The following is a 44628-nucleotide window of genomic DNA, read 5'->3' on the forward strand; positions in this document are numbered from 1 at the left end:
GCCACGTCACCCCGGCGGCCGACCGCGGCCTGATCGCGCCGACCGGCGAACAGGAGCGGGCCTGGCTGGAGGCCGCGCCGGACGGGCCGATCCTGCCCGGCACCGTCCCCCTGCTGACCGAGGGCCTGCTCGGCCACATCAACCCCGACCGCTCGACCGTCAACTGCGTGGACGCCAACCTGGCGCTGTGGGACACCATGGACGGTGACCCGCACCCCGCCGGGACCCGCCCGGACGGCATGCCCGAGCGCGACGCCGTCTGGGAGGTGACCAGGCGGCTCGGACCTCCCTGGCACTACGGCTCCGGTGCCACGGCCCTGGACGAGGTGGCCGCCCTGGTCCGGGGCGCCGGCCCGGGGGCGCGGGCCCTGGTCCTCTTCGCCGAGCAGGGGCAGGTCGGCCATGCCCGGACGCTGTTGCACACCGGCGCCGGCCGGCTGCGGTGGATCGACCCGCAGCGCGGCGAGTTCCCGGAGGGCGCGCCGGAGGTCTCCGGCACCGCGGGTGTCTGGGCGTACGCCGAGGACGCCGGGTACCGGCCGGTCCGCGGTGACGGGGAGCACGACGGGACGCTCTTCCACGATCCGGCCACCGGAGCACCCGGCCGTGCCTTCGGGATGGCCGGTCCCGAGCGGCTGTTCACCCGCCACCCCGTCGCCGACCAGCCGGGCTGGAAGGAGCGCGCGGAGGCCTTCGAGCAGCGCGTGGCCGAGCTGGCCGGCGCCGTCGCGGCGCGCGAGGGCTCGGCCGTCGGCCTGGCCCTCACGCACCTGGCCGCGGTCCTCGCCCGCCACCACGGTCCGGCCTGGAACGAGGACGTGCACCTGATGGAGGTCTTCACCAGGGACGACGTGACCAGCGCGGGGCAGATCGGCCACCCGGCCCTCACCCTCGGCGCCACCAGGAAGATGCTGGCGTCGGGAAACCCCCGGGAGCGGTACACCGCGTTCTACAACGGCGCCTACTACCGGCCCGACGGGGACCGACCGTACATCGGCGGCCTCAAGGAGCTCCTCGTCACGGTGTTCCAGGAGCCGGAGATGCACACCGCCCGGGCGATCGGCCTCGACGTGGCGAGGCTGCGGCCCTACCGGGACCACCTGCTGAGCTCGGAGCGCCGCACCGTCCGGAGGGTGTTGGAGGTCTTCTCGCCCCGGCACGCCGGGAACTACTCGGACGACCCGTTCGCCCTCGGAAACCTGGCACGGTGGAGCGCCGACCCGGTCGGCAACACCGCCGAACTCGGCCGAAGCCAGGTCATCCGCACCCGGCGCGAGGAGGAGATGACCTCCCCCGCCAGGCTGACACCGGCCCGGCTCAGGCGGGCCGGCCTCGGCCTCAGCCGGCGCGAGCTGGCGCTGCTCCGGGAGCGGGAGGTGCTGCCGGTCTCGCTGACCGAGACCCGGGAGCTCGACACCCTCCCGCTCACGGCGGCTGGGGAGTTGGACACGGCCCTGGTCTTCCCGGAGTGGCAGACCGTGACCGACGTGAGGGTCGGTGCCACCGCCCCGGACGCCGAGGGGAACGTCAGGACCACCGTGACGGCGTACGTCTCCGGCCGGAGGGACCTCCGGGCCTCGGACCTGACCGAGATGACACTCCAGGAGATCGAGGAGGCCGTCGCCGCGAACACCCTGGAGCCGGACGACCCGATCCCCGAGCGGCAGGGCCCGGAGTTCCCGCTCGGATCGATCGAGGGCGCCGCCCGGTTCCGGCTGGACCCGGACTCGCGCTGGCACCGCGAACTCGACGCACGGGGCATGCCCGCCATCGGGGGCCTGTCCGGGACCGCCGCCCGGATGCTGAGCGCCTTCGACTGGCTGAACGTCCCGGCGGCCCGCCGGGAGGACTTCGTCATCGGCCTGATCGGCTGGATGCTCCTGCAGAGGGACCACTCCCTCTACGAGATCCTGCGGGGCGTCCAGATCGCCGGGTTCGACGGGGTGGGGGGCAGGACGCTCGACCTGACCGACGCGGTGTCGATGTACCGGAGCCTGGACGCGCTCGGGCCCGACCTGGCCGAGGCGCGGCTGCGTGAACTCGACCCGATGGGCCTGCTGCCGCACGAGCGGCACTACCGCGACCGGCTCGCGGTGAAGGGCGCCAAGGGCGGCCTGTACGGACTCAGCACCATTCGGCTCAGGGAGGCGGAGGACTTCTACCGCGCACAGCTCGACCCGGCGCCCGGTACCGTCCCCACCGACCGGCGGGTGCTGAGGTGGCTGGCCGAGCACGGGATCCCCGTGGCCCGGATGCGCGAGGCGCTGGCCGGCTTCGGGCCGGCCCAGTTCGCGGCCGTCCGGGCCTACACCGGGAACGATCACATCCTGATCAACCTGGTCGTGGAGCGGACCCGCGGCTTCGGAGCCGGGCTGCCGGGCATCGACGTGGTGGCCGCAGCGACCCGCCTGGCCCTGAAGGACATGATCATCAAGAAGCACTCCGCGCAGATGTTCGTGGAGACCAACATGTTCTTCCTGGACCAGCAGGTCAAGGCCCTCATGGAGGAGCGCGGCCTGACGGACCCGGACGAACGGCAGGCCGTCGACGCCAAGCTCGACCGCAGGATCACCGAGCTGCTGCCATCGGTGCTGGCCGAGTCGAAACTCCACGCGAGCATGCTGATGGAGGCGCTCGGCGCCCTGCCGGTCGCCCAGGAGATGACGGTCTACCGCGGCGCCTGGGAGTGGGGGAGCGACCGCAACGTGAGTGCCTTCATGGCGAAGTTCTTCGCCAAGGACCACATCGAGTTCGACACCTACGCGAGCACCAGCAAGAAGTTCACCACGGCGCTGACCTTCGCCACCAAGGACCCGGTGGGCGCGTACCGCCATCGCGTGGTGTACATGCTCCGGCTGCGCGGTGGCAGCGGCCGCGACATCACCCCGTTCTCCCAGAAGCCGAAGGAGGCCGAGGTGCTGCTCCTGCCCGGGGCGCGCTTCCGGGTGACCGGGCGCACGCTCATGCCGCATCCGAGCGGTGACGAGGCCAAGGCCTACGTCCTGATCGAGGCGGAGGAGGAGGTGCCGCCCACCGCCGTCGTCGCCGGCACCGCCACCCCGGCCGCGGCGACCCCGCCGGTCGGGGAGGCGCAGCCGGTGCCCGTGCACGAGGAGGACGATTCCGACTCGGAGTCCTTCGACGACCTGGTCTTCCTGTTCGACGACACCGAGCCGGTCGCCGGCTCCCAGGGCGACGGACCGCCCCTGCCCGGCGGCGACGGGCCGCACGGCCCGGCCGGGGAATCGGCCGGGGAATCGGGCGGGGGGTCGGACGGGGAGTCAGGGACCGGGTCCGGCGAAGAGGTTCCCTTCCTGCCGGCCTTCGCCCCGCCGGGTGCTCATACCGCCGGTGGTGCGCCGGACGACGGGGAACCTGACGGTACGGAACCTGACGGTGCGGAACCCGATGGCGCGGAATCCGGCGGTGCGGAACCGGACGACGGCTGGGAGTCCGGTGAGGAGGTGCCCTTCATCCTGCCGGTGGGTGTGCCGTACGGTCCGGGCGGCTGGCTGGGGCCGGGGCCGGCCCATGACGAGGAGGGCGAGGGCGAGGACGAGGACGCGGACGAGGACGCGGAGGACGGCGACGACGAGGGCGAGGACGGCGAGGGCGAGGAGGTGACCTTCGTACTGGGGTAGGCCCAAGGCCGGCGCCGAGGGTGAACGCCCGGCCGCGCGGTGTCCGTGGAAGGGGGAGGCGGACGAGTGCACAGGGGACAGGAGCCCGGCGGTGACGGTGATACCCGAGGGTGCCGACGACGGGGTGGCCGTGCCTGCGGCACCGGCACCGGCACCGGAGCCGGAGCCGGTGCCGGTGCCGGTGCCTGAGCGGCCCGAGGCGCCTGAGGTGCCCGAGGTGCCCGACGCGTCGGAGGTCTCGGAGGCACCCCCGCAGGTCCGGGCCGCTGCCCGGGCCGCCCCCGGCCGGTGGATCGGCCTGGCCGACCCGACCTGGTTGGGGGAGGGGCCGCCGCCACCCTGGGCCGTGATCGGCTGGTGGCGTGCGGGTACGGACGGCGGCGTCGAGGAGTTCGCCGCGAACGAGGAGTACCGGGAGTCGCCGCTCGCCCGGGACTGGCCGGTGCCCACCGATCCGGTTGACGCCGCCGTCCAGTCCTGCGCGACCGGGTACGGGCCGCCCGAGGCGGTCTACCGCGCGCTGGCGTCGGCGCAGTTCGCCGTGCCGCTCGACGGCGGTGACGGGGTCGGCGGGATCGGCCTGCCGGACGGGGAGACGGTGGCGGTCGTCTTCACGGCCCGGTCGTGGCTGGCGGCCGCGGGCAGCCCGGACCATGCCCTGCTGGGCGCCGCCGACCTGCTGGAGTGGCTGCCGCCGGGGTGCCGCCTGGTGCTCAACCCCGGTGCCCCGGTGGTGATGCGGCTGGAGCCCGCGTTGCTGCGGGAGGCGCTGGACGCCCGGCCGGGCGGTCCCGGGCGGCCGCTCCGTCCGTTCGACCGGCCCGGGCGCTGAACTCCCGCCGAGCGGGCGGCTGACGCCGCCGCCTCGGCCGGCCGTGTCCCCCCGGCGAGGTGTACCGGCGCGGCGGCGCGAGCGGTGGGTCCGGTTGCCCGGCGGGCCGCTGAACCCGTCGGACCCCGCCGTCCGTCGAACCGGGAGGAACGGTCCGTCGTCCGGCTGCTGGTTGCCGGGGGCGGCCTCCCACACGTGTTGTCATCGAAGGCCAGGGGGCCAGGGTGGGCAAGGACCAGAACGCCGGGAAGCAGCCGGAGGAGCCGGCGGCGGAGGGGTACCAGCTGCCCGCCGTGGCCTGGGTCGTGCCGGCGGCGCGGACCCCGGCCCCGGCGGCCGGTGCCGTTGCCGGTGCCACCGGCGGCGAGGGGGAGGGCCGGGCCGCGGGCGGTGCGGAGCCGGAGTCCACGACGGCCGCGACCACCGTGGGGGCCGTACCGACCGTGGCCGGCGAGGCACCGGCGGGCCCCGGGCCCGTGGCCGCCGCCGCGACCGGGTTCACGGCCGGGCCCGCGTCCGCCGCCCCGGCCGAGGCGTCGGCCGAGGGGCCGACCGAACCGCCGACCGGAACGGGGCCGGGGACGGTCGCCGAGGCCGCGTCCCCCGCCGGAACCCTGGCCGGCGTCGTCACCGGCCCGGTCCAGGAGACGGCGGACCCGGAGGGCGGCCGGCCGGGCCGGATCCCGCGGCCGATGGTGGCCGCCGCCGTCATCGCGGGCCTGGTGCTGATCGGTGTTCCGCTGGGCATCGGCCGGTTCGGCGGCGACGACCCCCACCCGGGCGCGGACGGGCCGCCGCCCGCCGGGTACACCCAGCAGGACGGCGGTGGGGACGGATTCGTCCCGGGGGTGGACGCGCAGGGCAACGTCACGCTGCCCGCCCCCGTCCCCGGGGCCGATCCGTCGGCCCAGTCGGCCCTGCCCGCCGCACCGACCACCGACCCCGGCGCGGCCGGTGGCACCGGTCAGGAGCAGAACGCCGCCGGCGGCGGTCAGCCGGGCGGGCGGCCGGGCTCCGCACAGTCCTCGGGTGGTGCGGGAACGCCCGCCACGGGCGGGCAGCCGGCCGGCCAGGGCGCCGCAGCCGGCGGAGCGGCCGGTGGTGCGGCGGGCGGCGCGGCCGCGGCGAGCGGCGGCGGTGGCGCCGCCCAGCCGCCGCAGACCCAGCAGCCGGCGCCGGCCCAGCCCCCGGCGGCGAAGCCCGCCCCGCCGGCCGCGCCGGTCTACAACGCCGTCGCGGGCCTGTGGTGCAGCCCGCCCGGCAACACCACCACCACCCAGCAGTACGGGCGGTACGAGAAGGGCCAGGAGGGCTGGGTCACCAACTCCGGCGGCTACGCGGCGGACGGCTGCAACGGCAAGTACGCCTCGCTGCCGATGTCCGGGGCGGCCGAGAAGGACGACGGCAACTCGGTCGTCTGGACCTTCAACACCGCCCCGGTGGTCAACGGGAGCTGCGCGCTCGCCGTGTACGTCCCGGCCAGTGGCGACATCAAGGCCGTCGGTGGAGCCCCGTCCTACTACACCGTCCAGTCCAAGTCGGAGCCGGGCACGGGCACCATCAGCCACTTCGTCGTCAACCAGACGTCCTCCAGGGGGTCGTGGGTCGGGGTCGGGACCTACCCCGCCACCAACGGGAAGATCGCCGTGATGCTGCACACCCGGGGCGAGGACTGGAAGGACGGCACCAAGACCTACGCCCACCACGCGGCGTCCGCCGTCCGGGCCAACTGCACCGCCTGACCGGCCGCCGGGCGGTGCCCGGCACCGCCCCCAGCCGGAATCCCATCAACGACGGAGGAGAACGAGCGCGATGACGCGCCATGTGCTCAGTGTGTGCGCGGAGCAGCGCGACGGCGGCTACCGCACCATCGGCGAGGCGCTGGAGGCGGCGCGCAGCGGTGCGGTGATCAGTGTCCGCCCGGGCCGGTACGAGGAGAACCTGGTCATCACCAAGATGGTGACCATCACCGCCGAGGAGGCCCGGGGCAGCGTCCGGATCTCGCCCCGGCGCGGCGCCGTGGTCCAGGTGGTGGCCGAGGCCGTCCAGTTGACCGGTCTCGTCCTCCAGGGCCGGGACGAGGAACTGCCCACCGTCGACGTCCCGCGCGGGCAGGCCGCGCTGGAGGACTGCGAGGTGGCCGGCAACTCGTGGACGGCGGTGCTCACCCGCGGGCAGGGATCGCTGGCGATGCGCGGTTGCCGGATCGTCAACCCGGCCGGGGCGGGGATCGTCGAGACGTCCGGCGGGACGAGCGTCGTCGAGGACTGCGTGATCGAACACCTGGGCAGTTCCGCCGTGGTGATCGGCGAGCGGGCCAACCCGGTGATCCGGGACTGCGTCCTGCGCGACGCCCGGGGCAACGGCGTCTGCGCCAACGGCGAGGGCCGCGGCTCGATCGAGAACTGCGAGATATCGGCCACCGACAAGCCGGGCATCGCGCTGGAGGAGAACAGCTCGACCCGGGTGCTGGGCACCACCGTCCGGGACACCTCGATCGGCGTCTACCTCAGCTCGGCCACCCGCGTGGTGCTGGAGGACTGCACGGTCAGCGGCACCCGCGGCCACGGCATCGTGGTGGCCGGCGGCAGCGACCCGCTGCTCCGGCGCTGCCGCACCGAGCGGACCAAGGGCCACGGACTGCGGGTGACCGCGCGCTCCCGGGGCACCTTCGAGGACTGCGAGGTGGCCGGCGCGGAGCAGGCCGGCATCCAGGTGGACGAGTCGTCCAGCCCCTCCCTGACCCGGACGGTGGTCCGCGACGGCGGGGCGGCAGGGGTCGAACTGGTCGGCGAGAGCGCCGCCGAGTTCGACCGGCTGGAGGTCCGGGGCGCGGCCGGCGCCGGGGTGAGCGTGCGCGACGGCGCCAACCCGCTGCTGCGCCGGCTGGAGGTGAGCGAGGTGCGCGGTCACGGCGTCGAGGTGCTCCGGGAGGGCCGCGGCCGGCTGGAGTCCTGCACCGTGTCCTCGACCGGCGGGGCGGGGCTGCGGATCGCCGACGGTGGCAACACCCAGATCGGCGCCACCACCGTGCGCGGCGCCGGCACGGTGGGCGTCGAGGTCGGGGCGCAGGGCGTGGCCTCGCTGCGCGACTGCGACGTGTCCGACAGCGGCACCGACGGCGTGCGCGTCGAGGACGGCGGCGAGCTGGCCATGGCCAGGTCGCGGCTGCACGGGAACCGGCGGCACGGCGTACTGCTGGCGGCGGGCGCCCGGGCCACGCTGAACGGCTGCGAGATGGCGGACAACGCCGTGGACGGGCTGCGGGCGGAGTCCGAGGAGGCGATCCGGATCACCGGCTGCACCGTCGCCGGCAACCGCGGCTCCGGACTGCGCCAGACCACCCCCAGCGACCGGTTGGCCGTGGAGGACCTGACCAGCCGGGAGAACGCCCGGGCGGACGCGCACGGCGCCCCGCCCGCCGGGAGCGACCGCGGGCCGTCCGCCCCGCCGGTCCCCCCGGAACCCGGGGAGCGGCCGCCGGCCGCCGCGGCCCCGGCCGAGGCGCCCCCGCTCGACCCGGACGGCCCGCAGGCCGCGCTGGAGGCGCTGGTCGGCCTGGAGGGGGTCAAGGCGCAGGTGGCCACCCTGGTCAACCTGAACAAGCTCGCCAAGCGCCGCGAACTGGCCGGGATGCCTGCCGTGCCGATGGGCCGTCACCTGGTCTTCGCGGGCCCGCCGGGCACCGGCAAGACCACCGTCGCCCGCCTCTACGGCGCCATCCTGGCCGAGCTGGGCGTGCTGCGCAGCGGCCACCTCACCGAGGTGGCCAGGGCCGACCTGGTCGCCTCGATCGTCGGCGGGACGGCCATCAAGACCACCGAGGTCTTCCAGTCCGCGCTGGGCGGGGTGCTCTTCCTCGACGAGGCGTACACGCTCTCGGCGGGGTCGGGCGGCACCGGCCCCGACTTCGGCCGGGAGGCGATCGACACCCTGGTCAAGCTGATGGAGGACCACCGCGACGACATCGTGGTGATCGTCGCCGGGTACTCCGACGAGATGCGCGACTTCCTCGGCTCCAACCCCGGCCTGGCCTCGCGGTTCAGCCGCACCGTGGTGTTCCGCAACTACGCGGCGGACGAGCTGGTCACCATCGTCGAACGGGCCGCCGCCGGGCACGGCTACACCCTGGCCGACACCGCACGGGAGGCACTCGGCACGCACTTCGAGCGGATGCCCAAGGGCCCGGACTTCGGCAACGGCCGGGCGGCCCGCAAGGTCTTCGAGGAGATGGTGGACCGGCAGGCGTCCCGGCTGGCCGACCTCGCGGAGGTCGCCGACGCGGACCTGGCGCTGCTCGTCCCCGAGGACATCGGCGAGGAGGCCGCCGCGGCCGTCCGGCGGGCGGGCGGCGGCGCCGAGGAGGCCCGTACCGACCTGCTGGACCAACTGCGCGCCATGGTGGGCCTGTCGGCCGCCAAGGAGCAGGTCGAGGACCTGGTGAACCTGATCAAGCAGGCCCGCCGCCGGGAGGAGGCCGGCCTGCCGACCGCCACGATCAGCCGGCACCTGGTCTTCGCGGGGCCGCCCGGCACCGGCAAGACCACGGTGGCCCGCCTCTACGGCGCGATCCTCGCCGAGCTGGGCGTGCTGTCCGGCGGCCAGCTGGTCGAGACCGCCCGGGCCGACCTGGTCGGGCGGTACATCGGGCACACCGCCCAGCTCACCAAGGAGGCCTTCGAACGGGCCCGCGGCGGCGTGCTGTTCATCGACGAGGCGTACACCCTCACGCCGCGGGGCGGCGGCGGCAACGACTTCGGCCAGGAGGCGGTGGACACCCTGATGAAGCTGATGGAGGACCACCGCGACGAGGTCGTGGTGATCGTGGCCGGCTACCACGAGGAGATGCAGGGCTTCCTCGGCTCCAACCCCGGCCTGGCCTCGCGGTTCCCCCAGCAGGTCGCCTTCGAGCACTACACCCCCGAGGAGCTGGTCACCATCGTCCGGCTGCAGGCGGAGCAGTCCGGCTACGTCTGCGCGCCGGAGACGCTGACCGCGCTCGGCGAGCTCTGCGCCGCCGTCCCCCGGGACCGGACCTTCGGCAACGGCCGGTTCGCCCGCCAGACTTTGGAGGCGATGGTGACCAGGCAGGCCGGCCGGCTGGCCCGGCTCGACGTCGGCGACCTGTCCGAACTCAGCCTGCTGCTGCCGCGGGACATCCCGCCGCTGCGGCAGGGGAGCCCGGCGTGAGGTGCCGCCGTCCGGCCGCCGTGGCGCTGATCTGCTCCGCCCTGCTGACGCCGGCCGCGGCGGCCGGCGCGGCTGCCCAGGGCGTGCGGGGTGCCCCCGGAGCGGCGGCCGCCACCGGCGCCCCCGGCGGGAGCGTCCCGGCCGCGCCGGCCGCTCCGGGCGGTCCCGCGGCCTCGTCCGGCGGGGCCGATCCGATGTCGCTCCCCGTGATCGGGCAGAGCACCGGCACCGCCCGGCCGGAGGGGTGCGCCAAGCCCTCCGACAAGGGCACCGAGCGGACCCCGTGGGCGCAGACCGTCCTTCGCCCGGAGGCGGCCTGGCAGTTGAGCCGGGGCGCCGGGGTCACGGTCGCGGTGGTCGGGTCGGGCGTCGACGCCGCGTCCGGCGTGCTGGAGGGCCGGCTCGCCCTCGGCCCGCGCGAGTACGGCCCCGGCGGCGCGGGGCGGGACTGCGTCGGCCACGGCACCTTCCTCGCGGGGCTGATCGCCGCGCGGCGGCAGGACGGCACCGGCTTCGCGGGCATCGCCCCCGAGGCCCGGATCCTCGCGGTGGCCGTCACCGACGAGGCCGGGATCACCACGCCCGCCCTGCTGGCCAAGGGGATCCGGGACGCCGCCGACGGCGGGGCCCGGGTGATCGTGGTGGCGGTGCCCGTCCCGGTGGGCGGCGAGGACCTGGCGGGCGCGGTGCGGTACGCGGGCGAGCGGGGGGCGCTGGTCGTCGCCCCGGCCGGGCCGGACGCGACCAGCTCCGGCGCGTCCGGCGGCCAGGCCTTCCCGGCGGCGTACCCGGAGGTCCTGGCGGTGGCCGGCCTCGGCCCGAGCGGCGCTGTCTCGAACGGTGCCGGCTCGAACGGTGCCGGCTCGAACGGTGCCGGCTCGAACGGCGCCGGGGCGAACGGTGGCGCGGTGAACGGTGGCGCGGCCGGGACGGAGGCCGCCGGGCCGGGCGGCCGGGTCGACCTGGTGGCCCCCGGGGACGCGCTGATGAGCGTCGGCCCGGGCGGCAAGGGCTACTTCACCGGATCGGGGCCGAGCTTCGCCACCGCCCTGGTGGCCGGGACGGCCGCGCTGGTCCTCGGCTACCGGCCCGAACTGACTCCGGCGCAGCTGCTCGACCGGTTGAAGGCCACCGCCTACCATCCCGGCACCCTCCTGCCGGACGCCCGGGTCGGCTACGGGACGGTCGACCCGCTGGCCGCCGTCAGCGCGATGCTGCCGGGCGCCCCGGACGGCGCCGCCGCCCCACCGCCCGCCCGGGCGGGGACGCCGGTGGCGGCCGTCGAACCACCGGCCGCGCGGCCGGGCGACGGTCAGGCGGTGGCCGTGGCGGGCGGCGTGTTCGGGGGAGTGGCCCTGGTCGGTGGCCTCGGGTACGTCCTCAAGCACGGCAGACGGCGCGGCTGGCAGCCCGGCCGCTGGAGCAGCTGAACCTGGTCCGTCCGGATCCGGCGGCCCGGACGCTGCTCCCGGGGCCGGCCCGCCCGGCACTCCGCGCGGCCCGCCCGGCATTTCGAGCGGCCCGCCCGGCACTCCGAGCGGCCCGCGCGGCATTTCGAGCGGCCCGCGCGGACGGGCCGTGGCCGGCCCGTCCGGTGCGGACGGTCAGACCCGGTCCAGCGCGGACGGCCGCCGGGCGGGGGCGGGGTGGGACCGGTGCGGCGGCAGCGCGGTCGGCCGGTGGTCGGTGCCGGGCTGCGCGGCCGCCATGCCCTCGGAGACCGCGGCGGCGAGGTCGAGATACGCCCGCCGGGTCCTCGGCCGCAGCTTCGCCAGATCGAACTCCCCTCCCGTGGACAGGTGTTCGTCGAACGGCACCACCACCACGGCGCGGCAACGGGCCCCGAAGTGGGCCACCAGGTCGGCCTCCCCGACGAGCCGGCCGGGACCGCGGATGCCGGAGATCACCGTCACGCTGCGCCGCGCGAGCTCGCCGTAGCCGTGGGAGCCCAGCCAGTCCAGGGTGCTGCTCGCACTGCTCGCGCCGTCGACGCTGGTGGTGGCGGCGACGACCAGTTGGTCGGCGAGGTCCAGGACGCCGCGCATGGAATCCTGCGTCAGGCCGGTACCGGTGTCGCTGAGGACGACCGGGAACTGGTTGCCCAGCAGCTCGATCAGCCGGTGGTAGGCCTCGCCGTCGAAGCCGGCGACGCCGGCCGGGCCCGGACCGCCGGCCAGGACCTCCAAGCCGCTCGGGGCCTGCGAGGTGAACCGGCGGACGTCCATGTACCCGGTGATGGAGGGGGCCGCCGCCAGCAGGTCGCGGACGGTCGCGGTGGTCTGCGGGCGGACGCGCCGCCCGAGGGTGCCCGCGTTCGGGTCGGCGTCCACAGCGATGATCTTGTCGTTGCGGGCCTCGGCGAGGACGGAGCCGAGCGCCATGGTCGCCGAGGTCTTGCCCACCCCGTCCTTGAGGCTGAGCACCGCGATCCGGAAGCTGCGGAGCAACGGGGTGCGGATCGCGGCCTCCGCCCGCAGGCGCTCCTTCTGCCCCTGGCCGAAGGAGAGTCCCCGCCGCCGGGATCCGCGCTGCGGCTCCGGACGGGGAGCTCCTGCGGGCTCCGGCCGGGCCGGGCTCGGCACGGCGACCGGGCCGGTGACGGGGGCCGGACCGGTGGGCAGGACGACAGGCGGAACGGTGGGTGGAACGACGCCCGGCGGTGCGACCTGGGCCGGGCCCGCCTGCGCCTGCGGCAGGGGCGGAGCCGGAGCCGGAGCCGGAGCCGGGGCCGGGGCCGGAGCCGGGGCCGGGGCCGGGGCCGGGGCCGGCATCAGCACCTGGGCCGGGAGCCGGGGTTGAGCGGTTGGGACGAGACCCTGGGCCGACGGTACGGGACCCGGGGCCGGCCCGGCCGGGGCGGCGGGCGCGGCCGGCGCCGCCGCGGGAGCCGGGTCGGTGCCGGACTCGCCCGGTCGTGCCTCCGGCGGCACCAGCACGGTGCCCATGGCGTCCAGCGGCAGCGACCAGGTCGGCTGCGGCGCGGCCGCGCCGCCGGCCGCCGGCGCGGCCGGCCCCGGGGGTTCGGCCGGGGGTTCGGCCAGGGGTCCGGCCGGGGGGCCCGCCGTCGGCCCGTCCGTCGGCAGGGCCGCGCCCGTCCGGACCAGCGGGGCCTGGCCGGGGGAGGCCCCGGGCGGGTAGTAGGGGGTGTAGTCGGGGGCGAGGTCCCGGTCGGGGCCCTCGGCCAGCCGCCGGACCTGTCCCACTGCGGTGCTCTCTTCGGCCGCCACGCGTCCGCCTCCTGTCGCCACGTCGGCCCTTCTCCGGCTGTCGGTACAGGCAGCCTCCACCTGGCCGCCGTACGGGCCGTCCGACCAGGAGAACGGCGCGGGCCGGGGGAGCGGTTCACCCGGCCGCGCGGTGAACCGTCGGCGGTGGCCGGCCCGTTCAGCTGGGCAGGACGGCAACCGCCGGCGACTTCCTGGAGGACGACATGCAGAGGCCGGCGAGGAGTCGCGGTGGCCGCCCGCACACCGGTGTGGCGCCCGCCGGGGCGGACCGCGGGCAGGCACGCTGCCGCGCGGGCCGGGGCCCGGGCGGCCGCCGGAGCGGTTCGGCGGGCCGGGCCGGCGGACGAGCGGGAGTCCCGCGCGGAGCGGGGAGAGAGGCACCGATGTCACGGGACGGGTCGTCAGGGGATCCACGGCGGCTCATCGCGTCCTGGCGGGCCCGGCCGCCGGAGCCGGTCGCCGGGCCGCCGCTGCTGCCGGTGCCCGAGGCCTCGGCGGTCGAGGTGATCACGGCCGTGCGGCGGCTCGTGCGTCCCGGGCCGCCGTCGGTGCGGCCCCGCCCCGCCCCGCGGCCCGAACTGCTACGGCTGGCGACCGCGCTGGTGGTGGACGAGCACCCGTCCGCTCCCGCCTGGTCCGCGACGGACCGGGAGACCGTGGCCGAGTGGGTCGCGGTGCTGATCGAGTACCGGGGCGAGGACGGGGTCCAGGCCCTGCTGCGGGCGCTCGGCCGGGGCTGACCGGCCCGCCCCGGCCCGCCCCGGCCCACCGCGGGCCCGGCCGGGACGTCGGTCGGGGCGTCGGCCGGGACAAGGCCGCGGCGTTGGCGGTGGCTTGGCGCAATCTTGGCGCGGCCCGGGAGCGTACCGGTGCCGGGCCGGGGATTCCGCCCCGCCCCGTCGGGCCGTCCGATCGGCCCGCACCGAGACTCCGTCGGATTCCGTGAGGTAGTGCGTGTCCATCCAGGCTCCCGCCCAGTCCGTGCCCGCAGCCCCGTCGCTCCCCGCGGCCGACCCGGGCGCCGCGCGCCCCACCCTCGACCCGGGGACCCTCGCCGAGCTCTACCGGCTGCACGGCGGCTACCTGCTGCGCGCCCTCCAGCGGGTGACCAACGGTGACCGCGGCAAGGCCGAGGACATCCTCCAGGAGACCCTGCTCCGCGCCTGGCAGCACCCCGAGGCGATCGCCGCCGGGCCCGAGCAGAGCCGCCCCTGGCTGTTCACCGTGGCCCGCCGGATCGCCATCGACCACTACCGGATGGCCGCGGCCCGCGCCCAGGAGGTGTCCGGCGACATGCTGGAGGACCGGCCGCCGGTCGCCGACCCGTACGCGGAGGCGGTGGCCCTGCGCGACATCGAGCGGGTGCTGGACCGGTTGCAGCCGCACCACCGCGAGGTGCTGGTCGAGCTGCACCTGTTGGACCGCTCCGTCCAGCAGGCCGCCGAGCGGCTGGGCGTGCCGTCGGGCACGGTCAAGTCGCGCAACTTCTACGCGATCCGCGCGCTGCGTCCGGTCCTCGCGGCCGAACCGGGCTACGCCCCGGTCGCGCCGTCCGCGCCGGCCGCACCGGCCCCCGCCGGGCCCGCCCCGGTGGCGTTGCCCGGTGCTGCCTGATGGGGCACCAGGGCCGGCCCGCGGGCGCTCCGGCCGCTGCCCGGCCGGACACCTCCGCCGCCTCCGCCACCCCGGCGGTACCGGACGTACCGGACGTACCGGAAGAACCGGACGCTCCGGCGGCCCGGCACCCTCAGGCCGCCCCGGCCGCCCCGGAGCTGCCGCCCCGTCGTGAGCGCTCGACCGCCGCGGGCGCCCGGCCGGGGGAGGAGACCGCCTGATGCCCGTGCGGCCGGAACAGCCCGACGGCGGAGCGCAGGTGCCCGACCGCCTCCGCCTCGCGGCCCAGGGCCCGCAGGAAGGCGGCGTAGGACTGCGCGGAGACGGCCCGCAGGTGCGCGAACCCGGCCTGCTCGCAGGTGACCAGCAGCCGGGCCCAGGCCAGTTCGGAGGCCTCGGCCTGACCGAGGGCCTGCAGTGCGCGCGCCTCGGTCAGCATCGACCGGGCGTGGACGGTGGTGGCCGGGTGACCGGGCAGCTGGTCCCTGGCCGCCCGGGCCCGGCGCAGCGCGCCCTGGTGGTCGCCGGCCAGCAGGGCGGCGGACGCGGCATGGCCGAGGGCGTGGGCGGTGAGGGGCCCGGAGCCGGACTCCTCGGCGAGGGCCACCGCGGCCGCCGCCGACCGGGTGGCGGCGGCGTGGTCCCCGAGCAGGGCGGCGCCGAGCGAACGGGCGGCCAGGGCGCGGACGTGCGCGGGGCCGTCCGCCGGGGTGGTGGCGGCGACCGCACGCCGGGCCGCCGCGTCCGCCTCCTCGGGGCGTTCCAGCGCGATCAGCGCGTGCGCCGTGGCGCCCCGCAACAGCGCGGTGGCGACCCGGTCCTCGCACCGTTCGGCGGCGCGCGCGCCCGCCTCCAGGCAGTCCAGCCAGTCGCCCGGCCGGCCGGACCCGCCGTACAAGGCGCTCGACCCCAGGGCGAGGCGCCAGGCACGGGCGGGGTCGGCCCCGGCGGCACGGCCGACCAGCGCGCGGACGGTCGGCCCTTCGGCCCGGAACCAGTCGAGCGCGCCGCGGGTGTCGCTCACCGCCGGCAGCACGGCGGGCGGGTGCGCGCCGTCGTGGCCGTCCTGCCCCGGTTCCAGGTGCTCGCCGCAGTGCCGGACGGCCGTCCCGTAGTGGTCGAGCAGCCGTCCGAGGGCGAGCCGGCCGGTCCCGGCCGGCTGCTCGGCGAGGAGTTCGGCGCCGAACGCCCTGACCAGGCCGGGACGGCCGCAGCGCCCCGGCGCGCTCTCGCCGAGCAGGTGGTGGGCGGCCAGCTCGCCGAGCGCGGCGCGGGCGGCGTCGAGGCCGGTGCCGAGCAAGGCGGCGGCAGCGGGGGCGTCCACCTCCCGGCCCGGGTGGACGGCGAGCAGGGTGAGCAGGTCGGCGGCCGGCGGCGAGAGCCGGCGGCGGGTCAGCAGCAGGGTGCTGCGGATGCCGACCTCCCCGTCGGTCTCCAGGGCGGACAGCCGGGTGCGCTCGTCGGCGAGCTCGGCGACCAGGCCGCTGATCGTCCAGCCGGGGCGGGCGGCCAGCCGGGAGGCCGCGATCCGCAGGGCCAGCGGCAGGTGGTCGCAGAGTCCGGCCAGGTGTTCGGCGGCGGCGGCCTCGGCGTGGACCCGCTCGGGGCCCAGGCTGCGCTCCAGCAGTCGCCGTGCGTCCACGCCGGGCAGGGCGGTCAGTCGCAGGACGGCGGCGCCCTCGGCCACCACCAGGCCCTCCAGGGCGCTGCGGCTGGTCACGACGGTGGCGCAGTCGGCCCCGGCGGGCAGCAGGTCGGTGACCTGCTCGGCGCTGTGCGCGTTGTCCAGCAGCACCAGGAGCCGCCGCTCCGCCGTCCGGGCGCGGAAGAGAGCGGTCCGGCCCGCACGGCCTTCGGGGACGGCGGACTCCGGGACGCCCAGGGCGAGCAGGAACCGGCCGAGCACCTCGGCCGGGTCCGCCGGGCCGGCCGGGTCGAAACCGCGCAGGTCGGCGAAGAGCTGGCCGTCCGGGAACCCCCCGGCGGCCCGGTGCGCCCAGCGGACGACGGTGGCGCTCTTCCCGGCACCGGCCGGGCCGGCCACCACGGCCAGTCCGTCGCCGGTGCGTCCGGCCCCGCACTCGCTGTCGAGCCAGCGCGACTCCGCCTCCCGCCCGACGAAGCCCGCGGGCCGGCGGGGGAGCTGGCGGGGCGGCGACGGCTCGGCCGGTCCGGCCCCGGAGCCGGGTGCCGGGCCGGCCGCGGGCCCGCCCGGGGCGGCCGGCGGCCCGCCGGGCCCCGGCCCGGCGGCGGGTGCCCCGGCCAGCACCTCGGACAGCGCCGCGCGGAGCTCCGCACCGGGCACCATGCCGAGTTCGCGGTCGAGCAGCTGCCTGGCGTGGTGGTACGCGGCCAGCGCGTCGGCGGGCCGGCCGGCCTGGTGCAGGCAGCGGACCAGCAGCGCCACCACGTCCTCGCGCAGCCGGTCGGCCCGCACCCGCAGTTCCAGGGCCGGCACGGCGGCCGCGCCGGAGCCCTGCCGCAGCCGCAGTCGCGCCCAGCCGATCAGGCCCTTGGTCCGGGCCTCCTCCAGCCGGCCGGCCAGCGCACGGCGCAGCTCGGTGTCCGGCAGGTCTGCCAGCGCGGCGCCGGTCCACAGGCCCAGCGCCCGCTCCAGCAGCCCGATCGCCTCGGCGTCCGCGCCCGGCCCGGCCCGCTCGGCGTGCTCCCCGGCCCGCGCGGCCAGCGCCTCGAACCGCAGCGCGTCGACCTGTTCGGCCGGGCCGGTGAGCAGGTAGCCGGGCGCCCGGGTGCCCAGGTCGAACGGGGTGCCGACGAGGATCTTGCGCAGGGCGGCGACGTGCCCCTGCAGAGCGGCCCTGGCCCGGGCCGGGGGCTCCTCGCCCCAGAGAAGTTCGAAGAAGCGCTCCACCGGGACGACCCGGCCGAGCCGGAGCGCCAGCACGGCCAGCACCGCCCGCCGCTGGGCGCCGGGCAGGGCGGCGAACCCTCCGGAAGCGGTCCGAAGCTCCACCGGGCCGAGCAGCCGGATGCCCACGCGGTCGCCCACAGTCGCCCCCACGGCGGTCGAGCCTGATGTCGGGCTGCAGTGTATCCGCGCCCTTTGTCCCCGCCGGAACCCCGGCCGGGCGGCGGCTGCCCGAACGGGCAGCGGCCGGTTGCCCTTTCGGGCGGTCCGCGGTCCGCGGCCGGCCGGCCCCCGGCCGGATCCGCCAGGATGGCCGGTGGCCGGCACACGGGCGAGGGGCGGCATGCGGATCGATCTGCTCGGTGCGGTGACCGTCCGCCGGGACTGCGGTACGACGGTCACCCCCTCGGCGCCGAAGCGCCGCGCGCTGCTCGCCGCGCTCGCCGTGGAGCTGGACCAGGTGGTGCCCACCGACCGGCTGGTCGAGCTGGTCTGGGACGGCGCCCCGCCGGCGACCGCGCGCGCCGCGCTGCAGGGCCACGTCACCGGCTTGCGCCGACTGCTGGACGGCAGGCTGGTACTGGCCACCCGGGGCGCCGGCTACACCCTGACCGGGGGCCCGGAGCAGGTGGACGCCGTCCGCTTCGAACGCCTCTGCGGCCGCGCCGGGGTGCTGCTCCCCGGTCGCCCGCACGCGGCCGGCCCCGCTCCGGCCGACCGCCCCGGCCCGGCCGGGCCCCCGTCCCCGGCCCCGCCCCCGGCCGCCGTCCGCACCGGGTCCGAGGACCCGGCACTCGCGCTGCTGCGTACGGCGCTGGACCTCTGGCGCGGTCCGGCGCTGACCGACTGCGGCTCCGACCTGCTGCGCCGGCGGGCCGCGCCCCGGCTGGCCGGCCTGCGGGCGCGTGCCCTGGACCGGCTGGCCGAGGGCCTCTGCCGGCTGGACCGCGGGTCCGAAGTGGTCGCCGAACTGATCGAGGCCGTCCCGGCCCGTCCGGCCGACCAGCGGCTGGCCGTCCGCCTGGTCGACTGCCTCGACCAGGCCGGGCGCCGGGCCGAGGCGCGGTCCTGGTACGACCGGGTGACGGCCCAGCTCTCCAGCGCACCCGGGCCCGCCCTGCGGCTGGCCGGTGAGCGGGTCGCGGGCCGCTCCCCGTCCCGCACCGCCGCCGTCGCGGGCTCCTGGCCCGCGGCGGCCGGCGGCCTGCCGTGCCCCGCCCCCTCCCAACTGCCACGGGCCAGCAGGAGGTTCGCCGGGCGGGCGGCCGAACTGGCCCGGCTGGACGCGGCGACCGCCACCGGCTCGGAGGCCCGCCCGGTCCTGGTCACCGGCCCGGCCGGGGTCGGCAAGAGCAGCCTGGTCCAGCACTGGGCCCACCGGGCCGCCGACCGCTTCCCCGACGGCGTCCTGCACGCCGACCTGCGCGGGTTCGACGAGCGGGACCCCCGCGAGCCGGCCGAGGTGCTGGCAGGGTTCCTGGCCGCCCTCGGGGTCGCCGGGAGCGCCCTGCCGGCCTCGCTCGACGCCCGCGCCCGGCGCTACCGCGAGCTGCTGACGGGACGCCGGATCCTGATCGTGCTGGACAACGCGCGCAGCCACCGGCAGGTGGCCCCGTTGCTGCCCGACCCGCCGCCCGACCACGCCCCCGAGGACGCCCTCCGCACCGCCCCCGACGCCACCCCCGACACCGCCCTCGACGCCGAGCGGGCTTGGGCGGGGCCCGTCACCGTGATCACCAGCCGCGGCAGACTGCGCGACCTGCTGGTGCACGAAGCCGTCACCCCGATCCCGCTGGACGTGCTGACCCCCGCCGAGGCGCTGGAACTCCTGGGCCGGGCGACCGATCCGGCCCGGGTCGCCGCCGAGCCGCGGGCCGCCGCCGAGCTCGCGGAGCGGTGCGACCGCCTGCCGCTGGCGCTGCGCCTCGCCGCGGCCCGGCTGGCGGCCCGCCCGGACTGGACCCTGGCCGACCTGGTGGCCGAGCTGGCCGTCGAGCGGGCCGCCCCGACCGGCCCCGGCGCGCCGGGCGTCGGGGCGGCCCTGGACCTGACCTGCCGGACCTTGCCGCCGGCGGCGGCGCGGCTCTTCGCCCTGCTCGGCCTGCACCCCGGCGTGGTCGTCGACCCGGGCGCCGCCGCGGTCCTCGCCGAGGTGACCCCCGCCGAGGCCCGCCGGCTGCTGGCCCGACTCGACGCCGTCCACCTGCTGGAGGAGAGCGCACCCGGCCTGTTCGCCCGGCGCGAGCTGGTCCGCCTGCACAGCGCCGGGCTGGCCGCCGAACTCCCCGCCGGCCAGGGGCCGGCGGCCCTGGACCGGCTGATCGAGCACTATCTGGCCGCCACGGCAGCCGCCGTGAGCAGTACGGACAGCACCACCGGCCGTCCCTCCGCCACCCCGCCGTCCGCCGTCACCACCCCACCGTCCACCGTCACCCCGATCCGTCCCCTCGCCCCGGCCCCGGCGCCCTCCCCGCCCGCCGGGCGCACCCCGGCCCCGGCGGCCGCCGCGCGCACGGCCGGCGACTGGTTCGACCGGGAGGAGCCCGCGGTCCGCGGACTGGTGCTGCGCGCGGAACAGCACGGCCGGTCCGCCGCCGCCTGGCGGCTCGCCCACCGGGCCGGGGCGCTCTACGCGAAGGCCGAGGACCGCCGCGCCGAGTGGTGGACCACCGCCGAGTCCGGTCTGCGGGCCGCGCGCGCCTGCGCCGACCCGGCCGCCGTGGCCCGGCTGACCACCGACCTGGCCGTGATCCTCGTCGGCCGGCCGGACGTCCGGGCCGCCCTCGGGCTCCTGGACCAGGCCCTCGCCTCGGCCGACCTGATCGGCGACCCGGTGCTGCGCCATCACTGCCGGGCCCGGGTGGCCGACGTCCTGGTCAGGGCCGGCCGGCCTGACCGGGCCGTGCCGCTGCTGGCCGACGTCGTGGCCCGCGCCCGCACCCTGCCCGACGACCGCCTGCTCGCCCGGGCCCTGGACGAGCTGGCCGGCGCCCAACTGGCGGGCGGCGCACCCGGACCTGCGCTGGCGCACGCGGACGAGGCCGTCCGGATCCTGGCCGCCCACCCCGACGCGACCGAGACCGTCCGGGCCACCCACACCCGGGCCGAGGCGCTGCACGCCCTCGGCCGGCACGGCGCCGCCCTCACCACCGTCCGGCTGGCCCTCGCCCTCGGCCGCACCCAGGCCGACCCGGGCGTCGCGGCCCGCTCGCACGCCCTGCTGGCCACCGTCCTGCACACTCTCGGGGGCAGCGGCAGTAGCAGCACCGACGGAGCCGGGCCGGCGGGCCGGCGGGCCGCCACCGGAGCGGATCGCTGACCCGCCCGGCGCGCACCGCCGACCGGCGCCGGCCCCCGCGCCCGCCCCCTCGGGCGGACCGACCCGCGTGCCGCGACAGGCAGAACCACAGGCGGAAGTACCGGGCGGAACCGGCGCCGGCGGTGCGGCCGCGCACCGCGTTCCGCCGGCACCGCCGCGGACCGGACGGTCCGTCAGGCCTGCCCCGGCGGTGCCGCCCGCCCGTCGGTCAGCCCGTCGGTCCGCCCGTCGGTCCGGGGCAACGGCATGATCTTGACCAGTGCATACTGTGCGAGCTGAACGTGTTCGGTGCAGGGACCGACACCGTGGGTGACAGGGGCGGCGATGGGTTCGACAGGCAACCCGACAGGCATACCCGCAGGCGTACCCGCAGGCAGTTCCGCCCCGGCGGACGACTTCTGCCTGATGCTGTCCCGCCTCCGGGTGCTGGCCGGCCTGACGCAGGCCGAGCTGGCCCGGGCGGCCGGGGTAAGCCTGCGCGCGCTGGGCGACATGGAACGCGGCCGCACCCGCGGACCGCAGCGCCGCACCGTGCAGGCCCTGGCCGCCGCGCTCCGCCTGGACGAGGCGCAGGCCGCCGCGCTCGACCGGGCGGCCCGGAGCGGACGCCCCCGGCGAACCCCCGCCCACGCGGAGGACCCGCCCGCGGAATCGGCCGCGGCCGCGCCGGGCAGCGCCCCCGGGACGGACCCCCAGGGCGGGGCGGCGGCGGGGGAGGCCGTCCACTCCGCCCTCGCACTGCCCCGGGACATCGCCGACTTCACCGCCAGGGAGGAGGCCTTGGACCGGCTGCGGCGGCTGGCCCAGGACGCGGACCCCGCCCACCCCCGGATCGTGCTGGCCTACGGGCAGCCCGGCCTGGGCAAGACCGCCTTCGCCCTGCACGCGGCCCACACCCTGGCCCCGCTGTTCCCCGACGGCCAGCTCTCGCTCGACCTGCGCGGCATGGCCCCGACGCCGCTCGCGCCGCGCGAGGCACTCGCCCAGTGCCTGCGCGCGATCGGCGTCGCCGACCGCTCGGTGCCCGCCGGCACCGAGGAACGCGCGGGCCTCTTCCGCACCCTGGTGCGGGAGCGCCGCCTCGTCCTGATCCTGGACAACGCCGCCGACGAGGCACAGGTCCGCCCCCTGCTGCCCGGCTCCGGACCGGCCCTGACCATCATCACCAGCCGCCACGTGCTGCCCGGCCTGGAGTCCGTGCACCGCCTCCCGCTGGACGTTCTCGCCCCCGCCGAGTCGGCCGCCCTGCTGGCCCGGATCGCCGGCCGCGAGCGGATCGCCGCCGAACCCGAGGCCGCCGGCGAACTCGCCCGGCTCTGCGGCCACCTGCCGCTCGCCCTGCGGATCGCCGGACAGCGGCTGGTGGCCCGCCCGCAGCAGCCCGTCAGCCACCTCGTCCGGCAACTCGCGGCCGAGGAGTACCGGTTGGACGTCCTGGAGGCCGGCGACCTGCGGGTGCGCACCGCCTTCGCGCTCTCCTACCGCAAACTGCCCGCCGCCGCCGCGCTGGTCCTGCGCCGCTGTTCCCTCACCGCGGGGGAGGACTTCACCGCCGCCACCGTCGCCGCCTACGCGGGTCTGCCGGGCCGGCAGACCGACCGGCAGCTGGAGCTGCTGGCCGACGCCGGGCTGCTGCAGGCCGCCGCCACGCCCGGCCGCTACCGCCTGCACGACCTGGTCCGCCTCTACGCCGGCGAGCGACTCCTCGCCGACGACGGGCGGGAGGCCGCGGACGCCGCCCGCGAGCAGGCCGGGGACCAGCTGCTCCGCCGTGCCGCCGCGGCGGGCCGGCGCTTCGACGTCGAGGGCGCCGGGGCCGACCCGTCGGGGGACCCGGACCCGGACCCGGACCCGGACCCGGCCACCGCTCCCGAGACCCTCGCCGACGCCCGGCGCTGGCTGGAGGAGGAGCACCCCGAGTGGCTCGCCGCCCTGCGTCGCGCGAACGGCGCCGGCCGGCACCAGCAGGTGGTGGACACCGCCGAGGCCATGCACTGGTTCTCCGACAGTCTGCTGCACTGGGACGTCTGGGCCGAGGTCTTCCAGCTCTCCGTCGACTCGGCCCGGGCCGTCGGTGACCGGCTGGCGCAGGCCGTCCAGCTGAACTACCTGGCCTGGGCCCACATCATCTGCCTGCACCGCTACCGGCAGGGGCTGGCCGTCGCCCGGGAGGCCCTGGAGCTGGCCCGAGCGATCGGGGACGCCCAGCAGGAGGCCTGGGCGCTGGCCTACTGCGCCACCGCCCTGCGCCGGCTGCTGCGGCACGAGGAGGCCATCGAGGCCTACCGGCAGGCGGCCGAGGTGTTCGCCACGCTCGCCGGCCGCTCCGCCGAGGTCGGCCGGGTGGTGGCGCTGCGCTGCGTCGGAGCCTGCCTGCGCGAGTCCGGCCGGCCCCGGGAGGCGCTGGAGACCCATCGGCTCGTCCTGGCCGAGGTCCTGGACTGGCTGGCGGACTCGCCCTCGCACATGACCCACCTGCTGGCCGCCTTCGGGGCCCACGAGGCCGGCCTCGACCGGTCCGCGCTGCGCCAGTGGCCCGAGGCCGAGGACGCGTACCGCCAGGCGCTGCGGCACTTCGAGGACGCCGGCCAGCCCGACAGCATGACCCAGACCCTGACCGAGCTGGGCACCGTCCTGATCGAGCTGGACCGCGCCGACGAGGCCCGCGAGCTGCTGACCACGGCGCTGGCCGACCTGACCGCCGAAGGCGGCCGGGGAGGGCACCGGCGCGCCGGCTGACCCGCTCCACGGCCGCGCCGGCCCGCGCCGCCGGCCCACCCGGCACCGGTGGGCCGCCACGCCCGAGGGCGCCGCCGGCCCGGCGGACGGAGCCGGCGTCAGCCGGCGGTGGGGGCCAGCCGCACGGTGGCCGTTCCGGTGGCCACGGCCGCGGGCGCGTCCTCGTAGTCGGGGTCGGCGGCCTCCGCCCGCGCCGAGACCGTGGCCCGGCCCGGCCGGAACGGCACGCTCCCGGCGGGGACGGCCTGGGCCTGCCACGCGACCGGGGCACCCGGTACGCACGACACCGAGGTGCTGTACGGGCCCCGGACCTCCACCCGGTTCACGCTCTGCACGACCTCACCCGAAACGGTCACCGTGGCGGGCTTGTTGCACCGCACCGTGCCGTGCACGGCGGCCTTTCCGCCCTCCGCGCCCGCACCGCCGCGGACCGCTGTGCGCACACCGAGGACGAGCCCGGCCGGCGGCGGCGGGTTGACGATGTGGACCTCGCCCCGCAGCGCGGCCGAACTCCCCTGGCAGCGCTGCTCGAAGCTCGCGTCGAAGGCCTGCACGTAGCCGTACGGTCCGAACACGAGCCTGGAGACCGTGAACGAGCCGCCGAGCGAGTCGCACCCGCGTCCGTCCCCGTGGAGGGAGACGTCGGCGCCGCCCTCGGACGGCTCGGCCGCCGGTTCGGCGAAGTGGCCCACGGTGAGCGCCTGGCCGGCGGGCGCGGTGAGGTCGAGCGTCCAGTCGACGTGGCCGGCGGCCTCGACCTGGAGCACGACGTGCCGGTGCTCGGGGTCCGCGCCGATCTCGAAGTGGTCCTGCGCTCCTGCGGTGTAGCCGTAGGAGCGTCCCCCGGTGATCCAGTCGCCGGGGTCGCCGCTGAAGGCGAGCGTTCCCGTGCCGACGCTCTGGGCCTGGGCGGCCGGTCCGGCCAGGACGGTGGCGGCGGTCAGGGCCAGGACCGGCCCGAGGACGGCGGTGACGCGTGCGAGGGTACGTGCGGGCGCTGTCGGATGCACAGGTCTCCCCTGGTGTCGGCTTCGGGTGGCGGCCCGACGGCGTCCTGCCGCGGGCCGCCCGAAGTCTCACAGCGGGAGATCCGGCGGACAACCGCTTTTGTCCGCTGCGAAGTTGGTGCCGGACGGCTGTCCGGCCGGGGGCCCGGGTGCGGGTCCGGCCGCCGGCCCGCCGGGCGACGGCCATCGCCCGGCGGTCCCGTTCCCGGACCGGCTCAGACCGGCGGGCGCTCGTCCAGCACCTGCTGGAGCTTGCCGGTCCGCGGGTTGGTGACCAGTTGGGAGCGCGGCACCCACTCGACGGTCAGGTGGTGGACGGCGCCGGACGCCACCTCCGCCGGGTAGAGCGGCCGGGCCGTGTAGACGGCCTCGACGAGCCGGTCCGCGAGGCCGGCGGGCGGCTCCTCGGTGTACCCGAGGCGCAGGATCAGGCCGTCCCGGCCGTCCCAGCGGCGTTGCACCAGCTGCATGCCGGCGATCACGTGGTCCGGGTCGGCGGCGACCAGCACCGCGCGGATCTCCTCGGTCGGCATCGCCACCGTCCCCACCCGGGCGCCCTCGACGGACCGGCCGAGCAGCCGGAACCGCTGCCGCCCGGGGTCCACCCACTCGGCGCGGTCGCCGGTCGGGTAGCGCAGGATCGGCATCAGGGTGCGGAACAGGTTGGTGACCACCACCCGGCCGGGCACCCCGGGCTCGGTCACCGGCTCCCCGGTCACGTCGTCCACCAGCTCCACCAGCGTGCGGTTCGGGAAGGCCTCGTGCACCCGGACGTCGTCGCCGGGCACCGGCGCCCCGACCAGCCCGGCGTCCACCGAGGCGTAGCCGACCGAGGAGACGGCGGCCTTGGGGAAGGCCCGGGACAGGATCGGCCGCAGGTCGGCGAAGAGCAGGTCGCCGCCGAAGAGCAGCAGCTCCACCGAGTCGGCGACCTGGCCGCGCCGGACCAGGCACTCGGCCACCGCGCTCAGCTTCATCGGCTCGCCCGCCAGGACGTGCACGCCGAACCCCTCGATCAGGTCGGCGATCCAGTCGTCGGAGGCGGCGCCGCCGACCGGCAGGCGGACGTTGTCCACCGGCGCGTGGTGCAGCGCGTTCTCGATGTAGAGGAACCCGCCGTACAGTTCGCCGGCGCAGAACAGGTTGGCCACCCGGTGGCCGGGCTTGAGCCCCGCCTGGACCATGCCCGCGCCGAAGGCCGTCACCGAGTCGGCGTGCTCGGTGCGCGACCAGGGCGAGAACTTGGGCACGCCGGTGGTGCCCCCGGTCTTGTAGACGCCGGCGTCGGTCAGCGGTCCGGTCAGCAGGCGGTTGTCCGGCCAGGTGTTGGCGGCCCAGAAGGCGACCTGGTCGATGACGGGCAGCTGGGTGATGTGCGAGACCGTCCGCGGTACGTCGCGGTACAGCTCCGCGTAGAACGGCGAGTGGGTCCGGGCGTGGTCGACCAGCTCTTGAAGCGGCTTCGCGGGCACTGCTCCTCCTAGCTCTCGGCGGATTCCGGTTGCCCGATCCAGGTGCGGGCGAGCCGCTGCACGGCGCTGCCGTCCCGGTCGGTGAGTTTCTGCTCCAGATAGGCGGCGGCCCAGTCGCCGGTGGTCACCCGCAGGGCCGGCCGCTCGGCGCGCAGGGTGGCCACCACGACGTCGGCGACCTCCCGGGCCGGCTGCCCGGCGCCCTCCCAGCCCTGGCCGCCGACCCAGTCGAGGTAGTCGGCGAAGGTGGATGCGTAGGGGCCGGAGGCGGCCTGCAGGGTCCGCCGGTCGATGTCCGGGAAGACCCCGAACGAGGTGTCCGGCACGAAGCCCGGCACCACGACGGAGACCCGCACACCGTGCGCCCCGGCCACCGGCGCCAGGCTCTCCATGAACCCCTCGACGGCGAACTTGGCCGCGCAGTAGGCCTCGTTGAACGGCTGGCCGACGATCCCGTGCACGCTGCCGATGGTCACCAGCCGCCCCCGGGCGGCCCGCAGCAGCGGCATCGCGGCCCGGCTCACCTCGACCACGCCGAAGAAGTTCACCTCCAGGTTGGCCCGCAGCGCGGCCGTCGTCGACATCTCCAGGGTGGGGTCGAAGTTGGACACGCCGGCGTTGTTGACCACGGCGTCCAGCCGCCCGTAACTGCGCCCGACCCCCTCGACGCAGGCGGCGACGGAGGCGGGGTCGGTGACGTCCAGCCGGCGGACGTCCACGGTGACGCCGGCCCGGCCGGCCGCCGCGCGCAGCGCCCCGGCCCGGCCGGGCTCCCGCATGGTGGCCACCGTGGCGAACCCGGCCCGGGCGGCGGCCACCGCGGTGGCCAGCCCGATGCCCGAGGAGGTTCCGGTGATCAGCACGACCTCGTGCGCCGCCGTCATGACGCGCTGTCCGCCGGCGCCGGCACGGTGCCGGCGGCCGGGGCCTTCGCACGGGCGGCCGCGTCCAGCAGCGGCTGGATCCGGACGGCGGCCAGGAACGAGCAGGCGGCCAGCAGGGTGCCGCCGGCCATCACGGCGCGGGTGGCGTCGAGGATCCCCAGCGGGCCGGTGAGCAGGGTGACGGCCAGGCCGCCGGCCAGGGCGGCCAGCGGGATGACGCCCCAGGTGACCGTCCGGAACGCCGCGTGCATCACGCCCTGGTTCTGCGCGGACATCCGCGACTGCCGGGTGGGCGCGCTGCACACGTTGATGCAGGACATGAAGAAGCCGTAGCAGCCCATCGTCACGGCGATCACCGGCGCGGCGGGCAGCGCGGGCGCGGCCAGCACGCCCAGCCCGACCAGGCAGTGCAGCAGCAGGGCCCAGGCCAGCGTCCGGCCGGTGCCCAGGCGTTCGCTGATCCGCGGGGCGACCACGGCGCCGGCCAGCGCGCCCACCGCCGCCACCGACATGGCCGCGCCGAAGGCGCCGACCGACAGGCCGAGCCCGCGGTAGGCGAGGACGGGCAGGACGGTGACGAAGACCGGGCCGCCGCAGTTGAGCGTCACGGCGGCGATCACCACCCGGCGCAGCACCGGGTCGGCCCAGTTCAGCCGGAAGCCGGCCGTCAGCCGCTCCAGGACGGACCCGGTGGCGACCGTCCGCTCGCCCCAGGGCGGCATCGCCCGGAAGCAGACGGCCGAGACCAGGTAGCTGGCCGCGTCCACGAGCAGGGCGGCCACGCCGAGCGCGCTGTAGAGGCCGGCCGCGATCGAGGGGCCGGCCACCTCGGAGACCGAGCCGCTGCCCTCCAGCCGGGAGTAGGCGCGGACGAGGTGCCGCTCGGGCACGACGGCGGGCACGGCCACCAGGTAGCCCACGTTGAAGAAGATCGTCGCGCCGCTGATCACCGCCACGCAGCCGAAGAGCAGCGGGGTGGAGAGCCGGTCCAGCCAGTAGGCGAGCGGGACGACCGCCACCGCCACCAGCCGGACCAGGTCGCAGACGAGCATCGTCCAGCGCTTGTCCCACCGGTCGACCAGCACGCCGGCGACCGGCCCGAGCAGCGGGATGCCCAGGTACTGGGCCATCGCGACCACGCCGACCTGGAGCGCGCTCGCGTGCAGGACGAAGATCATCAGGGTCGGCACCACGAACACGGTGACCCGGTCGCCGACCGTGCTGACCGTCTGTCCGGCCCAGAACAGGTTGAACCCGCCTCCCAGGGAGACCGGGCGTCGGGGCATTCTCACGCCTCCTCCCGGACGACGAGGCGGGAGGTCTTGCCGGTCCGGTCGTTGCTGATCAACTCGTCCGCCCGCCGGACCTGGAAGGACTCCGGGTCGTGCTGGAAGCCGGTGCTGAGGGTGAAGGTCGCCGACAGCAGCTCCCGGCGCAGCCGTTCCGCGTCGGGGGCCGCGTCAGGTGCGCCGTCCCGGGCGTCCGGAGCGGTCAGCAGCAGGATCTCCACCGTGGCGGCCCGGCCGTCCCGTTCGGTGATCACCACCTGCGCCCGGGACACCCCCGGCTCCCCCTCCACCCGGTCGACGATCTCGTCCACGTGCAGGCCCAGGCCGCGCACCTGGACCACGCTGTCCCGGCGGCCGAGCACCCGCATCGCCCGGCCGGGCCGCCCGCACGGGCAGGCCACCAGCCGGCCCGCGTCGCCCGTCCGGTAGCGCAGGACGGGGTTCAGCATCTCCGGGTCGAGGGTGGTGAAGTCCAGCAGGTCGTCCGGCCCGACGTGCACCAGCTGCTCCGGGAGGGTGTGGAAGGTGTCGGCCGGGCAGTCCGGGGTGTTGGTGCCGACCACCCAGGTCTCGGTGCTGCCGAACATCCCCCACCGCCGGGCCTGCGGCGCGACCTCGGCCATGTCCCGCTCCAGCTGGGGCTGCCAGGCCTCGCCGAGCCAGAGCACCTTGCGCAGGGCGGGCAGCTTCAGCCCGGCGGCCCGCGCGTGCGCGAACCAGGTCTGCAGCACGCTGGGCGTCCCGCCGATCGCGGTCACCCCGCGGGCGGCGAAGAACCCCAGCCAGTCGTCGTACTCCGCCCTGGTCACCGAGCCCAGCGCGATCACCTGGCAGCCGGACAGGTCGGCCAGCGCGGCGGCCAGGAAGTGCGCGCCCCACATCCGGCCGGCGCCCCAGGCGTTGACGAAGACGTCCGTGCGGTCCAGCGGCTGCCAGTGCGCGTGCACGCCGGCCATGTAGAAGCCGGTGGGCGCGTGGCCGACCTTGGGGGCGCCGGTGCTGCCGCCGCTCTGGAACAGCCAGGTGGCCCCGTGCTCGGCCCGGGGGTCCAGGTGGTCCAGGGCGGTGTTGAGGTCGTCCTTCGCCATCGGCGGCAGGGCGGCGAGGTCGTCCAGGGTGCGGACGTCCTGGTGTTCGGTGTAGCGCGCGGCCAGCCCGGGGACGGACTTCAGCAGGCCGAGCACCCGGCGGGCGACGTGCAGCCGCGGCTCGGCGGTCGCCGGCGGGAGCGAGAAGTCGCCGGTCATGCCGTCACCGTCCCCGGGGCGAAGCCGGCGTCGCGGCCGTCCGCGCCGTTGGCCAGCCACTTGGCGTGGGCGGTGCGGTAGGCGGCGAAGCGGGCGCGGGTGATGTCGCGCTGGAGGGTGCGCCCCGGGTCGTCGAAGTCGGGCGCGATCACCCCGTCCGGCTCCAGCTCGGAGAACCAGAACCGCTCGCCGTCGTGCAGGAAGTCGATGCAGAAGAACGGGATCGGCAGCCGCTGCGCGAAGTACGCGGTGGCCGCGGCCAGTTCGTCCGGCACGGGCGGGAACTCCATCGCGCCGCCCCGGCTGGCGTTGGCCACCGGCGAGCCCGGCCCCGGGATCCGCTTCATCACGGCGTACGGCTCGCCGTCCACCACGTACACCCGGTAGTCGGTGGTCCCGTCGCCCAGGTAGGGCTGCACCACGAGGGTGGTGTCGCCGCCCTGCGCCAGGCTGGCCAGGCCCCGGACGTCCTCCGGCCCGCGGGCCAGGTTGATCCCGCCGCCCCCGCACCACCCGGCCGGCTTCACCAGCGCCGGGTAGGTCACGTTCCTGAGCGCCACCTCGTGCAGGTTCTTGTCGACGTCCCGGCCGGTGCCGATCCGGACGGTGGGGATCGGCGGCACCGGCGAGCCGCCGAGGTGCAGCAGGGTGGCGAGCTTGTCGTTGCCGATCAGCGACACCTGCGGCGGGAACGGCAGGTAGAAGCCGCTCTGTTCGAGCACGGCGTAGAGCGCGTACTGGTTGAAGATGTCCATCGACTGGTAGGGCAGCGAGTACAGCGCGGTGACGAAGAGGGTGTCCCGGGGGGAGACCGGCTCGCCGTCCACGTAGACCCGGGGGCTGCCGGTGACGGTGGCGTCCACGGTCACCGCGTCCGGCGCGTGCCTGGTCCAGCTCATGCCGAGGCCCTCGGCGACCTCGGCGTAGAGGTTCCAGAAGAAGTCCGGCCACATGGCGGCGGCCCGGGTCGACTCCCGGTCGGGGAAGATCCAGCACATGCGGCGCAGCGGGCCGTCGGGGGCGGCCGTCGGGCCGTCGGGCTCGTGCGTCGTCAGGGGTTCGGTCATCGTGGTCCTCACGGAGAAGCGTCACCGGGGTGCGTGCGGGGGAGGTGCGGATGCGGTCCGCGCCGGGTGCGGGTGCGGGTGCGGGTGCGGGCCCGGCTCAGGCCGGCGGGCCGTCGGACCGCTGCCCGGACCACCAGCGGCGGCCGGCCTCGGGCAGGGTGTCCACCGGGTCGTAGTACGGGTGCCGGCGGTCGAGCAGCGAGTCCGGCCCGGCGTCGCCCGCCTCACGGACGTCGAGGGCGGTGCGGTAGTTCTTGGTCCAGTAGGAGATGCCGCGTTCACGGTCGTACCCGACCGCCTGGTGCACCCAGCGCTTGCCCACCCGGGGTACGTCGCAGACGATCCGCGGGGTGGCGTGCCCGGGCAGGTAGCCCATGATCGCCTCCTGGAGCAGCTGGGCCTCGTGCACGGAGGTCCGCCAGTGCTCGGCGTTGGGGATCATGTCGCACAGGTAGAAGTAGTAGGGCAGGATGTTCGCCTCGTCCTGGAGGGCGAAGCAGAGGTCCAGCAGGGCCTCGGGGGTGGCGTTGACGCCGCGCATCAGCACGCCCTGGTTGCGGACGTCCCGGACCCCGGCGTCCAGCAGCGCCCGGGCCGCCTCGGCGACCAGCGGCGTCACCGACTGCGCGTGGTTGGCGTGGGTGTGCACGGCGAGGTTCACCGCCCGCCGGGCCGCCACCGCGGCCACCCGCCCCAGCCCCTCCACCACCCGGGGCTGCAGCCAGTGCTGCGGCAGGCCCACCACCGCCTTGCTGGCGAGCCGGATGTCGCGCACCGAGCCGAGGTCCAGCAGCCGCAGCAGGAAGGTCTCCAGCCGCGGCCACGGCACATTGGCCAGGTCGCCGCCGGAGACCACCACGTCGCGCACGGTGGGCGTGCGCTTCAGGTAGTCGAGCATCTGCTCCTGCCGGTCGCCCGGCCGGAGCGCCAGCCGGGCCTTGGTGACCTGCGGCGTGGAGTTGCCGACCAGGTCCATCCGGGTGCAGTGCCCGCAGTACTGCGGGCAGGTGGAGACCAACTCGGCCAGCACCTTGGTGGGGTAGCGATGGGTGAGCCCCTCCACCACCCACATCTCGGCCTCGTGCAGCGAGTCCCGCTCCGCCTTCGGATGGCTCGGCCACCGCGGGTGCCGGTCCGCGCGCACCGGCAGCATGTAGCGGCGGACGGGGTCGGCGAGGAACGCCTCGGTGAAGGCCCGTGGCTCGGCCGGGGCGGTCGGCGCCATGGTGTTGAGCATCTGCGGCGGCAGCAGCATCGACATGGTGGCGAACTGCGCCTGGTCGGCGCCGAGTTCCTGGTAGAACCGGTCGGTCAGCAGGTCGCCGACGACGGCCCGGAGCTGCCCGGGATTGCGGACGGAGTGCGCCCGCTGCCACTGGGCGTCCCGCCACTGCGCCGTGCTGACGTCGCGCCACCCCGGCAGCCGGCGCCAGTCCGGCTCGGTCAGCGGGGTCCGGACGTACTGGTACGGCTGCCGGATCACATGAGGGTCCATCACCGGTGCTACTGGCCGGTGAAGAGGGTGGCGAAGCGGGTCCGCAGCTCGCGCTTGAGCACCTTGCCGGTGGGCCCGAGCGGGAACTCCTCGGGTGTCCGGGCGATGCTGACCGCGGCGAGGGTGGCCAGACCGGCCCCGGCCAGCGCCTTGTTGGCGGCCTCCTGCACCTCCTCGGCCGCGAGCTGCGCCGCGTCGGCCTGCAACTGCACCACCGCGATGGGCCGTTGGCCCTCACCGGGCAGGCCGGGCACGCCGACCACCGAGCAGTCCCGGACCAGCTCGGCGCAGTCGGCCAGCAGCACCTCCTCGATCGGCAGGCTGTAGACCGGGCCGCTCACGGTGTCGATCACGTCCACCGTGCGGTCGAGGTGGTAGAACCGGCCCTCGGCGTCGCGCCGGGCCACGTCACCGGTGAGCCAGTGGCCGGCCAGTTCGAAGGTGGCGGTCAGCCGGGGGTTGTTCCAGTAGCCCGGGGTCAGCGAGGGGCTGACCACCGCGAGCAGCCCGACCGTGCCGTCCGGGACCTCGACGCCGTTCTCGTCCAGCACCGCGGCCCTGACCACCGCCTCGGTGGGTCTGCCGACGCAGCGGTCGTCCCGGGGGGTCTCCGGCGCGGTCACCTGGCCGAACAGCGCCATGCCCATCTCCGAGGAGCCCAGCCCGTCGATGAACTGCGAACCGGGCAGGGCGGCTTCGGCGGCCTGCTGGTGCGGGAGCAGCCAGGGCTTGATCAGGCCGGCGGGCCGCTCACCGAGCTGCACCAGACGGCGGACGTGCCCGTAGTGCGCGCTGTCGCCGGTGTTGAACCAGGAGTGCACCTTCGCCGCACCCTTGACCGGCAGCTCGCCGGTGGCCAGCTCGACGAAGGTCCGGGGGAAGGAGGCGACCATGGTGGGCCGGAAGGCCTCCATCACCGGCTCGACCACCGAGCGCCGCCAGTCGGACATCACCACGGTCGGCAGGCCGAGCAGCGCGGCGGTGAGGAAGTAGCTGAGGCCGCCGGCGTGGGTGTGCGGCATCAGCGACATCAGCCGGTCGTACGGCTCCGCCGGGAACCGCTCCATCCGCGGCTGCTTGCCGTCCCAGAACTGCCGGTGCGCCAGCATGGTGGACTTCGGCGTGCCGGTGGTGCCGGAGGAGTGGATCAGCCCGACCACGTCGTCCGCGGCGTGCCGGTACGGGTAGTCCTCGGGCAGTGGCGCCGAGCCGGCGTCGAAGGCCTGGATCTCGGCGGCCATCGCGATGAAGCGCGGGCGCTGCCTCGGGTCCTCGCGGTAGGCCGAGGCGAGCCGGGTGGGGTCGTCCGCGACGATGCCGACCACGCCCACGTGGTTGAGGTAGCGCACCATCACGTCGTGCCGCATGGCGTCGTTGACCAGCGCGGGGACGGCGCCGAGCGCGGTGAGCGCGAGGAAGTGCAGGACGGGCTCCAGGCCCTCGCCGACCACCACGCCGACCGGCTCGCCGGGGCGCACGCCGTTCGCCCGGTACCAGGTGGCGTAGCGGTCGCGCAGGGCGGCGAGGTCGAGCAGGCTGTGCCCGCGCAGGACCACGGCGCCGCGGTGGTCGGTGTGGTGGCTGTAGGCGAACGGCACGGCGCGGTTGGGGTTCACCGCGATGGCGTGGTCCAGGAAGTTGCCGGCGCCGAGGCTCGCCTCGGTCATCAGCTGCCGTCTGGCGGCGAGGGGCGCGACGGAACTCTGTTCGCTCATGGCGGTCTCCCAGGGATGCGGCGCCCGGCGCGAGTTCTTGTGGAACCGGCGCCGGGCCGACGGGTGGAAGCAGAACCAGCCCACGGTGGACTGGTGGTCCAGTGGTGAGGGTTGAGCCGTGCGGCCGTGCGGCCGTGCGGCGGTGCGGCGGTGCGGCGGTGCGGCGGTCGGGCCGGCGGGCGCGGGGGCGGTGCTCCGCGTTCGGGTCGCGCGGAGGCGTCACCGCACCACGCCCGGGGGCCCGGTCCGGGGTCGGGTCGGCGGTCGGTTGGTCGGTCGGTCGGGGTGGAAGGCCGGGCCGGAAGGTCGTCCGGTGGGCCGCCGGATGTGCCCTAGGTCCGGGCGAGGATCTCCGCGACCACCCGGTGGCCGGAGCGGATCGCGCCCTCCATCAGGCCGAAGAACTCGGTGCTGGTCTCGGTGCCGGCCCAGTGCACCCGCCGGTGCGGGGCGGTCAGCGTCGGGCCGTGCCGGAGCCAGTCGCCCGGCCCGAACAGGGCGGCGTAACAGCCTTGGCTGTACTCTTCGTTTACCCAGTCGGTGATGTGCAGGCCGACCGGTTCGGGGAGCATCGGGAACAGCCTGGCGGCCTGCTCGGCCGCGGCCGCGCGCTGCCGCTCCGGGGTGAGCGCCGCGAACCGGTGCGCCTCGGCCCCGGTGACGAAGCCGGTCAGCACACCCGCCCCGCCCTCGGCGGGGGAGTCGTCCACGGTGGAGAGCAACGGGCCCTCGGCGTTGACCGACCACCCGGACAGCCCGTGGTCGCGCCAGACCGGTGCGGGGTGCACCAGGTGCACCTTGACCGCGCAGCCGCGGGCGGTCCGCCCGCCGGCCCGGCGCACCGGCGGTGCGGGGTGCTGCTCGACGGCGTCGGCGGGCAGCGGGGGCAGGGCCAGCACCGCGACGTCCGCCCGGTGCTCGCCGCGCGCGGAGCGGACGGTGACGCCGTGGGCGTCCTGGTGGACCGCCAGGACGGGCTCGCCGAGCCGTACCCGGGTCCCGAGCCGGTCGGCCAGCCGTTCGCACACCTGGTGGGCGCCGCCGGCCACCCGGTCCTGCTGGGCGCCGCCCTCGAAGGCGTTGAGGTAGCGCAGGCCGCCGCCCGAGCGCAGGTAGAACGCCATGTGCAGGACGGAGACGTCGGCCGGGTCGGCCGCCATCATCTCGCCCAGGAAGAGCGGGAAGAAGAGCCGGGCGTCCGGGTGGGTCAGCTGCCGGTCGGCCCAGTCGGCCGCCGTCAGGGCGTCCAGGCGTTCGGCGTCCGGGGTCAGCCACGGCGCCTCGGGCACCACGGCGGCGGTGAGTTCGGCCAGTTGCTCGAAGAGGTCGCCGAGTGCCACGGCGTTGAGCGGCGGGAACCTGCCGTCCCGGGTGGCGTGGACGCCGCCGAGCGCGAACCGGCTGGCGCCGAGCATCGTGGTGGGCGTGGTCTTCAGGCCCAACTCGGCCAGCAGGGCGTGAAGGTGGGTGTGGCGGTCGCCCAGGTAGGCGGCGCCGGCGTCGACCCAGCTCCCGGGGGCGACCTGGAGGCCGTGGGTGCGGCCGCCGACCCGGTCGCGCGCCTCCAGCACGGTGACCTCGATGCCGTGGGCGGTCAGGCCGCTCGCGGCGGTCAGCCCGGCGAGTCCGGCCCCGACCACCACGGCACTGGCGACGGGTCTGCCGCCGGCCGGCCCGGGGGCGCTCTCCTGGGCGCTCACCGGGCGGCCGCGATCTTTCCGGCGAGTCCCCGGGGGGTGGGCGCGAGCAGGAAGTCCTCGAAGGACAGCTCCACGCCGTGGCCGCGGGCGATCGCGCTCAGCACCCGGGTGGCGATCAGCGAGTCGCCGCCGAGCAGGAAGAAGTCGGAGTCCACCCCGGCGGCCGGGTTCTCCAGCACGCGGCGGAAGACCGCCACCAGGGCCTCCGCGTCGGCGTCGGTCCCGAGGCTGTCGGGTGCGCCGTCGGAGCCGGCGGAGGTGGTGGTGTCAACGCTCATCGAAGGTCTCCTTTGACTTGCTCAGGGGGCGTGTGGCGGCGGTGCGATCCGGCGCGGTCGACCTTGCCGCTCGCGGTGAGGACCAGTTCGGGGACGACGGTGATCCGGCTGGGCACCAGATGGCCGGGCACCCGCCCCCGCAGGTAGGCCAGGACTTCGGTGTCCAGGGCCTCGGTTCGCGCGTGCGGGCGCGGCACCACGTAGGCGACCAGGGCGGACCGGCCGGCCAGTGTCGCGGCCACCACGGCCGCCGCCTGGATCCAGGGGTGGCCCGAGAGGTGCGCCTCGACCTCGCCGGGATCCACCCGGATGCCGCGGATCTTGACCTCGCCGTCGAGCCGGCCCCGGTGGGTGAGGACGCCGTCCGGCGAGCTGCTCACCCGGTCGCCGGTCCGGAACCAGCGCTCGCCGCCCAGCAGGGTGAACCGGTCGGCGGTGGCCTCCGGCAGCCCGAGGTAGCCCAGCGCCACGGCCGGTCCGCCGATGATCAACTCGCCCTGCTCGCTGATCCGTTGGACCACGTGCGGCAGGGCGCGGCCGATCGGCGCGTTGGTCCGCCCGTCCCATTCCCGGCCGGGGGAGGGGGCCCCGGGGCCGTGCAGGTCGACGGCGTGGGTGATCAGCGTCGTCTCGGTGCAGCCGTAGGTGTTGACCAGGCGGATCCGGCCGGTGTCCAGTGCGCTCCAGTCGGCCAGCCGGGCCGGGCTCGCCGCCTCGCCGCCGATCACCAGGAGCCGGACGCAGGCGGGCAGGCCCGGTCCCCCCTCGGCCAGGTGGAGCACCAGCTCGTGCCAGAAGGCGGTGGGCAGGTCCAGGACGGTGATCCGCTCGCGCTCGACCATGCGCAGGAAGCGGGGGAACGACCCGGAGTGCGCCTCGGCGTCGAGGACGAGGGCGGCGCCGGTGGTGAGCGCCGGCAGGATCTCCTCGAAGCAGGTGTCCCAGTTCAGCGAGGCGAACTGGAGGACGCGGTCCTCGGGCGTCAGGCCGAAGAGGCCGCGCAGCGAGTGCACGGTGGCGGAGACGGCCCGCCGGGGGGTGACCACCGGCTTCGGCCGCCCGGTGGAGCCGGAGGTGAAGAGAATGTACGCGGGATCCTCGGCGCCGGCCGCGGTGCGGCCGGGGGCCGGTAAGCGGGGGTTGTCCGGCGGCGCCGGCGGGCCGGCCCGGTGCGAAGGGGAATTGCCTGTCGGCGCCAATTCCGCCGGGTTCGCGGGGAGTTCCGCGAAGGGGCCTAACCCGACCGGGACCAGGCCGAGCCGGGTGGCCGGGCCGGAATCCGCGGCGAGCATTGTGCGGCAGCCGGCCGCCTTCACCATTGCCTGCTGCCGTTCGAACGGGAATGCCGGATCGACGGGACAGTAGGCACCCCCCGAGGCCAGGACGCCGAGCAGGCCGACGACCGTTTCCGGGGTGCGGGTGGCCGCTACGGCGACCACGCCGGGTCGGTCGCCCAGGCGGCCGGCCAGGGTGTTCGCCAGCTCGTGGAGCCGGCGGTAGCTCAGGACGCGCCCGTGGTGGACCAGTGCCGGGCGGTCCGGATGACGAATTACACTTTCCGTGAACACGTCAATCAAGTCGGAAGAGACCTCATGGATACCGTGAATCGTTGACATGCCCGCCCCAAGGTCATGCACGCGAGCGCCCGTCCGTGCTCGGAGAACCGGGACTCTACCTTCGAACATGCGTAGCCACAATGGTCGTTGAGGCCGTTGTCGCGAGAATGTGTGACCGGGTCGTGAACGCGACGGACCCACCGGCTGGGCCGGATCCGGGTCGGTCGAAAACGAACCGTGGCGGGAATTGCCCGCCGGTTCATGACGGCCGGCGGTCAAACCCCTCGGTCGCGCGCGCCCGCGCGGCGACGGCCGGATTCCCGGGCCCGATCCGGCCGGGACGCAGCGGCGGGCGCGGTGGCCGACGGGGAGGCGCGGCAGCGGTCCGGCCGGGACTCACCCGGGGCCGGCGGCACGACAGCCGCACGGCGGGCCCCGGCGCCCCTGAGGCGGGGTCGGGCGGCCCCGGCGCGCCCCGGGGCATGGTCGGGCGGGCGGCAGGATCCCGCCGGGGGCCCGGACGCCCGTGAGGCCCGCCGCGCCCCTGACGGGGGCACGGCGGGCCTCGGCGGTGGCGTGGCGGACCCGTCTCGCCGGCCCGCACGGTGGCGATCGAGCGGCCCGCGGGTGCTCAGCCGGTCCGTCGACGGGGGCGACGGACCATCAGCAGCACCGCGCCGACGACCAGTACGCCGTCCAGTACCAACAGGGCGCCGTTCCACGGTCCTTCGGCGTGCCCGTGGTCATGGGCGTCGCCCTCGTCCGCGCCTTCGGCGAGGTCCGAACTCGCCCCGACCAGCGGAACGGGCCCGACGGTGAAGCCGGTCCGGCCCGACACCTCGCGGCCGCCGCCCAGGCCGAGCCGGTAGACGACCAGGTACGTCCCCTCCCCGCCGGCCGAGACCGGCACGATCAACCGCTGCCCGTCCACCCGGGCCTGTCCCCGGTTGACCGAACCGCCGTCCGCCGAACTCACCTGCGCGAACACGGACTCCACCGTCAGCCGGCCGGAGAAGGTCAGCTGCACCTCGGACGGCGGCTGCGCGACGGCGCTGCCGTCCCCCGGGGTCACCCCGGTCAGCCGGACGGGGACGGCCGAACTGGCCCAGGCCAGCGCGGCCAGCACCACCACCAGCACGGCCAGCGCGCCGGCCATCCGCCGCTGGAACGACCGGGTGGACCCGGCCGGTGCGGGCACCGGGCCGGTGGTGGCGGGCCGGGTCTCGGTCACCGTCACGCGGGGGTCAGGGCGTGCGGCCGGCTGTGCGGGACGCGGCAGCTGCAGGTCATCAGCTCCGCCTCGGCGGGGCTCGGCCGCAGGTGCAGGTACATGGCGATGACCATCGGGATGAAGACGATCGTGTTGTAGAACAGGTGCAGTTCGACGCGGGGTGCCACCAGTTGCAGCACGCTGGTCGGCACCGGCTTGCCGAACAGGTTGTGGCCGGTCTGCGCCTGGGTGAGCAGCAGCAGGTGCTCGATGTGGTGCCAGAACTGGATGGCCAGGGCGATCGTCCACCAGGTGCGGCTGCGCCCGGTGAAGCCGCGGCGCAGCAGGAACAGCGCGATGATCATGACGAGGGCGTAGCCGTAGTGCATCCACTCGGAGGTGACCAGCCACGGGTAGGCCAGCCCCAGGACGCCCTTGGCCTTCTTGACGGGCCAGCCCATCGCCCAGATCTGGTAGGCCTGCGCCAGGTGCTCCGCCCAGTGCGCGAGGACGACGACCATGAAGGCGTTCAGTGCGGCGCGGTGGTTGGTGGAGTTCAAGCGGTCGAGCAGGCCGCTGGGGCGTTGCCCCACCGGCTTCGTGAGCGTGGCCATGAGGGCTCCCGACAGGGTGATTGCCAAATGACGGGACGCGCCCGGCCCGTCCTGCGGGGCGGGCGCTTCGTCGAGTTCGGCCAGTCTCCCGAGACCGGGTGGTGGGGACTTCTTCAGAATTGCCCTCGTGAGGCGCAATTTCACCACCCGTGCGCCGGGTGTCCGCCCCCGTGCGCCGGGGCGAGGATGCTCAATCGCGCCGGTGCACGCCCCTCCCGAAGGCTGCCGGGCGGCCCGCGACCGAAAGGTCAGGGGCGGGCCGCCGGCTGGCGTCGGGCAGGCCGGCCTCACCCGGGCCGGCCTCGGAGCCGCGGTCGCCGCGCGTCCGGGGACGGCGGCGTGCGCGGCGGTCGGGTCAGTCGCAGTCGAGGCAGATCGGCTGGCCGTTCTTCTCGCGCGCGAGCCTGCTCCGGTGCTGGACCAGGAAGCAGCTCGAACAGGTGAACTCGTCCGCCAGCTTGGGCTGGACGCGGACGGTGAGCTCCTCGCCGGACAGGTCGGCGCCGGGCAGTTCGAGCCCCTCGGCGGCCTCGAACTCGTCCACGTCGACGCTGGAGGTCGACTTCTCGGTGCGCCGGGCCTTCAGCTCCTCGATGCTGTCCTGCGACTCATCGTCCTCGCCCTTGCGCGGAGCGTCGTAGTCGGTTGCCACATCTAATCCTTATCTCGTCGTGCTGGCGGAGTCCGGCGCGTGCGAAATGCCGGCCCTCCGCGGCCCACAGGTGTTCCGGTGAACACCGAACGTTACATCGACGCACGGGCACGACCACGAGACGCCCCGGTGCCTGCCGGAGCGCGGTCATGTGCATCAGTGCCGGCACCCCTCCACGGGGAGGGGGCGGGGACGCCGACGGCGGTCGCGTTTCATGCATGCGCCGACGGTCGAGGTGAACGCTCCCGGTGCCCAGGACATTCCGCGCGGAGGCGGGAATCGTACGGCCGGGCGGAGGGGGCGGCTGCACGGGGATGCGGCGGTCCGTCGGCCGGGAGGCCCCGGGGGCGCGTGCGCCGCCCGGCACCGCTCCTGGCCGTCCACGCCGCCCTTCCGGCCCTGAGCGCGCTGCGCCCCTGCGGGCCCTCGGCCCCTTCGCCCCGCGCCCCTTCCGTGGGCTCACACCCTCCGTACGCTCACACCCGCGGCGGCCAGCGCCTCCGCCTCCTCCGCCGGGACGTCCAGGCCGGTGACCACGGCGTCCAGGGCGGTGACCGGCGCGACGAAGGCGAGCGCCGTCCGGGAGAACTTGGCCGCGTCGGCGACGGCCACGATGCGGCGGGAGGAGGCGATCGCGGCCCGCTTGACCGCCGCGTCGGCCAGGTCGAAGGCGGTCAGCCCGTCGGCCGCGGACAGCCCGCAGCAGCCGATCACGGCGGTGTCGAACCGCAGCGCGGCCAGCGAGGCCTCGGTGAGCGGGCCGGTCAGCGCCAGCTCGCCCGGGCGCGGCTCACCGCCCGGCAGCAGCAGCCTCAGCTGCGGCGCCCCGGTGAGCGCGTTGGCGGCGTGCAGGGAGAGGGGGACGACGGTGAGGCGGCGGTGCGCCAGCGCGCGGGCCACCTCCAGGCAGGTGGTGCCGCTGTCGAGGACGACCGACTCGCCGTCGGCGATCAGCCCGGCGACCTCGGCGGCGATCCGCCGCTTGGCCTCGGTGCCCTCCTCGGCCCGCAGGGTGAACGGGGGCTCCTCCCCGCGCAGCAGCAGGTTCCTGGCCCCGCCCCGGTACCGCTCCAGGACGCCCTGGGCGGCCAGGCTCTCCAGGTCGCGGCGGACTGTCATCTCGGAGGCGCCGGTGAGGGCGGCGAGTTCGGCGACGCTCAGCTGTCCGGCCTCGCGGACGGCTTCGGTGATCTGCCGCAGTCGGTCTGTGCTTGCCATGGTCCTATTGAACACAATTGCTGATCGATAGTCCATCTTACGAACATGCAGAATGTTTGTTATGTTCGGCGGCATGAGCAGCACGACAAGATCGCTACGCGCCGCCAGGCTGTCCACCTTCGGCTTCTTCGCCCTCAACGGGTTCCTCATGGGCATCTGGGTGGTGCACATCCCCGCGGTGGAGGCCCGGGCCGGCGTCAGCCACGCCGTGCTCGGCTGGCTCCTGCTGCTGCTGGGCGGCGGGGCCTTCGCCGGGATGCGCGCGACCGGCCCGCTCACCGACCGGTTCGGCGCCCGCACGGTCGTCCCGGCGACCGCGGCCCTCTGCAGCGCCGCTCTGGTCCTGCCGGGCCTGGCCACCGGCCCCCTCGCGCTGGCCGCCGCCCTGCTGGTGTTCGGCTTCGGCATCGGCTGCCTGGACGTCAGCATGAACACCCATGCCGTGCAGGTCGAGCACGGCTACCGGCGGCCCGTCATGTCGGCCTTCCACGCCGTCTACTCGGTCGGTGGCGTGCTCGCCGCACTGGCCGGCGCCCGCACCCTCAGCTGGGGCTGGAGCCCGGCCGCGACCCTGGCCGGCGTCAGCCTGCTCGGCCTCCTCGCGGCCGCGCTCGCCGCCCCCGCCCTGCTGCCGCCCGACCCCGCTCCGGCCCGGGACGGCGGCGACGGCGGCCCGGGGCACCCGGCGGCCGGGGCACGGCGCCGGACGCCCTCGCGGATCTGGGCGCTGGCCGCCCTCGCCCTGATGCTGATGCTCAGCGAGGGCGTCGCCAACGACTGGAGCGTGCTGGCCCTGCGCGACGTGCTCGGCGCGCCCGCCGCCACCGCCGCCTTCGCCTACGGCGCCTTCTCCACCGCGATGACGCTCGGGCGCCTGGCCGGCGACCGGGTGGCCGGCCGCTTCGGCCCGGTCGCCGTCGTCCGGTACGGATCCGCGGTGGCCGCCGTCGGCCTGACCACGGCCGCCCTGGCCGGCTCCGTCCCGCTCGCGCTGGCCGGCTGGACGCTGTTCGGGATCGGCCTGTCCGGCGGTGTCCCGCAGCTCTTCAGCGCGGCCGGCCACGCCGACCGCGACCACGCCGGGGCCAACGTCTCGCGGGTGGCGGGCCTGGGCTACCTCGGCATGCTCGCCGGGCCCGCCGTGATCGGGCCGCTGACCCGGGTCATGCCGCTCAACCTGGCGTTCTTCCTGCCGGTGGCCCTCTGCGTGACGGCGGCCTGCGCCGCCTCCCTGCTGCGCCCCGGGCCGGGCGCGCCCGGGCGGGACGTCCACCGGGTGGTGCCGGGGGAGGCCGCCGCCGACGGCGTCCAGGCAGCCGTGCCGGGCGCCGGCCGCCCGGCTACCGGCTCGGTTCCGGAGCGGCGGTGACGGTCACCGTCGCCGCCGGAGCGGGCTGCGGGGTGGGGATCGAACCGTTGACCCAGCCCAGCAGCTTCACCACGGTGAGGCCGCCGATGACGGCTATCACGGCGATCCCGAGCCAGAGGGCGTTGCGCAGCGAGTCCCGGTTGGCGGCCCGTGCCTGCAGCGTCCGGGCGTCCACCAGGGGCACCGCCGAGGAATCCTGGACCACGACCGCGCGCGGCCGGGCCGGGCTCGTCTGCTGGGCCTTCGCGAGCTGCCGCATCAGGTCGGCGCAGTTGTCGGGAACGCCGTGGACCGGGCAGGGACTGGCGGGGGCGGCGGGCAGGGGCACGATCGGTCGTCCTTAGGCAGAGGGGCGGGCCGGCTTCTGGCGGTGCGTCACTTACGGTGGATCCACGGTAGATCAAAAGCGGCGACGGCCACGGCGGTACGACCGGTTCGGCCGGCGGACGTCGCCCCCTCCGACGGTGCCACCACCGGGCCGTCCGGTTCAAGGGCGCCGGGCCGCCGGTCCCGGCGTCCGGTCCGGGGGCCGGGTGGGCGGTCCACGCCGGTCCCGGCGTCCGGCGGCCGATTCCCGGTTCCCGTCGGCGGCGCCGGCGGGCATGATCGGATCCGACACCCGTACCGAAAGGGATGTACCTCATGGAGTTCCGCCACCTCGGCCGCAGCGGTCTGATCATCAGTGAGATCGCCTACGGCAACTGGCTCACCCACGGCTCCCAGGTCGAGGAGGACGCGGCCGCCGCCTGCATCCGCGCCGCCCTCGACGCGGGGATCACCACCTTCGACACCGCCGACGTCTACGCCGAGACCCGCGCCGAGGCCGTCCTCGGCCGGGCCCTCAAGGGCGAGCGCCGCGAGGGCCTGGAGATCCTCACCAAGGTCTACTGGCCGACCGGCCCGGGGCGCAACGACCGGGGCCTGGGCCGCAAGCACGTCATGGAGTCGATCGAGGGCTCGCTGCGCCGCCTGCAGACCGACTACGTCGACGTCTACCAGGCCCACCGCTTCGACACCAGCACCCCGCTGGAGGAGACCATGGAGGCCTTCGCCGACGTGGTCCGCTCCGGGAAGGCGCTGTACATCGGCGTCTCCGAGTGGACGGCCGAGCAGATCCGGGCCGGCCACGCGCTGGCCCGCGAACTGCGGGTGCCCTTCATCTCCAGCCAGCCGCAGTACAGCGCGCTGTGGCGGGTGATCGAGGCCGAGGTGGTGCCGACCTGCGAGGAGCTCGGGATCGGCCAGATCGTCTGGTCCCCGATCGCCCAGGGCGTGCTCACCGGCAAGTACCTGCCCGGCGCCGAGCCGCCGGCCGGCTCCCGCGCCACCGACTCCAAGGGCGGCGCGAACTTCGTCGCCCGCTGGCTGCGCCCGGACGTCCTGGAGGCCGTCCAGCTGCTCCGCCCGCTCGCCGAGCAGGCGGGGCTGAGCCTGGCCCAGCTGGCCGTCGCCTGGGTGCTGCAGAACCGGAACGTCTCTGCCGCGATCATCGGCGCCTCCCGGCCCGAGCAGGTGGCGGAGAACGTGAAGGCGGCCGGCGTGACCCTGGACGAGGGCCTGCTGAAGGCGATCGACGAGATCCTCGCCCCGGTGGCCGAGACCGACCCGGCGCGGACCGCCGAGAACGCCCCGAAGAGCCGCCCCTGACCGACCGGCCGGGCGGGCCGCCGCCCGCCCGGCCGCACCGGTCCCCACCGCTGGCCCCGCGCCCGCCCTGCACCCGTCCTGCCGGGGAACGGGCAGGTCAGGACGGGGCTAGGGTGGACGGGTGACCACCGAACACTTGCCCGCACCCGTGCGGGTCGCCGGGCCCGCGGACCTCGACGCGCTCGTCGCCACCATGACGACCGCGTTCTTCCAGGACCCGCTCTGGGGGCCGGTCTTCCCCGACGCCGCCCGGCGGGCCGAGCAGGCCGGCGCGATGTGGCGGCTCTTCCTGGCCTCGTCCCTGCGCTACCCGTGGACCCTCGTCACCGAGCGGGTGGAGTCCGCGGCCGTCTGGATCCCGCCGGGCGGCTTCGAGCTGACCCACGAGGAGGAGGAGACCCTGGAGCGCATGCTGCTGGACAGCGTGGGCCGTCCGGGTGCCGACGAGATCCTGCGGATCTTCGAGCAGCTCGACGCGGCCCGGCCCGACGAGCCGCACCACTACCTCACCCTGCTGGGCACCCATGACGACCACCGGGGCAAGGGCCTGGGGATGGGCCTGCTGGCGGAGAGCCTTGGCCGGATCGACGCCCTGGGCTCGCCCGCCTACCTGGAGTCGTCCAACCCCGCGAACGACGCCCGGTACCAGCGGGCCGGTTTCGTGGCCCGGGACCGGATCACCGTGCCCTCCGGCCATCTGGTCACCACCATGTGGCGTCCGGCCCGCGGCTGACGAGGAACGGCCCGGGGCCCCGCCTGCCCGGTGACGGGCAGGCG

30 protein-coding genes (1 of these 30 cut by a window edge) are annotated in these 44628 nt (G+C 76.2%); 12 read left to right on the forward strand and 18 right to left on the reverse strand.

All coding sequences use genetic code 11. From position 1 onward, the window contains the following. The 5 genes from IE329_RS24755 to IE329_RS24775 form a co-directional block, all read left to right on the forward strand. Window positions 1-3641: the 3' end of a scabin-related ADP-ribosyltransferase gene (locus IE329_RS24755; protein ID WP_190213172.1), read on the forward strand. It extends 16873 nt beyond the left edge of the window; only the last 3641 of its 20514 coding nucleotides appear in the window; its start codon lies off the left edge, out of view; the stop codon is at window positions 3639-3641. A gap of 217 nt (window positions 3642-3858) precedes the next feature. Beyond that, the gene (locus tag IE329_RS24760; protein WP_190213173.1) at window positions 3859-4473 is read left to right on the forward strand and encodes a type VII secretion system-associated protein; all 615 of its coding nucleotides are present in this window, start codon (window positions 3859-3861) and stop codon (window positions 4471-4473) included. 224 nt (window positions 4474-4697) lie between these two features. Beyond that, entirely contained in the window at window positions 4698-6215 is a 1518-nt protein-coding gene (locus tag IE329_RS24765) for a hypothetical protein (RefSeq protein ID WP_190213174.1), read from the forward strand. A gap of 70 nt (window positions 6216-6285) precedes the next feature. After that, window positions 6286-9663 (forward strand): right-handed parallel beta-helix repeat-containing protein, encoded by a 3378-nt coding sequence (locus tag IE329_RS24770; RefSeq protein ID WP_190213175.1) that lies wholly within the window; start codon window positions 6286-6288, stop codon window positions 9661-9663. Then, window positions 9660-11093, forward strand: coding sequence for a S8 family serine peptidase (locus IE329_RS24775; protein ID WP_190213176.1), 1434 nt, complete (start codon window positions 9660-9662; stop codon window positions 11091-11093). Before IE329_RS24770 ends, IE329_RS24775 begins: the two co-directional genes overlap by 4 nt. A gap of 174 nt (window positions 11094-11267) precedes the next feature. Here IE329_RS24775 and IE329_RS24780 read toward each other — a convergent pair whose 3' ends face one another. After that, entirely contained in the window at window positions 11268-12890 is a 1623-nt protein-coding gene (locus tag IE329_RS24780; RefSeq protein WP_190213177.1) for a MinD/ParA family ATP-binding protein, read from the reverse strand. A gap of 383 nt (window positions 12891-13273) precedes the next feature. Here IE329_RS24780 and IE329_RS24785 point away from each other — a divergent pair, with 383 nt between their 5' ends. Both IE329_RS24785 and IE329_RS24790 read left to right on the forward strand, forming a co-directional pair. Beyond that, window positions 13274-13630, forward strand: a complete 357-nt coding sequence (locus IE329_RS24785) for a hypothetical protein (RefSeq protein WP_190213178.1) — start codon at window positions 13274-13276, stop codon at window positions 13628-13630. A 214-nt stretch (window positions 13631-13844) separates the two neighbouring features. Continuing rightward, window positions 13845-14504 (forward strand): sigma-70 family RNA polymerase sigma factor, encoded by a 660-nt coding sequence (locus tag IE329_RS24790; RefSeq protein WP_229927723.1) that lies wholly within the window; start codon window positions 13845-13847, stop codon window positions 14502-14504. 133 nt (window positions 14505-14637) lie between these two features. On the opposite strand, the gene IE329_RS24795 is transcribed toward IE329_RS24790, so the two are convergent. Continuing rightward, complete coding sequence (locus IE329_RS24795) at window positions 14638-17526, reverse strand: AfsR/SARP family transcriptional regulator (protein ID WP_190213179.1); 2889 nt, start codon at window positions 17524-17526, stop codon at window positions 14638-14640. A gap of 190 nt (window positions 17527-17716) precedes the next feature. Between IE329_RS24795 and IE329_RS24800 the strand changes: the two genes are divergently transcribed. After that, window positions 17717-20692 carry an AfsR/SARP family transcriptional regulator gene (locus IE329_RS24800; RefSeq protein ID WP_190213180.1) on the forward strand — a complete coding sequence of 992 codons (2976 nt, stop codon included), beginning with the start codon at window positions 17717-17719 and terminating at the stop codon, window positions 20690-20692. Between the two features lie 405 nt (window positions 20693-21097). Next, complete coding sequence (locus IE329_RS24805) at window positions 21098-23431, forward strand: ATP-binding protein (protein WP_190213181.1); 2334 nt, start codon at window positions 21098-21100, stop codon at window positions 23429-23431. 98 nt (window positions 23432-23529) lie between these two features. On the opposite strand, the gene IE329_RS24810 is transcribed toward IE329_RS24805, so the two are convergent. From IE329_RS24810 to IE329_RS24880, 15 genes are all read right to left on the reverse strand, one after another. Further along, complete coding sequence (locus IE329_RS24810) at window positions 23530-24441, reverse strand: hypothetical protein (protein WP_190213182.1); 912 nt, start codon at window positions 24439-24441, stop codon at window positions 23530-23532. Between the two features lie 212 nt (window positions 24442-24653). Further along, window positions 24654-25910: a phenylacetate--CoA ligase family protein gene (locus tag IE329_RS24815; RefSeq protein ID WP_190213183.1), complete on the reverse strand. Its 1257-nt coding sequence runs from the start codon at window positions 25908-25910 to the stop codon at window positions 24654-24656. A gap of 8 nt (window positions 25911-25918) precedes the next feature. Beyond that, on the reverse strand, window positions 25919-26794 hold the full coding sequence (locus IE329_RS24820; RefSeq protein ID WP_190213184.1) for an SDR family NAD(P)-dependent oxidoreductase: 876 nt from the start codon (window positions 26792-26794) through the stop codon (window positions 25919-25921). After that, window positions 26791-28080, reverse strand: a complete 1290-nt coding sequence (locus IE329_RS24825) for an MFS transporter (protein ID WP_190213185.1) — start codon at window positions 28078-28080, stop codon at window positions 26791-26793. The genes IE329_RS24820 and IE329_RS24825 overlap by 4 nt, the downstream gene beginning before the upstream one ends. Window positions 28081-28082: 2 nt before the next feature. Next, complete coding sequence (locus tag IE329_RS24830) at window positions 28083-29330, reverse strand: phenylacetate--CoA ligase family protein (RefSeq protein WP_190213186.1); 1248 nt, start codon at window positions 29328-29330, stop codon at window positions 28083-28085. After that, on the reverse strand, window positions 29327-30397 hold the full coding sequence (locus IE329_RS24835) for an ATP-grasp domain-containing protein (RefSeq protein ID WP_190213187.1): 1071 nt from the start codon (window positions 30395-30397) through the stop codon (window positions 29327-29329). The genes IE329_RS24830 and IE329_RS24835 overlap by 4 nt, the downstream gene beginning before the upstream one ends. A 97-nt stretch (window positions 30398-30494) precedes the next feature. Continuing rightward, complete coding sequence (locus IE329_RS24840; RefSeq protein ID WP_190213188.1) at window positions 30495-31892, reverse strand: KamA family radical SAM protein; 1398 nt, start codon at window positions 31890-31892, stop codon at window positions 30495-30497. Between the two features lie 8 nt (window positions 31893-31900). Then, window positions 31901-33607 carry a class I adenylate-forming enzyme family protein gene (locus IE329_RS24845; RefSeq protein WP_190213189.1) on the reverse strand — a complete coding sequence of 569 codons (1707 nt, stop codon included), beginning with the start codon at window positions 33605-33607 and terminating at the stop codon, window positions 31901-31903. A gap of 332 nt (window positions 33608-33939) precedes the next feature. Beyond that, window positions 33940-35307 carry a flavin monoamine oxidase family protein gene (locus IE329_RS24850; RefSeq protein ID WP_229927724.1) on the reverse strand — a complete coding sequence of 456 codons (1368 nt, stop codon included), beginning with the start codon at window positions 35305-35307 and terminating at the stop codon, window positions 33940-33942. Beyond that, window positions 35304-35585 carry a phosphopantetheine-binding protein gene (locus tag IE329_RS24855; RefSeq protein ID WP_190213190.1) on the reverse strand — a complete coding sequence of 94 codons (282 nt, stop codon included), beginning with the start codon at window positions 35583-35585 and terminating at the stop codon, window positions 35304-35306. The genes IE329_RS24850 and IE329_RS24855 overlap by 4 nt, the downstream gene beginning before the upstream one ends. Beyond that, a complete protein-coding gene (locus tag IE329_RS24860; RefSeq protein ID WP_229927729.1) occupies window positions 35582-37153 on the reverse strand; it encodes an amino acid adenylation domain-containing protein in 1572 nt (523 codons plus the stop codon). The genes IE329_RS24855 and IE329_RS24860 overlap by 4 nt, the downstream gene beginning before the upstream one ends. 619 nt (window positions 37154-37772) lie before the next feature. Then, window positions 37773-38378, reverse strand: a complete 606-nt coding sequence (locus tag IE329_RS24865) for a copper resistance CopC family protein (protein ID WP_190213192.1) — start codon at window positions 38376-38378, stop codon at window positions 37773-37775. Next, window positions 38375-38965, reverse strand: coding sequence for an MFS transporter (locus IE329_RS24870; protein ID WP_190213193.1), 591 nt, complete (start codon window positions 38963-38965; stop codon window positions 38375-38377). Before IE329_RS24870 ends, IE329_RS24865 begins: the two co-directional genes overlap by 4 nt. Window positions 38966-39320: 355 nt before the next feature. Continuing rightward, window positions 39321-39617, reverse strand: a complete 297-nt coding sequence (locus IE329_RS24875) for a DUF4193 domain-containing protein (protein WP_073925504.1) — start codon at window positions 39615-39617, stop codon at window positions 39321-39323. Between the two features lie 459 nt (window positions 39618-40076). After that, entirely contained in the window at window positions 40077-40835 is a 759-nt protein-coding gene (locus tag IE329_RS24880; protein ID WP_190213194.1) for a DeoR/GlpR family DNA-binding transcription regulator, read from the reverse strand. A gap of 73 nt (window positions 40836-40908) precedes the next feature. Between IE329_RS24880 and IE329_RS24885 the strand changes: the two genes are divergently transcribed. Next, a complete protein-coding gene (locus IE329_RS24885; protein WP_190213195.1) occupies window positions 40909-42204 on the forward strand; it encodes an MFS transporter in 1296 nt (431 codons plus the stop codon). On the opposite strand, the gene IE329_RS24890 is transcribed toward IE329_RS24885, so the two are convergent. Beyond that, complete coding sequence (locus IE329_RS24890; protein WP_190213196.1) at window positions 42176-42532, reverse strand: hypothetical protein; 357 nt, start codon at window positions 42530-42532, stop codon at window positions 42176-42178. The genes IE329_RS24885 and IE329_RS24890 overlap by 29 nt on opposite strands. A gap of 314 nt (window positions 42533-42846) precedes the next feature. Between IE329_RS24890 and IE329_RS24895 the strand changes: the two genes are divergently transcribed. Next, window positions 42847-43851 (forward strand): aldo/keto reductase family protein, encoded by a 1005-nt coding sequence (locus tag IE329_RS24895; RefSeq protein WP_190213197.1) that lies wholly within the window; start codon window positions 42847-42849, stop codon window positions 43849-43851. A 121-nt stretch (window positions 43852-43972) separates the two neighbouring features. Continuing rightward, on the forward strand, window positions 43973-44584 hold the full coding sequence (locus tag IE329_RS24900; RefSeq protein WP_229927725.1) for a GNAT family N-acetyltransferase: 612 nt from the start codon (window positions 43973-43975) through the stop codon (window positions 44582-44584). Window positions 44585-44628 lie beyond the last annotated feature (44 nt).

It is taken from the genome of Kitasatospora indigofera, assembly GCF_014655955.1.
In the GTDB taxonomy this organism is placed as follows: Bacteria; Actinomycetota; Actinomycetes; order Streptomycetales; family Streptomycetaceae; genus Kitasatospora; species Kitasatospora indigofera.

Bases quoted from the DNA above. Each gene is read 5' to 3' on its own strand.
- IE329_RS24770 (WP_190213175.1), top strand. From the start codon at position 6,286: ATGACGCGCCATGTGCTCAGTGTGTGCGCGGAGCAGCGCGACGGCGGC.
- IE329_RS24785 (WP_190213178.1), top strand. From the start codon at position 13,274: ATGTCACGGGACGGGTCGTCAGGGGATCCACGGCGGCTCATCGCGTCC.
- IE329_RS24800 (WP_190213180.1), top strand. From the start codon at position 17,717: ATGCGGATCGATCTGCTCGGTGCGGTGACCGTCCGCCGGGACTGCGGT.
- IE329_RS24805 (WP_190213181.1), top strand. From the start codon at position 21,098: ATGCTGTCCCGCCTCCGGGTGCTGGCCGGCCTGACGCAGGCCGAGCTG.
- IE329_RS24820 (WP_190213184.1), bottom strand. From the start codon at position 26,794: ATGACGGCGGCGCACGAGGTCGTGCTGATCACCGGAACCTCCTCGGGC.
- IE329_RS24825 (WP_190213185.1), bottom strand. From the start codon at position 28,080: ATGCCCCGACGCCCGGTCTCCCTGGGAGGCGGGTTCAACCTGTTCTGG.
- IE329_RS24830 (WP_190213186.1), bottom strand. From the start codon at position 29,330: ATGACCGGCGACTTCTCGCTCCCGCCGGCGACCGCCGAGCCGCGGCTG.
- IE329_RS24835 (WP_190213187.1), bottom strand. From the start codon at position 30,397: ATGACCGAACCCCTGACGACGCACGAGCCCGACGGCCCGACGGCCGCC.
- IE329_RS24840 (WP_190213188.1), bottom strand. From the start codon at position 31,892: ATGGACCCTCATGTGATCCGGCAGCCGTACCAGTACGTCCGGACCCCG.
- IE329_RS24845 (WP_190213189.1), bottom strand. From the start codon at position 33,607: ATGAGCGAACAGAGTTCCGTCGCGCCCCTCGCCGCCAGACGGCAGCTG.
- IE329_RS24855 (WP_190213190.1), bottom strand. From the start codon at position 35,585: ATGAGCGTTGACACCACCACCTCCGCCGGCTCCGACGGCGCACCCGAC.
- IE329_RS24870 (WP_190213193.1), bottom strand. From the start codon at position 38,965: ATGGCCACGCTCACGAAGCCGGTGGGGCAACGCCCCAGCGGCCTGCTC.
- IE329_RS24880 (WP_190213194.1), bottom strand. From the start codon at position 40,835: ATGGCAAGCACAGACCGACTGCGGCAGATCACCGAAGCCGTCCGCGAG.
- IE329_RS24885 (WP_190213195.1), top strand. From the start codon at position 40,909: ATGAGCAGCACGACAAGATCGCTACGCGCCGCCAGGCTGTCCACCTTC.
- IE329_RS24895 (WP_190213197.1), top strand. From the start codon at position 42,847: ATGGAGTTCCGCCACCTCGGCCGCAGCGGTCTGATCATCAGTGAGATC.